General features: G+C 64.6%; 49 protein-coding genes (1 of these 49 running past the window's edge). 20 read left to right on the forward strand and 29 right to left on the reverse strand.

All coding sequences use genetic code 11. From position 1 onward, the window contains the following. Nucleotides 1–77 precede the first annotated feature (77 nt). From AD89_RS0108580 to AD89_RS0108605, 6 genes are all read right to left on the reverse strand, one after another. Nucleotides 78–1,196, reverse strand: a complete 1,119-nt coding sequence (locus AD89_RS0108580; RefSeq protein WP_025778191.1) for a CaiB/BaiF CoA transferase family protein — start codon at nt 1,194–1,196, stop codon at nt 78–80. A gap of 118 nt (nt 1,197–1,314) precedes the next feature. After that, complete coding sequence (locus AD89_RS0108585; protein WP_025778192.1) at nt 1,315–2,475, reverse strand: acyl-CoA dehydrogenase family protein; 1,161 nt, start codon at nt 2,473–2,475, stop codon at nt 1,315–1,317. A 42-nt stretch (nt 2,476–2,517) separates the two neighbouring features. Continuing rightward, on the reverse strand, nt 2,518–2,985 hold the full coding sequence (locus AD89_RS0108590) for a MaoC family dehydratase (RefSeq protein WP_025778193.1): 468 nt from the start codon (nt 2,983–2,985) through the stop codon (nt 2,518–2,520). Between the two features lie 145 nt (nt 2,986–3,130). Beyond that, nucleotides 3,131–4,027, reverse strand: coding sequence for an SDR family NAD(P)-dependent oxidoreductase (locus AD89_RS0108595; RefSeq protein ID WP_025778194.1), 897 nt, complete (start codon nt 4,025–4,027; stop codon nt 3,131–3,133). A 90-nt stretch (nt 4,028–4,117) separates the two neighbouring features. Next, nucleotides 4,118–5,293: a CaiB/BaiF CoA transferase family protein gene (locus AD89_RS0108600; protein ID WP_025778195.1), complete on the reverse strand. Its 1,176-nt coding sequence runs from the start codon at nt 5,291–5,293 to the stop codon at nt 4,118–4,120. A 155-nt stretch (nt 5,294–5,448) separates the two neighbouring features. Beyond that, nucleotides 5,449–6,813: an MFS transporter gene (locus AD89_RS0108605; protein ID WP_197021727.1), complete on the reverse strand. Its 1,365-nt coding sequence runs from the start codon at nt 6,811–6,813 to the stop codon at nt 5,449–5,451. A gap of 252 nt (nt 6,814–7,065) precedes the next feature. Between AD89_RS0108605 and AD89_RS0108610 the strand changes: the two genes are divergently transcribed. The 4 genes from AD89_RS0108610 to AD89_RS0108625 all read left to right on the forward strand — a co-directional run bounded on the left by AD89_RS0108610 (nt 7,066) and on the right by AD89_RS0108625 (nt 11,779). Beyond that, the gene (locus AD89_RS0108610) at nt 7,066–8,487 is read left to right on the forward strand and encodes an MmgE/PrpD family protein (RefSeq protein ID WP_025778197.1); all 1,422 of its coding nucleotides are present in this window, start codon (nt 7,066–7,068) and stop codon (nt 8,485–8,487) included. Between the two features lie 60 nt (nt 8,488–8,547). Beyond that, a complete protein-coding gene (locus tag AD89_RS0108615) occupies nt 8,548–9,981 on the forward strand; it encodes an aldehyde dehydrogenase (RefSeq protein ID WP_025778198.1) in 1,434 nt (477 codons plus the stop codon). A gap of 181 nt (nt 9,982–10,162) precedes the next feature. After that, nucleotides 10,163–10,696: a cupin domain-containing protein gene (locus tag AD89_RS0108620; protein ID WP_025778199.1), complete on the forward strand. Its 534-nt coding sequence runs from the start codon at nt 10,163–10,165 to the stop codon at nt 10,694–10,696. A gap of 12 nt (nt 10,697–10,708) precedes the next feature. Continuing rightward, nucleotides 10,709–11,779 (forward strand): zinc-dependent alcohol dehydrogenase family protein, encoded by a 1,071-nt coding sequence (locus tag AD89_RS0108625; RefSeq protein ID WP_025778200.1) that lies wholly within the window; start codon nt 10,709–10,711, stop codon nt 11,777–11,779. A 130-nt stretch (nt 11,780–11,909) separates the two neighbouring features. Here AD89_RS0108625 and AD89_RS0108630 read toward each other — a convergent pair whose 3' ends face one another. From AD89_RS0108630 to AD89_RS0108640, 3 genes are read right to left on the reverse strand one after another with little or no spacing between them, the layout of a single operon-like run. Continuing rightward, nucleotides 11,910–13,055, reverse strand: coding sequence for an ABC transporter ATP-binding protein (locus tag AD89_RS0108630; protein ID WP_197021728.1), 1,146 nt, complete (start codon nt 13,053–13,055; stop codon nt 11,910–11,912). Nucleotides 13,056–13,072: 17 nt separating this feature from the next. Next, a complete protein-coding gene (locus tag AD89_RS0108635; protein WP_025778202.1) occupies nt 13,073–14,815 on the reverse strand; it encodes an ABC transporter permease in 1,743 nt (580 codons plus the stop codon). Beyond that, complete coding sequence (locus tag AD89_RS0108640; protein WP_025778203.1) at nt 14,805–15,938, reverse strand: ABC transporter substrate-binding protein; 1,134 nt, start codon at nt 15,936–15,938, stop codon at nt 14,805–14,807. Before AD89_RS0108640 ends, AD89_RS0108635 begins: the two co-directional genes overlap by 11 nt. A gap of 153 nt (nt 15,939–16,091) precedes the next feature. Between AD89_RS0108640 and AD89_RS0108645 the strand changes: the two genes are divergently transcribed. Continuing rightward, complete coding sequence (locus AD89_RS0108645) at nt 16,092–16,514, forward strand: cupin domain-containing protein (RefSeq protein WP_025778204.1); 423 nt, start codon at nt 16,092–16,094, stop codon at nt 16,512–16,514. Then, nucleotides 16,511–17,410 carry an NAD(P)-dependent oxidoreductase gene (locus AD89_RS0108650; protein ID WP_025778205.1) on the forward strand — a complete coding sequence of 300 codons (900 nt, stop codon included), beginning with the start codon at nt 16,511–16,513 and terminating at the stop codon, nt 17,408–17,410. Before AD89_RS0108645 ends, AD89_RS0108650 begins: the two co-directional genes overlap by 4 nt. A gap of 70 nt (nt 17,411–17,480) precedes the next feature. Here AD89_RS0108650 and AD89_RS0108655 read toward each other — a convergent pair whose 3' ends face one another. Continuing rightward, nucleotides 17,481–18,680 (reverse strand): MFS transporter, encoded by a 1,200-nt coding sequence (locus AD89_RS0108655; RefSeq protein ID WP_025778206.1) that lies wholly within the window; start codon nt 18,678–18,680, stop codon nt 17,481–17,483. A 201-nt stretch (nt 18,681–18,881) separates the two neighbouring features. Here AD89_RS0108655 and AD89_RS0108660 point away from each other — a divergent pair, with 201 nt between their 5' ends. Next, nucleotides 18,882–19,487 (forward strand): TetR/AcrR family transcriptional regulator, encoded by a 606-nt coding sequence (locus tag AD89_RS0108660; RefSeq protein WP_025778207.1) that lies wholly within the window; start codon nt 18,882–18,884, stop codon nt 19,485–19,487. A gap of 235 nt (nt 19,488–19,722) precedes the next feature. Beyond that, nucleotides 19,723–20,259, forward strand: a complete 537-nt coding sequence (locus AD89_RS0108665; RefSeq protein WP_025778208.1) for a hypothetical protein — start codon at nt 19,723–19,725, stop codon at nt 20,257–20,259. A gap of 530 nt (nt 20,260–20,789) precedes the next feature. On the opposite strand, the gene AD89_RS0108675 is transcribed toward AD89_RS0108665, so the two are convergent. The 4 genes from AD89_RS0108675 to mftR form a co-directional block, all read right to left on the reverse strand. Then, on the reverse strand, nt 20,790–21,626 hold the full coding sequence (locus AD89_RS0108675; protein ID WP_025778209.1) for a mycofactocin-coupled SDR family oxidoreductase: 837 nt from the start codon (nt 21,624–21,626) through the stop codon (nt 20,790–20,792). Nucleotides 21,627–21,694: 68 nt separating this feature from the next. Further along, nucleotides 21,695–23,248, reverse strand: coding sequence for an aldehyde dehydrogenase family protein (locus AD89_RS0108680; RefSeq protein ID WP_197021729.1), 1,554 nt, complete (start codon nt 23,246–23,248; stop codon nt 21,695–21,697). A gap of 196 nt (nt 23,249–23,444) precedes the next feature. Further along, the gene (locus AD89_RS0108685; protein ID WP_025778211.1) at nt 23,445–25,013 is read right to left on the reverse strand and encodes a GMC family oxidoreductase; all 1,569 of its coding nucleotides are present in this window, start codon (nt 25,011–25,013) and stop codon (nt 23,445–23,447) included. Continuing rightward, entirely contained in the window at nt 25,010–25,639 is a 630-nt protein-coding gene (mftR, locus tag AD89_RS0108690; protein WP_025778212.1) for a mycofactocin system transcriptional regulator, read from the reverse strand. Before mftR ends, AD89_RS0108685 begins: the two co-directional genes overlap by 4 nt. 107 nt (nt 25,640–25,746) lie before the next feature. On the opposite strand from mftR, the gene mftA reads away from it, so the two are divergent. The 6 genes from mftA (at nt 25,747) to mftF (ending at nt 31,308) form a co-directional block, all read left to right on the forward strand. Beyond that, nucleotides 25,747–25,893 (forward strand): mycofactocin precursor MftA, encoded by a 147-nt coding sequence (mftA, locus tag AD89_RS19660; protein ID WP_155807395.1) that lies wholly within the window; start codon nt 25,747–25,749, stop codon nt 25,891–25,893. 7 nt (nt 25,894–25,900) lie between these two features. After that, nucleotides 25,901–26,167 carry a mycofactocin biosynthesis chaperone MftB gene (mftB, locus tag AD89_RS20550; protein ID WP_025778213.1) on the forward strand — a complete coding sequence of 89 codons (267 nt, stop codon included), beginning with the start codon at nt 25,901–25,903 and terminating at the stop codon, nt 26,165–26,167. Further along, nucleotides 26,164–27,411 carry a mycofactocin radical SAM maturase gene (mftC, locus tag AD89_RS0108705; protein ID WP_025778214.1) on the forward strand — a complete coding sequence of 416 codons (1,248 nt, stop codon included), beginning with the start codon at nt 26,164–26,166 and terminating at the stop codon, nt 27,409–27,411. Before mftB ends, mftC begins: the two co-directional genes overlap by 4 nt. A 431-nt stretch (nt 27,412–27,842) precedes the next feature. Next, complete coding sequence (mftD, locus tag AD89_RS0108715) at nt 27,843–29,081, forward strand: pre-mycofactocin synthase MftD (RefSeq protein WP_025778215.1); 1,239 nt, start codon at nt 27,843–27,845, stop codon at nt 29,079–29,081. Next, a complete protein-coding gene (gene mftE / locus AD89_RS0108720) occupies nt 29,081–29,866 on the forward strand; it encodes a mycofactocin biosynthesis peptidyl-dipeptidase MftE (RefSeq protein ID WP_025778216.1) in 786 nt (261 codons plus the stop codon). The genes mftD and mftE overlap by 1 nt, the downstream gene beginning before the upstream one ends. Next, nucleotides 29,863–31,308 carry a mycofactocin biosynthesis glycosyltransferase MftF gene (gene mftF / locus AD89_RS19665; RefSeq protein ID WP_081770407.1) on the forward strand — a complete coding sequence of 482 codons (1,446 nt, stop codon included), beginning with the start codon at nt 29,863–29,865 and terminating at the stop codon, nt 31,306–31,308. The genes mftE and mftF overlap by 4 nt, the downstream gene beginning before the upstream one ends. A 1,087-nt stretch (nt 31,309–32,395) precedes the next feature. On the opposite strand, the gene AD89_RS0108735 is transcribed toward mftF, so the two are convergent. From AD89_RS0108735 to AD89_RS0108755, 5 genes are all read right to left on the reverse strand, one after another. Beyond that, complete coding sequence (locus AD89_RS0108735) at nt 32,396–33,694, reverse strand: MFS transporter (RefSeq protein ID WP_025778218.1); 1,299 nt, start codon at nt 33,692–33,694, stop codon at nt 32,396–32,398. 37 nt (nt 33,695–33,731) lie between these two features. Further along, nucleotides 33,732–35,141 carry an MmgE/PrpD family protein gene (locus AD89_RS0108740; RefSeq protein WP_197021730.1) on the reverse strand — a complete coding sequence of 470 codons (1,410 nt, stop codon included), beginning with the start codon at nt 35,139–35,141 and terminating at the stop codon, nt 33,732–33,734. A 193-nt stretch (nt 35,142–35,334) separates the two neighbouring features. Next, a complete protein-coding gene (locus AD89_RS0108745; RefSeq protein WP_025778220.1) occupies nt 35,335–36,132 on the reverse strand; it encodes an IclR family transcriptional regulator in 798 nt (265 codons plus the stop codon). 33 nt (nt 36,133–36,165) lie between these two features. Beyond that, nucleotides 36,166–37,371 carry a CaiB/BaiF CoA transferase family protein gene (locus AD89_RS0108750; protein WP_025778221.1) on the reverse strand — a complete coding sequence of 402 codons (1,206 nt, stop codon included), beginning with the start codon at nt 37,369–37,371 and terminating at the stop codon, nt 36,166–36,168. Nucleotides 37,372–37,570: 199 nt separating this feature from the next. Then, nucleotides 37,571–38,689 (reverse strand): NAD(P)-dependent alcohol dehydrogenase, encoded by a 1,119-nt coding sequence (locus AD89_RS0108755; protein ID WP_025778222.1) that lies wholly within the window; start codon nt 38,687–38,689, stop codon nt 37,571–37,573. A gap of 341 nt (nt 38,690–39,030) precedes the next feature. On the opposite strand from AD89_RS0108755, the gene AD89_RS0108760 reads away from it, so the two are divergent. From AD89_RS0108760 to fabG, 4 genes are all read left to right on the forward strand, one after another. Further along, the gene (locus AD89_RS0108760; protein WP_025778223.1) at nt 39,031–39,960 is read left to right on the forward strand and encodes an FAS1-like dehydratase domain-containing protein; all 930 of its coding nucleotides are present in this window, start codon (nt 39,031–39,033) and stop codon (nt 39,958–39,960) included. Nucleotides 39,961–40,084: 124 nt separating this feature from the next. Next, complete coding sequence (locus AD89_RS0108765; protein WP_025778224.1) at nt 40,085–41,281, forward strand: acetyl-CoA C-acetyltransferase; 1,197 nt, start codon at nt 40,085–40,087, stop codon at nt 41,279–41,281. A gap of 2 nt (nt 41,282–41,283) precedes the next feature. After that, nucleotides 41,284–42,501 (forward strand): CoA transferase, encoded by a 1,218-nt coding sequence (locus tag AD89_RS0108770; RefSeq protein ID WP_051505173.1) that lies wholly within the window; start codon nt 41,284–41,286, stop codon nt 42,499–42,501. 68 nt (nt 42,502–42,569) lie between these two features. Further along, on the forward strand, nt 42,570–43,313 hold the full coding sequence (gene fabG, locus AD89_RS0108775) for a 3-oxoacyl-ACP reductase FabG (protein WP_025778226.1): 744 nt from the start codon (nt 42,570–42,572) through the stop codon (nt 43,311–43,313). A gap of 97 nt (nt 43,314–43,410) precedes the next feature. On the opposite strand, the gene AD89_RS0108780 is transcribed toward fabG, so the two are convergent. The 9 genes from AD89_RS0108780 to AD89_RS0108820 form a co-directional block, all read right to left on the reverse strand. Continuing rightward, nucleotides 43,411–44,073: a GntR family transcriptional regulator gene (locus tag AD89_RS0108780; RefSeq protein WP_025778227.1), complete on the reverse strand. Its 663-nt coding sequence runs from the start codon at nt 44,071–44,073 to the stop codon at nt 43,411–43,413. 77 nt (nt 44,074–44,150) lie between these two features. Further along, a complete protein-coding gene (locus AD89_RS0108785; protein ID WP_025778228.1) occupies nt 44,151–44,975 on the reverse strand; it encodes an acyl-CoA thioesterase domain-containing protein in 825 nt (274 codons plus the stop codon). Between the two features lie 112 nt (nt 44,976–45,087). Further along, entirely contained in the window at nt 45,088–45,888 is an 801-nt protein-coding gene (locus AD89_RS0108790; RefSeq protein ID WP_025778229.1) for an SDR family NAD(P)-dependent oxidoreductase, read from the reverse strand. A gap of 89 nt (nt 45,889–45,977) precedes the next feature. After that, nucleotides 45,978–47,567 (reverse strand): SLC13 family permease, encoded by a 1,590-nt coding sequence (locus AD89_RS0108795; protein ID WP_025778230.1) that lies wholly within the window; start codon nt 47,565–47,567, stop codon nt 45,978–45,980. Between the two features lie 304 nt (nt 47,568–47,871). After that, on the reverse strand, nt 47,872–49,968 hold the full coding sequence (locus AD89_RS0108800; protein ID WP_025778231.1) for a cytochrome b/b6 domain-containing protein: 2,097 nt from the start codon (nt 49,966–49,968) through the stop codon (nt 47,872–47,874). 1 nt (nt 49,969) lies between these two features. Next, complete coding sequence (locus AD89_RS0108805; protein WP_025778232.1) at nt 49,970–50,950, reverse strand: electron transfer flavoprotein subunit alpha/FixB family protein; 981 nt, start codon at nt 50,948–50,950, stop codon at nt 49,970–49,972. 13 nt (nt 50,951–50,963) lie between these two features. Beyond that, entirely contained in the window at nt 50,964–51,740 is a 777-nt protein-coding gene (locus tag AD89_RS0108810) for an electron transfer flavoprotein subunit beta/FixA family protein (RefSeq protein ID WP_025778233.1), read from the reverse strand. Between the two features lie 129 nt (nt 51,741–51,869). Then, nucleotides 51,870–52,601, reverse strand: a complete 732-nt coding sequence (locus AD89_RS19295; protein ID WP_025778234.1) for a PaaI family thioesterase — start codon at nt 52,599–52,601, stop codon at nt 51,870–51,872. Further along, entirely contained in the window at nt 52,594–54,540 is a 1,947-nt protein-coding gene (locus AD89_RS0108820) for an AMP-binding protein (RefSeq protein WP_025778235.1), read from the reverse strand. The genes AD89_RS19295 and AD89_RS0108820 overlap by 8 nt, the downstream gene beginning before the upstream one ends. Nucleotides 54,541–54,768: 228 nt before the next feature. On the opposite strand from AD89_RS0108820, the gene AD89_RS0108825 reads away from it, so the two are divergent. Next, nucleotides 54,769–55,221, forward strand: coding sequence for a MaoC family dehydratase (locus tag AD89_RS0108825; RefSeq protein ID WP_025778236.1), 453 nt, complete (start codon nt 54,769–54,771; stop codon nt 55,219–55,221). A gap of 109 nt (nt 55,222–55,330) precedes the next feature. On the opposite strand, the gene AD89_RS0108830 is transcribed toward AD89_RS0108825, so the two are convergent. Continuing rightward, nucleotides 55,331–56,131, reverse strand: a complete 801-nt coding sequence (locus AD89_RS0108830) for an enoyl-CoA hydratase/isomerase family protein (RefSeq protein ID WP_025778237.1) — start codon at nt 56,129–56,131, stop codon at nt 55,331–55,333. 238 nt (nt 56,132–56,369) lie between these two features. Between AD89_RS0108830 and AD89_RS0108835 the strand changes: the two genes are divergently transcribed. Then, nucleotides 56,370–57,671, forward strand: partial view of an aldehyde dehydrogenase gene (locus AD89_RS0108835; RefSeq protein ID WP_025778238.1) — the 5' portion only. The gene runs 174 nt beyond the window's last position; 1,302 of the gene's 1,476 nt are visible here — the first part of the coding sequence; the start codon lies at nt 56,370–56,372; its stop codon lies beyond the right edge, outside the window.

A 57,671-nucleotide genomic window follows, 5' to 3' on the forward strand; every position in this document is an offset into this window, starting at 1 on the left:
CGCATCCGGAGGCAGGAGTTCCCTCATCGGCAGAGCCTCCGCTCCCGCATGGTCAAGCGTCCGGGCGAGGCCGCGGCTCAGGCACGCTCCCATTCGCGAAGAAGCTCGCCCGCATCGAGGTGTGCGGAATTCGGAGCCGCCGGCGTCGGCGCAGGAGTCCCGGAGAACTTCGGCGCCGGCGCCGGGTGAAGGGCGCCTGCGACCTCAGAATAGATTCCGCGCGCTCGATTGTGCTCGTCGGCCGCCGCCTCGGCGAAGCTGAGGACAGGAGTGACGCAGGCATCGGTGCCTGAGTAGACCTCATTCCACTCGGACAGCGGACGGGCCGCCACCGCGGAGGCGATGAGCTCTCGCAGCCTCGGCCACTGCGCACGGTCCGACTGGGCTGGCCAATCGTCCGTATCCACGCCGAGGCGGTCGATGAATTCCCGGTAGAAGTCCGGCTCCAGCGCGCCCACCGCAAGATATCGTCTGTCCGCGCATTCGTAGGTGTCGTAGAAGGGTGCGCCTCCGTCGAGGAAATTCGTCCCCCTCTCGTCGGAGTGGAGGCCGGAGGCGCGCAGCCCGTGCAGCTTCGCCGTCAGGAGGGCGGCACCGTCGAGCATGGCGATGTCGAGAACCTGCCCCTGGCCCGTCCGCTGTGCGCTCACAAGCGCCGCAGCCACGCCGAAGGCACCGACGGCACCGCCGGCCGCATAGTCGCCGAGGAGGTTGATGGGAGGGAACGGGGCCGCATCGGCCCGACCGAGTGCCGAGAGCACCCCCGACTGGGCGACGTAGTTGATGTCGTGGCCCGCTTGCTTCGCCCGCGGTCCGGTCTGGCCGTAGCCGGTCAGCCGAGCGTAGACGATGCGTTCGTTGCGCGCTCTCACCTCCCCGGGCCCGAGGCCGAGGCGTTCGACGACGCCCGGCCGAAAGCCCTCGACGAACACATCCGCCGAGGCGGCCAGACGCAGGACTGTCTCGCGTCCTTCGGGGGCCTTGAGATCGATCTCGACGGATTCGATCCCGCGCTCGACGACATCGCGCTCAGGCGTCAGTCCCTCGGTCTGGGTCAGCGCCCTGGCCGATCGATTCCGCGGCCGGGTCACGCGCACCACCTCGGCGCCGTGGTCGGCCAGGAGCATTGAGATGAATGGGACAGGTCCCATGCCCGCGAGGACGAGCACCTTGATTCCACTGAGCGATCCGCTCATGACACCCTCCTTCGTATCTCGGCGACGGCTCCCGCTCGGGAGAGCCTCACACATATATGACCGAGGCGGCCCCCGATCACTCGTACGGGAGCCGCCTCGGCGGTCGGTTGGTCTCGGCTCAGTAGGAACGAGGCATGCCGAGAACATTCTGGGAGATGAAGTTGCGGACCATCTCCTGTGAGAACGGCGCGTTGCGCAGCAGACGAACCTCGCGCCACAGGCGTTCGATGTGGTACTCCTTGGCATAGGCATAGCCGCCGAGAGTGCCGAAGGCCCGGTCACAGGCCTCGAATCCCGCTTCCGCGCCGAGGTACTTGGCCACGGCCGACTCCGGACCGCACGGCTTGTCCTCGTCGAACAGCTTCGCTGCCTTCATCGAGGCGAGCTCGGCGGCTTCGAGCCGAATCCAGGAATCGGCCAGCGGATGGGCGACCGCCTGGTTCTTGCCGATCGGCCGGTCGAAGACGATGCGATTCTTCGCATAGTCGACGCCGATCTCCAGCGCGGCCCGACCGATTCCGATGCCCTCCATCGCTACGCAGACTCGCTCCGGATTGAGTCCATCGATGATGTAGTGGAATCCCTTGCCGACCTCACCGATGACGTCCTCGTCGGCGACGAAGAGATCGTCGATGAAGACCTCGTTCGTATCGACAGCGGCCCGGCCGAGCTTGGGAATCTCACGCAGAGTCATGCTGTCGTTCTTCTCGGCGAAGAACATCGTCATCCCGCGCAGAGGGTGCTCCTCGTCGCGAGGCGAGGTGCGTGCCAGGACCACCATGCGCTGCGCATTGGCGGCGTTGGAGATGAACACCTTCTGACCGTTGAGCAGCCAGCCGCCTTCGGTCTTCTCGGCTTTGGTGGTGATCCGCGAGGTGTCGACGCCGGCTGTCGGCTCGGTGAGAGCGAAGGCCGTGAGCATCTCACCGGTGGCGAGCTTGGGCAGGTACTTCTGCTTCATCTCCTCCGAGCCGTACTTGACGAGCGGAGCGGGCGGGAACACATAGGAGTGGATGGCGGAGGCGCCCGCCATGCCGGCGCCCGACGCGGCGATCTCGTGCATCATCACGGCGGCTTCCTGCAGGCCGAGGCCGAGGCCGCCGTACTCCTCGGGGAACATGATTCCCAGCCAGCCGCCCTCACCGAGGGCACGCACGAGCTCCCAGGGATATTCGTGATTCGTGTCCTTGTTCAGCCAGTATTCGTGATCGAACTTGCGAGCGAGTTCCCGGACCGCCGTCCGGACGATCTCGATCGTGTTCTCTTCTTCTTCAGCCATGGTCTCTCCTTTGGGTCGTCGCGGCCGTGGGGCGGGTGAGTCTCAGTCGTCGGTCTCGAGCGAGGACTTCTTGATCATCAGCCCGACTCGAGTGGTTTCGCAGACGACTTCGTCTCGCTGGTTGATGCCGAGGTGCTTGAAGGTCACGATGCCCGAGTCGTTCCTGCTCTTCGACTCTCTCGCGGCGATGATCTCGGTACGGACCCGAATCGTGTCGCCGTGGAACACCGGTTTCGGAAAGTTCGTCTCACTGAACCCGAGATTGCCGAGAGTCGTCCCGTAAGTGGTCTCGTGCATCGAGATTCCGCACACGAGTCCGTGGATGAACAGGCTGTTCATCAACCTCTGACCGTGGATGGAATCCTTGCTGTATTCGGCGTCGAGGTGCAACGGCGCCATGTTCAGCGTCAGTGTGCTGAACAGGACGTTGTCGGTCTCCGTCACCGTCCGGCGCACTTCGTGGTCGATGACCTGACCCGGCTCGAATTCTTCGAAGTACATCCCTGCCATTGGTTTCTCCTCACGTCGACCGCAGCATTGCGGTCCGATTTCGATTCTCCGACGATATCGCCGAACTCATTTAATATATTATATTAGCCAACGAGTCCGGGCAAGAGCTCGCGCAATCGGCCCCTCCCCGTCTCCCGCAGTATCACTACGGCATGCTCAGCGCATCTTTGGTGCCCTCTGCGCCGACCAATCCGATGGGCGTGCTCGTTCCCGGATCGAGGATCGTCTCGATGTTCTCAGCCACCGCTTCCGGAGTGAGGTCCTTGTCGAGCATGCCGGTCGTCTCACTCAGGCTCAGGCGCTGCACTTCTCCCCCTTGAGCAAGGATCGTCTCACCCGTGATCGCGCAGTCCTCATGCGCAAGATAGGCGACGACCGGCGCCACCAGCGACTGCGGGTAGTTGTCGCGCATGAACTGCTTAAACTCCTCCGGCGCGTCCATCTCGTCGGACATCCGGGTTGCCGCCGTCGGCGCGATCGCATTCACCCTGATGCCGACCTTGAGCGCTTCCATCGCCAGCGTCCGCGTGAAGGCGAAGATCGCACCCTTGGCCGATACATAGGGGGTCTGGTTCTCGAAACCGACAAGAGTCGGGGAGCAGGCGTTGATGACGCGTCCTACACCGCTGGCGACGAGGTGGTCCCAGGCCGCAGCGGTCACCCCGGCGGCGCCGAAGAAGTGCACCGACATGTGCTGCTTGATGATCTCGAGAGAGTTCTTGCCGAAGTTCTCGGAACGGTTGATGCCCGCATTGTTGACGACGATGTCGAGCCGACCGAACTCGTCGATCGCCGTTCGCACGATCGCTTCGGGTGCCTCGGCGACATTGTCGAAGTTCGCCACGGCATGCCCGCCTTCGGCCTCGATCTCCTTGACGACGTCCTGCGCGGGCGCCGAATCGGCCCCCACACCCACGGCAGAGCCGCCGAGGTCGTTGACCACGACCTGCGCTCCGCGACTCGCGAGGTACTTGGCGTAGGCACGACCAAGGCCCCGTCCGGCACCGGTGACCAAGGCGACTCTTCCGTCAAATCTCAGCATGACTTCTCCATTCTCTCGGACGCGGTCGTCACCCGTGGGTCGCGGCCGCAATTCTTGGTGCCGCGACGTGCTCGCCGCGGCCCTCGACCGTCATTCCTCGTCGGCCCAGAGGACACCGGAGGCGATCAGGTCATCCACCTCCTGCTCACCGATGGCCTCACCGGCCACCGAGCGGGTGTCTGCGCCGACCCTCGGGGCTCGCCCGCGGCGTTCGGGACGCTCTCCGTCGAACTGCCATGGGGCCCGCACGAGCGAAAGTCCGTCCTCCTGCTCATCGGCGATCTGAAGATGCCGAATCTGCTCGTTCTGAAGATACCCGCTGATCGACAGCACCGGGGCGAAGGGCACATCATTCTCCTTGAGCACCCGCTCCCAATGCGCATAGTCCTGGGTGCTGAAGCGCTTCTCGACGATCGGCGCGAGTTCGAAGTAGTTCGCCTCGCGCGGCCGATATTCGGCGAATCTCGGATCCTCGGCCAGATCCCAGCGGTCCATGGCCCGACACAGCGACTGCCAGAACTTCTGCGACGACGACAGGTGAACGGCGATGAATTTGTGGTCCGACGTCGGCACGCAGAAGTTCTGCGCCTGCGGATGCCTGCTCGTCCGAGTCGGATCGAATCCCAGCTCGAACGCCTGCGTGATGCTGTCGGTGGTGAGCACGCTCACCGCCTCCATGATCGACGTCTCGAAGCGCTGGCCGTGGCCCGTCCTCTCCCGGCCGAAGAGTGCGGCGAGGACACCGGTGGCCACCGTGATGCCCGTGATGAGGTCAGCGGAGAGTCCACCGGCGAGCTGGGGATGGCCCTCTTCACCCCAGATCGAATACAGCCCGCCGAAGGCATGGCCGATCGTGTCGTAGGCCGGACGGTCGGCGAGTGGCCCGCTTGCCCCGAAGCCGGTGACCGAGCCGAACACGATGTCGGGCCGGAGTTCGCGGCAGACGTCGGCGCCGAGGCCGAGCGCATCGATCTTTCCGGGCCGGAGGTTCTCCATCACGACGTCGAACTTCGGAACCAGCGACTTGACGAGATCAATGGCCTCTGGCTTCTTGAGATCGATGGAGAGGCTCCGCTTGCCGTGGTTGTACTGACGGAAATACGGGCTCTCATCATTCTGGTGCCGCCTGAAGTCCTCCCCGACCTGCGGCTTCTCCACCTTGACCACCTCGGCGCCCAGGGAACAGAGCAGTGACGTGCCGAGCGGCAATGAGATGTATCCGCCGATCTCCAGGATCCTGATGCCGTCCAATGGCCTTTGCTTCATGCTTCCTCACCTTCGTGGAATGATTTCGCGGCGGCTCCTCCGTCAGCGGTGCGGTCCTCGTCGAAACGCCGCTCGGGATGCCTTCTCGATCACTTAATCATATACTATATATTCGGTTCGGGAAAGTAGTGACACCGTGGGTTCGTGCGGCATCCTCACCGGCCCGACCGGCCCCTTCTTCCGCTGCCCAGGAACAGGGCGCACAGCAGTGCAGCGACGGTCAGCCCCACGATGAATGCGAGGGCATGTGCGAACACGTCGGCGCTCGGATCGGTGCCCCCGGAACTCATGATGCCGAACATGATCTGCGCACCGACCGCACCCCCCACGGCGCGCAAAGTGTTGTAGATCCCCGCTGCCACACCCGAAGCGTCCGGCGGAGCGAACAACATGATGATCGCCGGCAAGGAGGCCCACGCGGCCCCGACCGCCATGCCATGGACGAGCTCGAGGGCCATCACCGCCGGCACCGACTCGTGAACGACGAAGGCGGCTGACAGGACCACGACGTTGACCCCAGCGCCGAGGAGGAACAGCCCACGCGCGCCGAAGCGCTCGCTCAGCCGTCCTGCGAACAGTCCGACGACGAGGGTCCCGACCGAGATCGGCAGCATGACGAGTCCGTTGGCCGCGGTGCCGAGGTCCAGACCCCCGTCCGAACTGCCGAGGAACATGGGAATGAGGTTGTAGGTCGCGAAGGCCAGGCCGCCGAGGAGCAGAGTCGAATATCCCGCGCGCCGGATGTCCCTCGACGCGAACAGGCGGAGGTCGATGAGCGGCGAGCCGGCTCGTCCTTCCACCAACACCCACAGGGCAAGGACGACGAGGCCGCCCGCCATGCTGAGAACCGTCCGCGCACTCATCCAGCCCCACAGATTTCCGCTGGTGATGGCAAGAAGCACCAAGGCGAGACCGAGCATGAAGAACGCCCCGCCGAGCCAGTTGATGCGCCCGAGGCCCGGCCGCCTCGGCGCGTCGTGCCCCAGCTGGGGAATGAGCAGACCCACCGCGACGACGGAGAAGATCAGGGGGATGACGAAGATCGCGTGATAGCCGAGGAACGTTGTGATGAGGCCGGACAGCGACAGCCCCAGCCCGCTGCCGACGGCCATCGTCGTCGAGATCATGCCGACGGCGCCCGCGACCTTATCGGGCGGATAGGACGTCTTTGCGATTGACAGGCCGAGCGAGATGAACGCCGAACCCAGCCCCTGGATCATCCTGGCGATGACGAGGACGAGCATCGACTGCGCCAGCACAGCGAGCACGACGCCGAAGACGAAGAGGCACAGGGTGAGCATGAGCGTTCGCCGATGGCCGATGAGGTCGCCGACCCTGCCCGCGATCGGCGGAACCACCGCACCCGTGATGAGGAAACCGGAGACGATCCAAGCGGCCTCGGCCGGAGTCGAGTCGAAACGGCGGGTGATCTCCGGCACGACCGGCATGACGATCGCCTGCAGCACCGAATAGGTGCCGACCGCGAAGAAGAGCGCCGGTTTGAGCAAGGGCGTCGGCATCCCCGACATTGGGGTTCTCCATTCTCCTGGAACGAGTGGCACCGTGCGATCAAGCCCGTCACAGCGGCAACGGAGTGGCGCCGAGCCGAGCGCCTCCGGTTCGCCTCTCGACCTTCGGAGCATCCGCGGCTAATATAATATTTAACATATCAGCCGAGCGGCAGCATCGCAGAACACGCACTGCAGGTCACGGGCCTCACTGGCCCGAATGCTACGGAGAAGCCGGCACACGTTACGAAGGAGTATCCACCGATGGCCACTATTGTCGAAGAACTCGCACAGTTCGCCGCAGAGGCGCCGAAGAATCCGCTGCCTGCCGAGATCGCCTCGGAGTCGAAGCGCATTCTGCTCGACTCCTTCGGCTGCGCACTCGCCTCGCTCGACGACGAGAACGCGAACCGCGGAGTCGCCTATGCGAAGATGATCGGCGGCGAGACCGGACCCGCCTCGATCCTCGGCACCGGAACCTCCACCACTGTCCCCGCTGCGGCGTTCGCCAATGCCGAACTCGTCAACGCCCTCGACCAGGATGCGGTGCTCCCTCCAGGACACGTCTCCCCGTATGTCGTGCCCGGAATCCTCGCCACCGCCGAGGCCGGTCGGACCTCCGGACAGGCGCTGCTCACGGCGATCGCGGTCTCCCATGAGATGTCCTTCCGGATCGGCAAGGCGACGGACTATCTGCGCGACATCAAGGACGGGATCGTGACGATCCCCAAGGTCATCGGCTACTCCAGCACATCCTTCGGCGGCACCGCAGGAATCGGCGTGGTCAAGGGATTCGACGCGGACACCATGGCTGACGCCCTGGGAATCATGGGGTCGACCGTGCCGACGAACACCCAGCGCGCCTGGATGATGCACGCGCCGGCGACGACCATCAAGTACCAGCTGGCCGGCGGACTCGCCATGGCCACCGTGACCGCGGCGAACCTCGCCGAGCTGGGCCACACCGGCGACCGGCAGATGCTCGATGACCGGGAGTACGGCTTCCCCCGATTCATCGGCACCTCACGCTGGGAGCCGGCGCCGATCACTGAAGGACTCGGCGCCACCTGGACCTTCGCCCCGTTCCAGTCGTTCAAGCCCTACCCGCACTGCCGGGTGATGCACGCGATCTTCGACGAGCTCATCTCGATCGTCGACACCAATGACCTGCGCCCCGAGGAGATCGAGGACATCACCGCCTGGGGCGAGAGCTTCGTCCAACAGCCCACCTGGGTCAATGAGGACATCCGCAACCCCCGCGACGCGCAGTTCTCCATGACCCACGGCCTCGCACTGGCAGCGCACAACATCGCGCCCGGAAAGGACTGGCAGGACCCCGAGAAGATCCTCGATCCGTCCGTGATGTCACTGATGGAGCGGTCCCACTTCGAGCCTCACCCCGACCACGCCTCGATGCTCGCCTCGAACCCCGCCGCGCGGAAGTCCAAGGTCCGCGTCATCGCGAATGGGCAGACCTTCGAGGGCGAGCGCAACTACCCCAAGGGCAGCCCGTCCCCGGAGCCGGAGACCTATATGACCGACGAGCAGCTGATCGCGAAGTTCCGGCACAACGTCGAGGACGTCATCTCGGACTCGGCCGCCGAGGAGATCGTGGAGAAGGTGTTCGCGCTCGAATCCGTCGCGGATGTCTCCGCCCTCACCGGGCTGCTGCGGCCGAACGCCTGAACCCGAGGTCGGCGGCCGGGTCCGCCGACCTCCGAACCACCACTGCCTCAGGGAGAGTCCATGTCGAATCACAAGTCCCAGCTGTTCATCGACGGAACCTGGGTTCCGCCGCATTCCACAGCCAGGATCCCGGTCGTCAACCCCGCGACGGAGGAGGAGCTCGGCTCCATCCCGGACGCCGATGCGATCGACATCGACGCCGCCGTGGTGGCGGCGAAGGCCGCCGGACCCACCTGGGCGAACCGTGATCCGCGGGAGCGCGCCGAGGTGCTCCGCCGGATCGCCGACGAGTTCGAGGCACGTGCGGAGGGCATCGCCTCGATCACCAGCCAGCAGAACGGCACCCCGATCAGCATCGCCCGCGCGATGCACTCGCAGGTGCCCATCCAGTATCGGTATTTCGCCGATCTCGCGGAGAGCTTCGAACCCGAGAGCCTGGTCGAGACGGCGAGCGGCGACGCCGTGGTTCGCCTCGACCCCGTCGGGGTGGTCGCCGCGATCACACCGTGGAACGGACCACAGCCGCTGGCGGCCTGGAAGATCGGACCTGCGTTGGCGGCCGGCTGCACCGTCGTCCTCAAACCCGCTGCCGAAACCTCTCTCGATTCCTATCTCTTCGCCGAGGTGCTCGAGGCCGCCGACCTGCCCGCCGGCGTCGTCAACATCGTCACCGGCGGACGGGAGACCGGTGCCGAGCTCGTCGCGAACCCGGGAGTCCGCAAGATCGCCTTCACCGGCTCACCCAGGGCCGGGCGGGCCATCGGAGCGGCCGCCGCCCAGGACTTCAAGCGCGTCACCCTCGAGCTCGGCGGCAAATCGGCCGCGATCCTGCTCGAGGACGTCGACCTCGAGGCGTTCCGTCCCTTCGTGTTTTCCGGATGCACCCCGAATACGGGACAGACCTGCCGCGCCTTCACCCGCATCTTCGCGCCTCGGGCCCGCTATGAGGAGATCGTCGACTTCCTCGCCGGAGCACTCAAAGACATCCCGATGGGGGATCCCACCGATCCCGCGAACCTCCACGGTCCCCTCGTCAACGCCGCTCAGCGGGACCGGGTCGAGTCCTATATCCGCCTCGGCGTGGAGGAAGGCGCGAGGATCGTCACGGGCGGCGGCCGCCCGGCAGGCCTCGAATCGGGCTACTACGTCGAGCCGACCCTGTTCGTCGATGTCACGAACGATATGCGCATCGCCCGCGAGGAGATCTTCGGACCGGTCCTCGTCGTCATGCCGTACGACACCGTCGACGAGGCGGTCGCCATCGCCAACGACTCCGAGTTCGGGTTGAGCGGCGGCGTATTCTCCCCCGATGCCGAGAGGGCCACCGCGATCGCCCGCCGTTTCGAAACCGGCAGCGTCGGGGTCAACAGCTCGACCCTGCCGATCGAAACACCCTTCGGCGGGGTGAAGAGCAGCGGCCTCGGACGTGAGCTCGGCCCGGGCAGCCTCGACGCCTATCTCGAGTCGAAGACGATCTTCCGTCAGCCGGCCTGAGCGAGGAAATCGATCGACCTTCGCTCTTGACGGTGCAGTTTGCATTATATATTGTGTTTTTTGTCACATTCTTCGTACAGTGTGGAACATCTCGCCGGTGAGCACTCGCCGACGCGCATCAGACACGCTGAATCGGAGAAGCCAAAGGTGGCTCAGTGCAAACACATACAAAGGAGTAGTCATGAGTGGAGAACATCTCAACGCCCAGGCACGGACGGTCATCACCGGGCTCGGCGAGAACGGCAAATCGACCATTCTCGACGACAAGAACACCGAGGTCAGGACCGCACAACCGGGCTTCACCGTGATGGAGCTGTGGCAGTTCGACTCTCTCCCGCAGAACGTTCTGGCACCTGCTTCACTGGGCGACGAGCCGGTGATCAATCCGCCTGACAACGGACTCGTCATTCGTCTTGCGAGCTTTCCTCCCGACAGCGAATTCGATGCCGAAGGCTATGCAGCCTCCCTCGATGCCTTTCACGGAGGCGATACCCACGACTCCGAGGGCGACAACTCGCAGGGAGTGTGGCACCACACCGACACGATCGATGTGGTCACCGTCATCAAGGGCGAACTTTATGCTGTCCTCGAGGATCAGGAGACCCTGCTCAAGCCCGGCGACACGATAGTGAACCGCGGTGTGAAGCATATCTGGAGCAACCGCACCGACGAACCTGTGCTCATCATCGCGACGATGATGGCCGGAACTCGCTGAGGAGTGTGAGCCATGCGTGGTTTGGTATTCGATGGGAACCGCGAAGTCTCCATTCGCGAGTTCCCCGACCCGACGCCTGGTCCCGATGAAGTCATCATAGAAATCAAAGCCTCGGGGATGTGCGGAAGCGATCTCAAGTTCTATCGTGATCCGCCCGGCTCTGCACTGGCATCGTTCGGCTTCGATGAGAAATCACAGAAGGCCGGAGCGGAGATCCCGGCCATCATCGGCGGGCACGAGCCCTGTGGTGTCATCGTCGAGGTCGGCAGCAATGTGGACCCGAACACCTTCGCCGTCGGCGATCGCGTGATGCAGTTCCACTACAAGGGGTGCGATGTCTGCGAATTCTGCCGGACAGGGTGGAATCAGATGTGCGAACGAGGTGCCAAGATCTACGGAGCCTCCGCCCACGGCGGTCACAGCAACCTCATGGCGGCCCCTGCCTCGACGCTGGTGCACCTGCCCGACGATGTCTCCTTCGTCGCCGGAGCTGCCATCGCCTGCGGGACCGGCACCGCCTACGGAGCCATCCGGAAGGCGAGCATCACGGGAATGGACACAGTGGCGATCTTCGGGCTGGGCCCGATCGGCCTCTCCGCCGTCCAGTTCACCCGGGCGCTCGGATGCGAGCCGATCGTCATCGACATCTCCCCCGATCGTCTGAAGGCGGCGCAGGATCTGGGAGCGATCCATGCGATCAACGGCGCCGAGGTCGACCCGATCGAGGCGATTCGCGATCTCACGGACGGCCACGGCGTCACCGCTGCCCTCGACGTGTCTGGATCGCCCGTGGCGCGGTCGCAGGCGACACAGAGCCTGCAGCCGTGGGGACGGCTGGCGCTGGTCGGCCTCGGCGGCGACTACACCGTCGATGCCGGACGCGATCTCATCCTCAAGCAGGTGTCCGTCTTCGGCTCGTACACCTTCTCGAGCACGGGGATGGCTGACTGCGCCAGGTTCGTCGCCAGGCACGGAGTCGACGTGGACGCGATCTTCACCGACAAGTGGACGCTCGACCAGGGTGCGGAGGCGTACCGCGAGTTCGACAAACAGACTCGTGGCAAGGCGGTCATCGAGTTCTGAGTTCGCCCGACAGCGCACAGGACCCCGATCCGTGTGGATCGGGGTCCTGTGCATTCAGCGGGCTGCCCGCGATCCCGCCTCGGGGTTCCGGGGCCTTTCGGACTCTCACTCCCGCCGGCGTGGTGCGATCTCAGGCACTCACCGGGAGGACGTGGACGTGGTTGGGCGCGACATGGAGGAAGGCCTCGGTGCCGGTCCTGCCGTGTTCTCTCGGATCGACCCGGCAATTCATCTCCGTGCCCGCGACATCGACAACGTAGTCGACTGCCTCGCCGATGTAGGCCCCCGCGAGGACCGTGCCCTTCCAGCCGTTGGCTTCGGCCGGCGTCTCGGACACGGTGTAGACGGTGACGTCCTCCGGCCGGATCATCAGCATCGCCGGATCCCCGACGGTGAGATCGCGCCAGCTGCTGCTCGCCACCCGTCCCTCCGGGCTGCCGATGATCGCCGTTTCCCCCTCGATCCTCTCGACCGTGCCGTTGAGGACGTTCGAAGTGCCGACGAACTGGGCGACGAAGAGGCTGTTCGGGTCCTGGTAGATCTCCCGAGGTGTGCCGACCTGGATGATCTCCCCCTTGTTCATCACCGCGATCCGCGAGGACAGAGCGAGCGCCTCACCCTGGTCGTGGGTGACGTAGACAGAGGTCAGCCCGAGGTGCTGCTGCAGACGCTTGAGCTCAAGTCGCATGGACTCCCGGAGCTTGACGTCGAGGTTCGACAGCGGTTCGTCGAGCAGGATGAGCTCGGGCTCGGTGACGAGCGCGCGGGCGAGGGCGAGCCGCTGCTGTTGCCCGCCGGACATCTTCGTCGCCGAACGACCCGACATCCCGCCGAGGTCGACGGCGTCGAGTGCGGCCTCGACCTTCTCGGCGATCTGCTTCTTCGACAGCTTGTTCTTCGACCTCTGCACCTCGAGCGGGAACGAGACGTTCTTGAACACATTGAGGTGCGGCCAGATCGCGTAGGACTGGAACACCATCGAGAGCTGACGTCGATTCGCCTCGAGGTCGACACGGTCCCGGCCGGAGAAGACCGTGCGATCCGAGATCGTGATCTCTCCCGTGTCCGGGGTTTCGAGCCCCGCGATCGACCTGAGGGTCGTCGACTTTCCGCAGCCCGATGGCCCCAGCAGGGTGAAGAGCTCCCCGGGTTCGACGTCGAAGGAGACGTCCTTGAGCACGGACACCGAGGTGTGCGAGCCGCGCCCTTCGGCTTCTCCGGGTTCTGCTGTCCCCCGGTATGACTTGTGCAATCCCTGCACCGACAACATTGACATGTGCGAAACCTTTCGGGTCAGAGTTCGATACGGGTGCCGAAGCGCGACCCGATCCAATAGGCGAGGCCCACGATGAGGCTGAGAATGGCGACCATGACGATCGACAGGGCGGCGACGACGCCGAACGTCCCTTCGCCGTACTGCCGGAACAGAATGACCGAGAGCACCTCGGAGTTCGGTCCGGCCAGCAGCACTGTGCTCGCCAGCTCGCGGAAGGACACGAGGAAGACGAAGATCCACCCCGAGAGGATGCCCGGTGCCGCGAGGGGAACGAGGATCCGTCGGAAACTCGTCAGCCAGCCCGCGCGGTTGACGAGGGCGGCCTCCTCGAGCTCATTGCCGATCTGCGTCATCGCCGAGGAGGCGTAGCGCATGCCGTAGGTCATGAAGCGAGTGATGTAGGCGATCATGAGGATGACTACCGTGCCGTAGATCGGCAGCGGCGAACGCAGATAGACCGCCATCATGCCGAGGCCGAGGACGAGCCCGGGGACGACCAGCGGGACCAGGGTGAGGAACTCGAGGATCCGGCGCCCGAAGAGCGTCGAGCGGACGACGAACCATGCGGCGAAAGTGGTCAGGATCATCGTCGCGGTGGCCGAGACCAGCGCGATGACGACGGTGTTGAGGATGGCCGGGCCGATGCCCCTGACTTTGGACAGCTGAACGTAGTTGTCAATGCTCAGGGAGAACAGGGTGTCCCAGCTCGGTGTGCTGTAGAAGGGGATGAGCGAGACGTAGAGCAGGGCTACGATCGGCAGCACGACTGCGACCAGGAAGTAGAGAAAAACTCCGATGTTGACGATCGGGCGGACTTTGCCGAGGGAGACCGTGACGGGTTTGAACGCCTTGCCCGTCACCGTTTGGTGCTCCTTGCGCGAGCCGCCGCCGGCACCGGTGCCGTACATGAGCAGCACGGCGATCGCCATGAGCGCGATACTCACGGCTCCGGCTGCGCCGATGTCGGTCGGATAGCCGTTCATCAGGAAGTAGATCCGGCTGGTGAAGACGCTCACGCCCTTGCTCTCGCCCAGGATCTGCGGCATCTCGAAGGATTCGAGTCCGAGCACCAGGACGATGATCGCGGAGCTCGAGAGCGCCGGCCTGATGAGCTTGAGCGTCACCGCGCGCGTCACCGTCCACCAGTTCGCTCCCGCGACCCGGGCCGCCTCCTCGAGGGAGGGATCCATCGCCCGGAATGCGGGCACCATGAACAGGAACACCAGAGGAACCAGGTGGAGGCCACTGGCTGTGATCATTCCCGGGAGGCGATAGGCCGAGAGCGGGGAAGAGCCAAACAGCGCGACGAGGGTGCTGCTGACGATTCCGACCTCGCCGCCGTAGAGGAACACCCAGGACACGGCGTAGACCACCGCGGGAAGGACGAGCGGCATGAGGGAGGCGGCGAACAGCAGTCCCTTCATCCTGATGTCAGTGCGCGCCTGCAGGTACGCCAGCGCGGTTCCCAGGACGAGGGCGATGATCGCCGAGCCTACGGAGAAGATCACGGTGTTGGCGACCAGTCGGAGAGCCCCGGGATCGCCGAAGGCGCGCACGAAGGCGTCGAGCGTGAAGCCCGTGTCGTCGATGAACGTTGCTGCGAGCAGATAGAAGACCGGAGAGATGACCAGGTAGGCGATGATGAGGAACACCACGAGGTAGACGAGGTGTTTGACCCCGAATCGTCGCGGTCGCGTCCGCGTCGGCTCCTCCCCCGCCGGGCCGGGTCCGCCTCGGGGGGTGAGCGTCTCAGCTGTCACGGACCGACTCCGGGAGGATGTCCTTCTTGCCGCTGGTGAGGTTCTCGAAGGCATGCCGCCATTCATCGATGTCGTCCATGTCCATCTTCGTCAGGTCGGTGCTCTTGATATCGGCGCCCTCGAGATCCTTCTCCTGCGGGTTCTGCTGGACGAACTGTTCCTTCTCGATGATGTCGCTTCCCTCGGAGGCATACCAGTCGGCGAAGACCATGGCCGCATTCGGATGTGGCGCGTCCTTGATCAGCGAGGTGCTGAGGGGAACGGTGACGACGGGTTCCATGGCGGGCTCCCAGGCCACGGGTGCGTTGCCGCCGAGCTTCTGTCCGGCGGTGAGAGCGAGGTTCGGACCGCCCTTGTACTGACCGGAGGCTATGCCCTGTGCCGCGGGATTGGAGCTGTCGGTGACGCTCGCGTTCTCGGCGATGCCGAGCATGAGCTTCTCGAAGTCGTCGACGCTCATGCCCTTCTCCTCGGTCAGGTATTCGAACCAGGTCTTGTACCAGCTCCACAGGAAATCGCCCTTGGCCATGACGATCTTGCCCTTCCACACGGGATCCGCGAAATCGGTCAGGGACTTCGGAACGTCGCCACCGGTGATCTCCTTCGTGTTCCACATCGGGATGAACGGGTACTGGAATGAACCGACCGAATACTTGCCCGCGAGACTCGGATCAGTGCTCGCCTCGGTGATGAACTTCGGCATCTCGGCAACGAGGTTCTCCTCGGGATAGACGAGTTCGAGTTCGTAAGAGAAGGTCTCGACCACATCGGCCTGCTGACGCCCGGCTTCGGAGCTCTCGGCAATCTGCTGGTAGACGGCGGTGGGCAGACCCGGATTGTGGATCGTGAGATCGATGTCGTACTTGTCTTCGAAGGCCTTCTCAATGTCTTCGAACACGACATCCGAGCGCAGGAAGACGCTCACCTTGCCTTCCTTCTCCGCGGCTTCGACGATCTTGTCCATCCGCTCGCCATCGGACATGTTCTGCGCGTCTTCGTAGGCGGCGGTGGCGTCGGACTTCTCTCCGCCGCCGTCTCCGCTGCCGACGGGCGCGCAGGCGGTGACGGTCAGGCTCAGAGCGAGTGCGCTCGTGACAGCAAGGGCTTTGGGCGCGAATCTCATCGCAAGTTCCTCTCCATTGGGGGACTTTCGGGTGAGCCGCTCGACGGCGAGCGGCGGATCGAACGAACATGTGGCTCGGATCACTTTCCGGATGTATCCTATTTTATACATAGCACATTTTGCAAGATTCAACACATTCGACGAAGGAGCCATGTGCGCATTCTCGGCACCGCAGCACCCACCCGGACCGGACCGGAAAGAGCCGTCGGCCCAGTGTGGTCGGAGACGTTCGTCGCACCCATCGAAGTCGATCAGCACATGATCGCCGGCAGAGTCCGCTTCGCCCCAGGCGCCAGGACAGCCTGGCACTCGCATGCGAAGGGCCAGTATCTCCATGTCGTAGCGGGAATCGCGCGGATGCAGTCGCGCGGAGAGTCCGTCATCGAGGTCCACGCCGGCCAGACCGTCTACACCCCGCCGGGAGAAGAGCACTGGCACGGAGCGGCGCCGAACAGCTTCATGGAGCATCTCGCTCTCATCGAGCTCGGGGATGACCCCGCCACCTCGAACACGTGGCTCGAGAACGTCACGGATGAGGAGTACGCGGACTTCGCCGGCGGAGAGGAGCAGCGATGAGAATCGGCTACATCGGACTGGGGAACATGGGAGGGGCACTGGCCGGAAGGCTTCTCGAATCCCGGGAGATCACCGTCTACGACAAGGACACCGGGCTCGTCGAGGCATTCGCGGAACGCGGAGCCCGGCCGACGGACTCCGGCGCCGAGGTGGCCGCCGCTTCCGACATCGTCTTCCTCTGCCTGCCCAACAGTGACCTCGTAGAGCTGGTCCTGTTCGGAGACGAGGGCATCGCCTCGACGCTACGGGCGGGGGCGATCATCGTCGACCAGACCACCGGCTATCCTCCGGCGACTCGAGAGTTCGCCCGACGCCTGGCCGAAACAGGCATCGGTTTCGTCGACGCCCCGGTCAGCGGCGGCGTCACCGCAGCTCGGGCCGGAACGATCGCCATCATGGTCGGCGCCGAGGACGAGACCTATTCCCGGGTTGAGGAGACCATCACGGCGATCAGCCCCAAGATCTTCCGCGCGGGCGGAATCGGCTGCGGACAGGTCATCAAGCTGGCGAACAACCTTCTCTCCCACACCCAGCGCCTCCTTTCACTCGAGGCACTGGCACTGGCCGACAAGAACGGCGTCGATCCGCGCACGGCGCACGAGATCCTCACCGCCGGAGGGGGCAGCAATGCGTTCCTCGAGAAGAGCTTCGGCCCACGCATGCTCAGGGGAGACCTCTGTCCCGGATTCACGATGGGGCTCGCCCACAAGGACGTCCGCCTCGCCGGCGAGCTCGCGCGTCAGAGCGGCGTGCCGAGCTTCTACGGTGCCCTCAGCCGGGAGCTCTACCAGCTGCTCCTGGCCGAGAACGGTGCCGACTCCCAGGTCGACACGGCCGCGCGGGCCGTGGACAGATGGGCGGGTACCGCCGTCGTCCCGGCCGCACCGGAGGAGTAGAGTCCGACCCGACAGCAGCAGACCCCTCGGCGAGTTCGAGGGGTCTGCTGCTGTCGGCGCCGCAGTCGTCTCAGTTCCTTCGCGCGCCGATCCACTGCGCGAGCCAGACGAGCAGGGTCAGCACCACGATCGCCCCGGCGGCGATCATCAGCGCCGGCCACCCTCCGAGCTGCCAGAACCATCCGGCAAGGGCACCGCCGATGGCACCGCCGATGAAGTTGGCGACGATGAACACGGTATTCAGACGACTGCGCGCGGACGGATCGATCGAGAGCATGCGTGTCTGCACCAGCACCTGCACGGACTGCGAACCGATGGAGAACAGCGCGATGCCGACGATGACGACGATGATCGACGTTCCCCAGATTCCCGTGAGCGCCAAAGCGAGGAGCGCTGTCAGCAGCCCGATGCCGATGCCCAGCAAGGAGTGACCGCGGTCGTAGAGGCGCCCGGCACGCTGAGCGGCAACGGCCCCGGCGACACCCACCAGGCTGATGAGCCCGATCAGACCGGTCGAGTACGAGTACGGGTCCGCGGCGAGCAGGAACGTCAGTCCCGTCCAGAACATCGTGAAGACGCACAATGTGAGAGAGCCGAGCATCATGGTCATCCGGACGCGACCATCCGTGACGACGGTGCGCACGACCGAGGCCAGCAGCTTGCCATAGGGAACCTGGGCACGCGGCTCCAGATCAGGAATCGTGCGTGCCATGGTGACCGCGAGGATGAGGATGAGCACCGCCGCTGCGAAGTAGATCGCTCGCCAACCGAGGAATTCGGCGACGATGCCGCTCACTGCCCGAGCGATCAGCAGCCCGAGCATGAGGCCCGAAGCCACGGTGCCGAGGACCCGGCCTCGCTGCTCATCGGTCGCCAGGTCACCCGCCAGCGGGGTGAGGAACTGACCGGCGACGGTGGTGACACCCAGCAGCGCGACAGCGGCCAGCAGCGCGGGAAATGAGGGGGCGAGACCGGTGGCAAGGAGCGCAAGCACGGTCAGGAGCATCATCGCCGGGATGACTTTCCTGCGATTGACCGTGTCCCCGAGCGGTACCAGGAGGAAGATCCCGATCGCGTAGCCCACCTGCGTGACGGTGACCACGAGCGACGCCAGGCTCATCGATATGCCGAAAGAGTCCGCAATCGTATTCAGCAGGGGCTGAGCCCAGTAGAGGTTGCCCACGGCGGCCCCGCCTGCGATGGCGAAGAGCAGCGTCATCCCCCGCGAGACGCCGGAGGACAATGAACCGGTTCGAGCGCTGTCTGACATCAGCCACCTTTCATCCCGGCACAGCCGGGTCGAGGACGAAGAGAATCGAATGACGGGTGGGAGGCGAGCCGAGGTGCCCGTGGAACAGGCGAAGCCGCAGGGTATGGTCATCCAACCACCAACGATAACGTTGGTAATAATCATCGTATTATCAGCCACAGAAAACAACGATGTCGTTGGAGATTGGCGAGGAGCCGAGACATGACGTGGGACACCGAGGACACCAAGAGGAAGATCCTTGCGGCGGCGACAACCGAGTTCGCGGCGAATGGACCAGCCGGGACAACGGTCGAGAGGATTGCGAAGGCAGCCGGCGTCAACAAGGAGCGCATCTACAACTATTTCGACAGCAAACCCAGCCTGTTCGCGCGAGTGCTGCGCGATGAACTCGCCGCCCTCGCCGAGGCCATTCCCTTGACCACCCCGACGCCGGACGCCGTGAGCCGGTTCGCTGGCCAAGTCTTCGACTACCATCTCGAACACCCCCATCTCGTCCGCCTCCTGCTCTGGGAGGGGCTGTTCTATGCCGACGAAGTTCCCGAGGAGAGCCTCCGCCGAGATCACTACCAGCGGATCACCGAGACGTTCGCCACAGGGCAGGCCGACGGCGCCCTCAATGCGACCGTTCCGGCCGGAACCCTCCACTTCCTGCTGGTCGCGCTGGCAGGCTATTGGGTGGCGATGCCTCAGGTCGCACGCATGCTCACCGAAGCAGACGGAGACGACGATACGAAACGGGCGAGCGTGATCAAGGCCGCCCGGCGGCTCGCCGCCCCTCACCCTCCCGGACCGTCGGAAGGCATCTGAAGTCCGTGACCCGCGCGACGTTTCCGTGTATTATATTTTAAATCTGGATATCAGCGTCGATGGGCAGATGAGAGGAGTCGGAGTTCCACGAAGCGATTGTGGCCCGCCACGATCATCGCGTCGCTCGGCTTTCAGTGCCGACGGCGGCCGGAGACACTGTCACATCGTTGGTGTGGGCCGATGAGACGACACGGAAGTCGTCTCTCTTCGCCCATACGGGGAATAGGAGTCAAACATGTTCGAGGACTACACAGCCGCCGAAGCTCGTCGCATCGTCACCGGCGTCGACGACGACGGAAAGTCGTACATCGTCGAGGACCGGAATACGCCTGTGCGACACAGCAGCGACGCCAATACCAAATGCGAGATCTGGAGATCCGGCTCGGTGCCTGTTCACATGTCCGCAGGGGACGGACTCGAGGGCGGTGTGCGCACCTCACCCGATGACAACGGGTTCGTCTATCGGATCGTCACCTTCCGACCCGATTCGGAACGTGACCTGGACGCCGGGTTCGCCGACGCGAACGGTCCTCTGCCCGGCATGGTTGCACCGGAAGAGGCCGACGGCATCCCCGGTCTTCACTTCACCGAGAGCGTCGACATCGTGACCGTGCTCAGCGGCGAGCTCACCGCCGTGATGCAGGACCACAGCGTGACCGTGCTCGGCCCGGGAGACACCCTGGTCCAGCGTGGCACCAAACATTCGTGGAGCAATCGAACCGAGACGCCGACGACCGCTGCGGTGCTCATGTTCTCCGCTATTCGCGACTGAACTCGCGTGCTCCGCTCTCGTGGGCGCACTCGAACGAAGGAGCAGGGCCTCTCTCAGCCTCCAGGCTTGGTGGAGTAGATCGGTGAGCCCACGCGAGTGAGGAACGAGCATGGTTCGCACGAGATGCTGATCGATTCGATGAACCCGAAGATACTCTTCATCACTCGCACGACACTCGGACTCAATAGCCGCGAACCACCGAACGCTGCGGGGTGCTGATTTCGGGGCGTCACTGTGCCCAGCACTTTTAGGACAGTCAACTGGCCCGCAGGGAAGTCAGGACCGACAAATCCGTGATCGAAGTTGCTGCGCGACTACACGACTGACGTGTCCATTCTCGAGCTTCATGGGCCGTGACGCACTGCGCCGTGTCCTCCGAGGATGGTGCACGGTCAGCGGTACTGCTGAAAGCGTCGTTGTCGAGCCCGGTCCGCTTTCGGAAATGTGCTCGCAGGCAGCAATCAGCATGCACGTGAAGGAGCGGGACACCGGATCGCTCGTCCGATGCCCCGCTCCTTCTCACATGGAGGTCAGTTCCACATCTGCCCGGCGTCGACACGCAAGTCCAAGCCGGTCACATATCGCGCCTCGTCCGAGGCCAACCAAGCAACGGCGTTGGCGATGTCTTCCGGCTCGATCCATGGGACGTCCCACGCAGGAACTGTAGCGAAACGAGACGCCACGTTCTCTCGCGTCCGCTCACCTTCGGGCACATCCGGGGCAAACAGAGCATAGGTCGGGTCATTGTGGATCAGAGGGGTGCTCACGGTGGTCGGTCCGACCCCATTGACCCGGATCTGCTGCGGCGAGAGTTCCAGCGCCCAAGTCTTAATCAGGCCGTAGACGCCGTGCTTTGCGGCGCAGTACGGAGACATATGCGGGGCGGCAATGCTCGCCATTGACGAAGTGGTGAAGATCATCGACCCACCTTCATCCTGCTGCTTGAGGATCGGGATCGCTGCCTTCGCCGTGTGCCAGGCACCCTTGAGAACGATGTCCTGCACCGTATCCCATTGGTCATTGGAGATGTCTTCACACAACCCGTAGTTCCACATCCCGGCATTGCCGACGACGATGTCCAAACGGCCGAGCTGACGCACGCCTTCCTCCAAGGCACCTTTCAGAGCCTCGAAGTCACGGACATCGCATTCGGCGATGACCATCTGCTGATGGAGTTCCTTGACCTTCCGAGCAGTGTCTTCCAGCTCCTCGCGGCTCGACGGCGGCGCAACGCTCGTCTCGATCGGCCCGCAGACGTCGATGCCGATGATGTCTGCGCCCTCCTGAGCCAAGCGAATGGCCTCCGCGCGTCCCTGACCGCGTGCTGCCCCGGTGATAAAGGCCACTTTGCCTTCGAGAGTACCCATTTTTCGTATTCCTTTCGTCAGTGAAATGTTCGAACGTTTTTGCTGAGGAAACGCATTTCGGTGAGGCTTCAGCTGGGCGGCGTGCCGAGTACGATCCCGTAGGCCCGCTTGCTCAGGTCGCCAGAGAGGTCCACTGTGATGGATTTGTCCTGTGTGAACTCCTCGAGCGAATCCGGACCGAGTTCACGGCCAATGCCACTCTGCTTGTACCCGCCGAAGGGCAGGTACTGCGACATGTTGTGCCAGTCATTGATCCACACCGATCCGGCCTCAAGTCTTTCGGCCACGGCGATCGCCCTGGCGTTGTCCGTGCTCCACACTCCTGCGGCAAGCCCATAGGCGCTGTCGTTGGCAATCTCGACAGCTTCGTCGACCGAGTCATAGGTGATCACCGACAGCACCGGGCCGAAGATCTCCTCTTGGGCGATCCGCATTCCATTGCTGACACCGGTGAACACCGTGGGCTCCACCCAGTACCCCTGTGCGAATTCCGGACCGGACGGAGTTCCACCTCCGTAGGCCAGCGTTGCACCCTCTTCCTTGCCGAGTTCAATGTAGTCTCGAATCCGCTTAAGCTGAGCCGGGCTCATCACCGCTCCCATGTCAGTTGCCGGATCCAGTGGATCGCCGATCTTCATCGTTTGCAGACGGGCGATCAGCCTGGCCACAAACTCATCGTGTTTGGATGCGGGCAGCAGAAGCCGAGAACCCGATTCACAAGCCTGCCCGGCGTGCAGGGCGAAAGCATAGATGGCGCCGTCCACTGCGAGATCAATGTCCGCATCGTCGAGCACAACATTGGCACTCTTACCGCCGAGCTCGAGGAGCACGCGCTTGATGGACTCGGAGGCATTCGCCATCACACGTCGACCGGTCACTGTGGAACCCGTGAATGAGATCAGAGACACATCGTCGTGGCGCACAAGATGCTCACCGATCACGGGCCCATCGCCGACGATCACGTTGAACACCCCGGCCGGCAATCCCGCGTCGTGCAGGAGTCCTGCCAACTCCAGTGCGAAGCTCGGAGTCTTCTCGTCCACCTTGAGAACCACACTATTGCCGGCAGCCATGGCTGGGATCGATTTCCAGACTGCCGTGCTGGCGGGGAAGTTCCACGGCGTGATGCCAGCGCATACACCCAGTGGCTCCTTCCGGATGTAACCGCTATGCAGGACTGGCCCAGCGATGGGAGCCGAGCGGGTCCAGTCGAACCGGCGGGTCAGATCAGCAAAGTACTGTAAATGCATCATGGGGAACCCGACGCCCAGAGCGCCTGCGGTACGGATCGCCATGCCGGTTTCGCGGGCAACGGTCGTCGCGATCTCGTCCGTGCGGGCGCTCAGGGCCGCGGCGGCACGATCGAAGATCGCGGCGCGTTCGACTGGATCGGTTTTCCTCCAGCTGCCTTCGGCGAACGCCCGACCGGCGGCTGCAACTGCCGCATCGACATGGTCGGTGGTGGCGCGGGCCGAAGTCTCGCAGATCTCGCCGGTGGCCGGATTCACCACCTCGTAGTGGTCACTCGTATCCACCCATGCACCGTCGATGTACATCCGGTAATGGGGGACCCCGTTTCGCGTGATTGCCGCAACTTCTTTGTCTACGGACTCGTCAGTCACATTATCCCTTTCGCTAGTAATCACGTACCCCGGGTACCGTAAGGCGCATCACATTCACGCAATAGAGCATTTCTCGTCTGGCGGGAAACAATCTTGTACCGTCTCGCCGACGTCATCGCTGGTGCCCTGCAGCGCGTATCTATTCGTAACTGCGTGACCCTGCCGGAATTTCGACGATCACTGGACGCCGAATGCCTCAATTGCACATTCGACGCCCGATCAGCTCTCCGATGAGAACCGCTGTGGCAAAGGGGCCTCGCACCGGAACCTTCGGCAGAATCGAAGTGTCGGCGACACGGAGACCACTCACTCCGTGAACCCGGCCAGCGGCGTCGACGACGGGCCCCATCGGAGCAGTGCCACACGTGTGCAGAGCAGTTCCGAGATTGGACCGCGTCCACGCATCGAGCAGGGTATCGTCGCTGAGGGTGCAAGCATCAAGCCCCATAAGACCGTCGACGATCCCCTCGAAGGCAGGCGAGCGCAGGATTTCGACGGCCGTCCGGATTCCGAATCGCAAGCGCCGCCGATCCTCTGCCTCTTGCAGATATCGATATTCGATCCGAGGCTGCCGACGAGGGTCCGGACTGCTCAAGCTGAGGCGGCCCCGCCCTTCCGGCGCCTGCAATCCTACGATGAGCTGATACTCCTCATGGCGGGCGATCTCTTCGCCTGTGGCCGCACCGACCGCAGACATGTCATTCGCTCCGGAGCCGACGCGGCCGGGCCGCCCTGGGAACTCTCCGGTCAGCAGATGCCCGAGAGATTTGGCCGACAGCAGGATCTCCAGGTCCCCGTCGGGATGATGTTTTTCGGAAGCCATGGAATCAAAGTTGAGGCTCGCGGGAAAGGCCACAAGGTCGTCTGGAGCGGGGACGTCGCTTTGAAGGCGCCAACCGACCGCCACATTGGGGTGGTCGCTGAAGTTTTCGCCTACCGGCAGGTCCTCTACAACCGGGATGCCCAATTCTTCGAGCATGGGACGCGGGCCGATCCCGCTGTGCAGAAGCAGATGGGCCGATCCGATGGCACCCGCGCACAATACAACCTCGTCTGCTTTGAAGAATCCAGAGGTCGTCTCCAGCCCGAGGGCACGCTCGTTGGCGAAGCACACGCGAAGGACCTGGGTGTCCCCAAAGATACGAAGATTCGCCCGCGAGCGGACTGAATCGAGATAGGCCATCGCGGTGTTGACTCGAATACCGTCGACGATATTCGAGGGGACGGCTCCGCTCCCAAGAGTTCCCGGGCTGTTCTTGTCCAGCTCGAAGTGGAACCCCAGACTCTCCGCCGCTTGGTGGAAGGCGGCAGTGACCCGCCCGGACTGGACAGGACGTTGAACGGGCATGGGACCCGCGGAACCGTGGCCGGGACGCCTGCCCAGGTCGCGATCACACTCCAGTGCCTCAAGGACGGGAAGCACTCTCTCGAAACTCCAATCCGGCCCTCCCACCGCTGCCCAGGCGCGAAAATCAGCAGGCCGCGCGCGCACGAAATAGCCGCCGTTGATGGTGCTCGAACCCCCCAGGATCCGGCCCCGCGCTACGGTATACGGTCGATCGGGAGTGAGCTCACCATGGTAGGCCCAGTTTGCAGGATGATCCGGCATCGCTCCGCGAATCGATGAACCGTCTAGGAGTTCCGGCGGTATCTGTCCATCAGCCGAGCCGGCCTCCAGCAAGACGACGTCGAGCGCAGAATCCTCGCTGAGCCGGGCAGCCAACGGCGCTCCAGAGGCGCCTGCGCCCACTACTACGATCGTCATACCCCCTCCTGCCCGCCGAACACTGTTTCCGCCGCTCTGAACGCCCGGTCGATGAGCTCAAGGAGGTCCGAGGAATCATCGGCCAACCATTGCTCGTAAGCACTCACACACAAGCCCAAGCAAGCCTGGGCGATTGCTTGCGGGAACGCATCTTTGGGGGCCACATGCCGCCGAGTGGCCACGAACTCCGCAATGACTACTCGCCAAGATGCGTATCTGAGCGTTGAGTGCGCCATCAGGGAGGGGACGTTGAACAGCAGCCACATACGGTCCCGATGGTGTGCCAATTCGTCAAGGGGGAATCGATTGAACTCGACGGCCGCCCTGCGCAGAGCCTCACCCAGGTGGACATCCTCGTCGAGTTCCGCCAAATATTCGCGCATACTTCGCAGCAATGAGTCGAAATCACCCCACGGCAAGTCGTTCTTGGAAGGAAAGTACCGAAAGAACGTACGGCGTCCGATACCAGCCGCACGCACAATATCGTCGACGGTGGTCTCATCGAACCCGCGTTCCAGGAAGAGCGCGAGCCCTATGCGACTGAGCCGGCCGTGCGTCGTCGCCCGGGCTCTGCCGCCGGCTCGCGAGCGGATGCCGTCGCGGTGTCGATTCTTAGTCTGCGTCATGGTCTCACTGCGCCCTCCGGCCCTTTTCATTTGGCACTGAGTGCCATTAAGGTCTATTCTACAGACACCCATCGACGCCGATGGATTTTGAAGCAAAGGAGCATCACATGGACAAGCAAGAGTTTTCCGCCGACTCCGCGCCAACTGTGCACAACACCGCCGCCGGGGATTCGTCCGAGGAGGTCGAGCCGGTCAGCGCGGGCGATGCGCTCATCGAGGAGGTCTCTATCGATGGCATGTGCGGTGTCTACTGACAGCGCGATGAATCCCCGCAACTCCTGGCGACTGCACCCGCAGGTGAGCGTACGGCCTGAGTCCTTCGGCGCTCTGCTTTATCATTTCGGCACGCGGAGACTGTCGTTCCTCAAGGATCGGCGTCTGCTTGCGGCCGTCGAAGCTCTGGAAGGATCAGCCACGGCGCATGAGGCATGCCTTGTGGCCGGGATCGGGGAGCGCGAACAAGACCAGTACCTGAGAGCCCTTGAGACCCTCGCGGCGTCTCATATGATCGAGGAGAGAACGGAATGACGATTGCGCCACCGCCGACTACCCGAGAACCCACCCGATTGGTCGACCACTTCGAGCGTGGCCTGGATGCCCCCATCTGCCTGACTTGGGAACTGACCTACGCATGTAACCTCTCCTGTATCCACTGTCTGTCCAGTTCGGGCAGACGGGATCCGCGCGAACTCACCACGGAAGAGTGCAAATCCGTCATCGACGAGCTGGAGCGCATGCAGGTCTTCTACGTCAACATCGGCGGCGGGGAGCCCACCGTTAGATCGGACTTCTGGGAACTGCTCGACTATGCTACGGCCCACCACGTTGGCATCAAGTTCTCTACCAACGGCGTGAAGATCACCCCTGAGGCAGCACAGGCTCTGGCGGCGAACGACTATGTCGACGTGCAGATCTCCTTGGATGGCGCCACGGCCGAAGTCAATGATGCCATTCGCGGCGGGCGTTCCTATGACACTGCGATCCGAGCGATGCGGAACCTCGCGGACGCCGGAATGAAGAATTTCAAATTGTCTGTAGTCTGCACACGGACGAACATCTCCCAATTGGACGAGTTCAAGTCCCTTGCCGACGAGTTCGGCGCACAGCTCCGCCTGACCAGGTTGCGTCCCTCAGGACGCGGGGCCGATGTGTGGGACGATCTGCACCCGACAGCAGACCAGCAGCGTGAACTCTACAACTGGCTCGTGGCTCATGGTGACGATGTGCTCACCGGCGATTCGTTCTTCCACCTCTCTGCGTTCGGAGAGGCGCTTCCCGGCCTGAACCTCTGCGGTGCCGGTCGCGTTGTGTGCCTCATCGACCCGATCGGCGACGTGTACGCGTGCCCATTCGCGATCCACGACGAATTCCTCGCCGGCTCCGTCCGTGACGACAGGGGCTTCACAGGCGTGTGGCGGGAATCATCGCTCTTCCACAAGCTGCGCGAACCTCAGTCCGGCGGAGCGTGCACCTCGTGCCAATTCTTCGACTCGTGCAAAGGTGGTTGCATGGCCGCGAAGTTCTTCACGGGTCTGCCTCTGGACGGGCCAGATCCCGAATGCGTCCGTGGGTTCGGTGAGGAGATGCTCAAGAACCGCGACAAGCTGACCCCGCAGCGTCCTATGGGGGATCACTCCCACCGGACTGCGCGGGCGCCCCGGAAATCTCAACCTGTTCCAGTCACCATCGGCCGCCGCGAAGACAAGGGGCGGCCACCGGTGAATGCATGCGCGGAGAGCCCGCTTGCCGGATTCAACCCGGACGGAGCATGAGCGAAGGCGTGTGATGTCATCATCGAGCGGTTCGTCTGAAAAGTTCGGATGGGCTACTTCGATCTCAGCATGCTCTGCCGCATCGCAAAAAGACAATACCGGGAGCGAGACCTCGTCATCCGCAGAACTGATACCTCCTCCGACGTATGCACCCCAGCCGAATCCGCGTCCACGGGAAATGTTCCGGCAGACGAGAGCACGCTTCTCGATGTGCCGGGATCGCGGTGAAGGTCAGGGCCGCAGCAAGGAGCTGTTCGGAATCGACACCGATTGAGATGGCGTTCCCGGCAGAACGCCTCGTGGCGATGCTTCATGGCCTCGGACACATGATTGGGCATGACTGAGACGTGGCTTCTGCGGTTGACGCCTGATTTCATCGCAAGAACCCGGCTGGCCTGACGTATCGAAATCATCACAGAGAGGAACAGATCATGGAATGGCCTTGGAAGCAGAACCCCTGGTTCGAAACAGTGTTGGAGGCACAACGCCGGGCAAAGCGGAGACTACCGCCCTCCGTCTATGCGGCGCTGGTTGCCGGCTCCGAAAGAGGGCGGACTCCACAGGACAACGCGGATGCGTTCGGTGAACTGGAGTTTGCACCCCATGTCGCCGGGCACAAGGCATCCCGAGATGTCTCAACGACGGTACTAGGCATCCCCATTTCGATGCCCGTGCTGATCTCCCCCACGGGAGTGCAGGCGGTCCATCCCGAAGGCGAGGTCGCAGTAGCCCGGGCCGCAGCTGCACGCGGGACCATCATGGGCCTGAGCTCCTTCGCCAGCAAACCAGTCGAGGACGTCGTGCAAGCAAACGAGTACACCTTCTTTCAGATGTACTGGACTGGGTCCAAAGAGACGATGGTTCAGCGTATGGATCGCGCACGCGCCGCCGGGGCCAAAGCACTCATCTCGACGACTGATTGGTCATTCTCGCTAGGCCGCGATTGGGGAAGCCCGGAGATCCCCGAACGGATGGACCTGTCGGCCAAGGTGAAATTCGCGCCGGAGGGCCTCCTCCGCCCGCAGTGGTTGCTGCAGTGGGCGAAGAATGGGATTCCGGATCTGACTGTTCCCAACTTGGCGCTCCCCGGAGGCAGTGCCCCCACATTCTTCGGTGCATATGGCGAATGGCAGCAGACTCCACCGCCCACGTGGGAGGACATGGAGTGGTTGCGCAACGAGTGGGGTGGCCCATTCATGCTCAAAGGCATCACCCGGGTCGATGACGCCCGACGCGCGGTCGACATCGGAGCGGATGCAATCTCCGTATCCAATCATGGAGGGAACAATCTCGACACGACCCCTGCGTCGATTCGCTGCCTCGGACCAATCGCCGAAGCCGTGGGCGACGAGGTCGAGGTTCTCCTCGACGGCGGAATCCGACGTGGCGGCGATGTGGCCAAGGCACTGGCCCTCGGCGCACGCGCCGTGCTGATCGGCCGGGCGTATCTGTGGGGACTTGCAGCCAATGGACAAGCGGGCGTTGAGAACGTCCTGGATCTGCTGCGCATGGGCCTGGATTCTGCACTGTTGGGGCTGGGCCGCTCTTCGATCGACGAGCTCAATCCCAAGGATCTCTGGATTCCATCCGATTTCTTCAGGGAGCTCGGTGCTTTCCAGCCACAACACCCTCTCCCGCCCACCGGCGTGGCCGATGCGGCGAATGTCTGATGGTACGAGGACCGCTCGCCGGACCCCTGCCGACGGGACAGCACCACGCAAGAGCACCACGTCTTGCCACGGGCACGTGGCCGGACGTACAAGAAGGGATACTGCTCGTCCCAGTCGGCTCGACCGAACAGCACGGCCCGCACCTGCCGTTGGAGACCGACACAGTCATCGCGACGGCAGTCACTGCAGAACTTGCCCAACGCGCGACGTCGGCCGGTCACAGGGCATATGAGGCACCCGCCTTGCCGTATGGTGCCAGCGGCGAACATGAGGATTTCCCTGGCACCGTCTCGATCGGAACCAGTGCCTTGGTCGAGGTGATAGTCGAACTCTGTCGATCCGCATCCCGTTGGGCAAACCGAATAGCACTAGTCAACGGCCACGGTGGAAACGTCGAGGCGTTGCGAAGCGCGGTGCCCCTCTTACGGGAAGAGGGTCGCGATGTCGGCTGGCTGTCGTGTGTCGACGTCTACGCCGGCGCAGATCTGCACGCTGGACTGAGTGAGACTTCACTGATGCTCGTACTAGCGGCTCTGGACGTGAAGATGGATCGTGCGGAGGCAGGCGATTGCGGCGTTGCCGAGACCCTGTTGTCCGAGCTTCGCGCGCAAGGAGTGCGAGCAGTCTCGCCCAATGGCGTGCTGGGCGATCCGAACGGCGCCTCCCAAGCACATGGACACGAAGTGCTCGCCGGGATGTGCGACGCCGCTTGGGAACGATTCGCCACGTGGGCACCGGGAGCCGGCGGGATGCTGTCCTCGATGCCGACCGGGGACTCGATATGACCATTCACGGTTCACGCGAATCGGACCCGATTGTCGTCCGTCTTCACTCACGCACACGTTGTCTCCAGGATGGTGAGGTTCTCATCGGAGGCACACCACTGCGGGTGATGCGGCTGACCCCCGAGGGACGTAGAAGTCTCAACGATAGGGAGGTGTGTCTGAAGGACGATCGTGCGAGGCGTATCGGCGAACGACTTGTCGATACCGGACTCGCCTCTCCCGTTGTGAGGACCCTGCCGGAGGTATCTCTTTCTGAACTCACGGTGGTGGTGCCCATCCGGGATCGCCCTACCCATCTCGAACGTCTTCTGGCCAGCTTGCCGAGTGGGTTGGCAAAGACGGTCGTCGTTGACGATGGATCGGTGAGACCGGCCCCGGTCGCGGCGGCCGTGCGCAGGCACGGGGCCACCCTCGTGCGCCTTCCAATCAACAGAGGTCCTTCGGCAGCACGAAATGTGGGTCTTGCGAAAACCGACACTCCATTCGTCGCTTTCATCGACTCCGACGTTGTCGTCGAACCGGACTGCCTCGAACTCCTCCTGCGGCATTTCGCGGATCCTGCGCTGGCTCTGGCCGCACCACGAGTCCTCGGCGACACTGATGGCAATGCGAACGCGACCACCCGGTACGAGAATTCCCGATCCTCTCTCGACCTCGGCCCCGAGCCGTCTCTCGTCCGACCCGACAGCCCGGTCGGTTGGGTGCCGAGCGCCTGCGTAATCGGGCGCACGGCACATCTGACAGGGGAGCCAATCCAGGGCTTTGAGGAGTCCATGCGTGCCGGTGAGGACGTCGACCTGGTCTGGCGCTTGATCACGGCGGGGTTCCGAGTGCGCTATGAGCCCGAGGCGCATGTTCGGCACTTGCACCGTTCGCGTCTGGTGCCCTGGCTGACCCGCAAATTCATATACGGCACCAGTGCTGCTCCTCTGGCCCGCCGCCACGGAGCGAAAGTCGCGCCCGCAGTTCTGCATCCTTGGGCCGCCGCGACGCTCGTCGCACTGTGCAGCGGACAGAGGACGCCGCGCCTGTTGGTGCCCGTGGTCTTGGTCGGGGTTCATCAGCGTCTCGCACAGCGCCTGAATATGATCGGCAGTCCGCGCCTCGTCGCGCTCGGTCTGCTGGGCCGGGGCCTCTTGGGGATCGACGCTCAATCTCGATCGCTGCTGCTGCGTCACTGGTGGCCAATGACGTTGCTGGCATGTCTGGTCTCCCGACGAGCACGGCGAGTGGCCAGCCTGGCCGCTCTCGTGGATACCGCGCTCGAATATGCACGTCTGCGACCCCGAATGGACCCAGTTTCCTTTGCTTTGGCCCTTCGCGCAGACGACATCGCTTACGGCGCTGGTGTGTGGTGGGGTTCCATCGCGCAGCGAACCTTTCGCCCTCTTACCCCAGTGATCGTCAACGAGCGGTCCCGTCGCGGCCATGTGCCCCGCTGATGCCGTGCCTATTGCGCCGAGGATCCCGAACTCCTCGCTTCGTGTCTGACGCGCCGACACGCAGGTGGCTCTGCCTTGTGGACATTCTTGGCCATGCGGAACACCGCCCATGCGTTTGGCCGGCCGGCATAAAAGATCGCGTGGCTGAGTACCTCGGACATCTCCTTCTCGGTGACAACGTTGCCTGGGCCGATCCCTCCCGGCTCTGCTGGGAACCGTCAAGCACATCTCTGGTCTTCACCGTGGCGAGGCTGCGGATCTTCGGAGCGAACCCCTCCTCGTGGGACCTGCTGCCACCGAGGAGGACACCGTCGTTGAGGCTGGTGAGCTGCGAGGCGAACTCCCCGGACATGTCCCTGTTTTCTTTCGCCTGCTCAGCCATTCGCTTGTCGAATACTTGCGGGAAGCGGCGGAGCCGCCGTAGTCTCGCTCATTGACCGACTTCAGCGCGATCGCACCGACGATCTCGTTGCCCAAATATCGTCACCATGGCCGATCAGCGACTACGCCCCGACGAAGAATATCCGTCGATGGCCAGAAATCAGCCACCCCGACCGGGGCGTTCCACGCGTAGATTTGCGTGAGACCGAAGAACACGATGCCGGCCACGGACATCCGGCGTAGGCGGTGGGCAGGTCATTGAGGAAGCGGCGTAGCTGAGGCTGGGCCGTCTGCAGGCTTCTGCACGGGGCGCGGGCCGCTGGCTCATTGGAGAGACCGAACAGACAGCTCCGCCGAGCCTCACCAGCATGTCGTCGAAGTTTCCAGCACCGACGCGGACACCCTGACGAGCCACTGTTCGATTGCTGGCGTACTAGTCGAAGCTGATCGAGGTGGGCCGCACCACCTCCTCGCGGCGCAGTCCCGCCACACGTCGCATCTTTGAGTCTGCCAGCAGACCCGCAGTGCGAGGTATGACCTCGTCGCGGCGGGTCGTGAGAAACGTCCCGAGCTCCATCATCTTCGCATCAACGGCCTTGCTGATATGCTCCCTAGTTCGTCCTCGGAGCCAAGGAGACCTTTCCGAGGGCGATGCAGCTCGATCACCAGTGAAGCAGCCTGCGAGGTCCCGTTAGCTCGGATTCAGTCAGACTACGCTGGATTCGCGACGAACACGAGCCGAGCGCACAAGCAGCGTCACCGAGGCCAGCAGTGCGAACCCGACGGGGATGATGGCCAGCAGATAGATCACGCCGGTGTCGACCCTCGTCGCGGCGAAGCCCACGAGCACGGGCGAGATGATCGCTCCGGCGCGGCCGACCCCGAGCATCATTCCGTATCCCCTCGCCCGTGCCAGCACAGGGTAGAGCTTCGGGACCATTGCGGTGTAGCCGGACATCGAGCCGAAGACGGCCAAGCCCAGCAGGCCTGCGAAGACATTCGCCCCGGCACTCGGCAGCAGCACCGAGAATCCGATCACGGACGCGACTCCGAGTACGAGCAGCACCGTGGTCAGTCTGACCGAACTCACCTTCAGTCCGATGAGGGCGAAGAGGATCGTACCCGCGAACGTGCCGACGCTGACGACGATGCCGGCTGTAGCACCCGCGGACTGATCGTTCGTGAGGTCGGTGACGAGCTGAGGGGTCCATGTTCCGACGAAGTAGTAAGCGGCCGAGAGCATACCGTAACCGAGTGCCAGCAGCACGGTGATGGCCCACAGCGGTCTGCTCAGCAGGCCGAGCCGTTCAGCCGGCTCGACAGGGGTGTCGACGGATGCAGCCTCGGCGGTTCCAGGTGCCGCACCTCCGGCGATCCGAGCCTTGAACGCCGCGGACTCGGGCAGCCAGAAGTAGGCGACGACCAGACCGATCAGCGACAGAGCCGCTCCGAGCCAGAAGAGCGACTGCCAGACATTCCCGGTCAGGGCGAGGGCCGCGGCTCCACCGAACCCCGCGATCGTGCTCCCCAGCGGGAAGCCGATCATGACGATGCCTGTAGCGGTGTTCTGCCGGTCGGCCGGGGTCGCCTCCTGTGCGATGACGACGATGACGACACTGACGACGCCAACACCCATCCCGGTGATGAACCGCCCCGTCATCAGCATGTACTCGTTGACGGCGAGCGCGGACACCGCCAGTCCGACGATGTTCGTCAGCAGCCCGCAAAGGACCGTCGCTCGGCGCCCGATCCGATCAGCCAATCGGGCGAGGAAGATCGCGCCGATCGCCATGCCGACCAGGGCAAGGCTGATGATGAAGCCTTTCTCGCTCTCGGTGGCGAAGCCCTGCGGCAGGTGAGGAAGGGCGAAGCCGATGAGGAAGAGGTCGAACCCATCGGTCATGTTGAGGAACATGCACAGCCCGACGATCGCATATTGTCCGAGCGTCATCGATGCGGTGGGAGAATCGGCAGCGCTGCCGACTCGTGCTTTCTCAGTTGACACGTCAATTGTCCTTTCAGAATGAGACGACCGTCGGCTGCTATGCCTGGGCTGGTGTCTGCGATTGAGCGATCAGTGGTACGGATTCGGGTGTCAGCGGTTCTAGGAGTGCTCCCGCGACGTCGTCGACCTCGTCGAGTCCGAGGACTGCCTCGATGATGCCGTCCTCGGCGTCTTCACCAATCGGAAGGATCGAGTACGGAACGCACCGACGGAACTTGGCGACGAAGTCAACCTCGGTGAAGGGGTTGTTCGGGTGCCCCTTGACGTAGGTGTGCTCGGTCGTGATCTCGGTGCCGTCACGAAGAACCGTCCTCACGCGAGCTCCCCAGTCGGACATTTGTGGGTCGGCATCGGCGGTGATCCGTCCCATAAGCTCTCGCACATTCTCCCGGCTGCGCGATCGCTCGCTGTAGGTGTCGAGGAAGACGTGCCCGTCGACGAGCGCTGAGGCGACAGCATAGGGCAAGCTGAACTGGCATTCCGGCACCGTCCCCGGCGCCCATTTGCTCTCCGCCGGCTCGCACACAGCTTTCGACCCCGAAACCGAGACATCGACGTGTATCGCCTCGACGTCCTCCGCGGTGAACCCGTGCATGCTCATCTGCTCGATGATGCCGTCGATCGACGAATGGGAGAAGTAGCATGCGCTGTGTCCCTTCGTCGTGATCGCCGTCATCTCCCAGTCTTCACCGAGCCCGCGAGTGAGCGCTTCGGGCTCCGTGTCCCAGTGCGCCGTCCCGAGGAAGCCATTCGGTCCGGTGAGCACGGAGTGCCGAGGACCCGTGATGCCCTTGCGGGCCATCTGGCACGCCAGAATGGCGCTGTGGCAGACGAGACCATGATGCATGCGAACCATGAGGGTGGCCGGAGAGTAGATGCTCATCGTATGCGGCTGGGTCATTGTGCGCGCGATGCCCTCCGCGTTCTCGAGTTCCTCCTGTGTGAAGCCGAGCAAACGTCCGATTGCCGCAACCGCCCCGAAGATGTAGTGTCCGCCGCAATCACCGCGGGGAATGGCGTTGCTGATCAAACGATACGCACTTCCGATTCGGATCAGGACCTCCTGGCCGACGATCAGGGCAGCGAGGAATTCCTGCCCCGACACCTTCTCGCGCAGACCGCACGCCGCCAGCAGACACGCGACGATGTATTCGCTGATGTGACCGGCTTCTTCGTGAAGGTCTCCGCAGTCCATGGCTCTCGGCATCGGCCCGATGGCTAGTGCGGCTTCGGCCGCGGGCACTAGACCGCCGTAGAACGGGATTGGCGACTGTTCCACTCCTCCCTTCTCTTTGACCAGGTCGACGATCTCGAGGATGCCGTCAAGGCCGGATCCTCCGATCGTCACCGCCATGGAGTCGAGCAGAGTGTGCTTGGCCTTTGTCCTGGCCTCTTCAGGAAAGTCTTCGAACTCTGTCTCCACCGCCATACGGCACAAGGCGCTCATGGGGTCTTCTGTGCCGACAGCAGGGGCAACAGCAGAATTGGTCATATTTCATCCGCCTCTTCCTTGAGTGCGCTCTACTTCTCTATGAATGTGCCCGCCTCAGGCGTATCATCCAATATTTTATGTGTCATACATTATGTGGCCATCTTCTTTCCCGCGAAATGAGAAGAAGATTCGGCGGCACGGTATCGGTTCACTGCTGTCCAGTCACTCTCCGCAACTGCAGTCTGAGCAGTGTGAGCCCAGGATCCTCGGACTCCTCGCCGGCCCTTCCCGCCCGCGCGATGGCAGTGGCCGTCGTCTTGAGCAGGGCAGCCACGCCTTCCGTGTTCGCAGAGTCCGAAGGGACCGTTGCCGACAGCGCCGCCATGGCGTGTCCATCACCGCCGAGGATGGGCACGGCGATCCCGATCGAGTTCGTCCACATCCACCCTCGTGCGATCACATGGCCGTCGCTCACGGTCGATGTGAGCAGCCTGCGGATCTCGCGTTCGTCCAGGGGGGTGCGAGAAGTGAACCTGACGAGGTCGGCGGACTTGAGCACCGCTTCCCGAGTCTCCTCCTCCGCGAAAGCCAGCAGGGCGATGCCCGGCGAGGAACCCAGCGTCGGAAGTCGCACGCCCGGGCGCGTCAGGTTCGTCGCGCTCGGCCCCGACGGGTTCAGAGTCTCGAGGTTGACGACATCCGTGCCGTCCAGCACGCACAGAAGAGTCGAAGCGTGGGTCCGCAGCATCACATCGTTCATGAACGGCAGCGCCAGCTCTCTGAGCGAGCGGAGGGTGGAGGCTCCAGCGGCGATCTCCCAGAGACGCATCCCGATCGTCAGACGATGCGAATCGTCTCGGGTGAGGATCCTGACGCGCAGCAGTTCGCCGACAAGACGGTGGGTCGACGCCATGGGTATTCCCGTCCGCCGCGAGATCTCCGATGCGGTGAGGGGTCCGCCCTCGACCTTGAAGACCTCAAGGATCTCGATCATACGCTCGAGCATCTGTCACCTCCTCGACAGGCGGCGAGAATCAGCTCACGCGTGTTCCGCGCGGATCGCCTCGGTGTCCTCGCCGAGCTCCGGAACGCGCGTCGAGGCCTGCGAGTTCCATTCCCCGCCGAGGAACGGAGCCTTGAGCGCCGGCACCTCCGCACCGCGGGCGTTCGCGTTCTGCCAGCGATCGCGGTCACGCAGCTGAGGATGATCGGCCAGCTCGACAGTATTGTTCAGCCGCGCGTTGCCCAGCTGTGCAGAGTCCGCTTTGGCCTGAAGCTCGGCCAGCGTGAACTGCGAGGTCCAGGCCGAGATATGGGCATCGAGCGCATCCCGGTTGCGGATCCGCGCATCGTTGTCGACGAAACGAGGATCGACAGCGAACTCAGGATCATCCATCATCTCGCCCGTGAGCTTGCCCCATTCCCTCGGCGAGGTGGCGCCGAGGACGAGCGTCTGCGCGTCCGCAGTCGGATAAGCGCCGTAGGGGGCGAGCATCGGCGTTCCCATGGGCACCGGATCCGGCTGCACACCGGTGTGGATGACCTGGTTGAGGGCGAATCCCGACATCTCGGCAGCGACGTCGAACATCGCCAGCGGGATATAGGCGCCCGCACCCGTCCTGGTGCGATTGAACAGCGCCGTCGAAATCACTCCGAAGGCGTAGAGCGCCGTGCCGATATCGACGGTCGGAACCCCGGGCTTGACCGGGAATCCGGGGGCGCCGGTGAGGGAGCAGACACCACTCTCGGCCTGGACGAGGAGATCATAGGCACGGCGATGGCTGATCGGCCCACCGGCCCCGAAGCCGGAGATGTCGACGATGATGAGCTCGGGAAGGTCGCGATGCAGTTCAAGGGGGTCGAAACCGAGCCGGCCGAGGGCGCCGGGCGCCATGTTCGTGAGGAACACGTCCGCCTCGGCGAGCAGGGCGGAGAACACCTTCTTGTCCGCCTCATCCTTGAGGTTGAGCCGCGCGGACTCCTTGCCCCGATTGAGCCAGACGAAATGGGCGGACATCCCGTTGACGCAGTCGTCATAGGCGCGAGTCGCATCGCCTCCCGCCGATTCGACTTTGATCACCCTCGCGCCGAGCTCTGCGAGGTGCCTGGTTGCCAGCGGCCCGGAGATCGCCTGCTCGATCGAGACCACGGTAATTCCCGACAGCGGCCCAGCCGCCCCCGCAGAGCCGGCGTCGGCATCCCTCATCGGGTCGGCTGTCACGGTCGTATCGTCGGCGACGGTCATCGCATACCTCCATTGGTTCGAAGTGCCTGCACAGGACAATTATTCTATATTAAATATGTTATGGCGGACAGTCCGCGACGGGCACGGCGCACATCGGCATGGGCGCATTCGATGCCGGCCGGGACCGACGACTGCGGGAAAATCCGTCCCGCCGACACAGGCGAACCGGCGTTCCGCCGCCGGCCGGGACAGAGGTCAGTCATGCCGGCCGGTAGGACGGGTCCATCACGAGGATCGGCTTGACGACCTCGCCACTGAGAGAGGACTCCACGGCCTGTGAGATGTTCCCGAAGTCGAAGAACCTGACGAGCCGGTCGATGGGGAACCGGCCCTCGCGGTAGTGCCTGATCAGCTGCGTGATCGCGATCTGCGGGACAGAGTTTCCCATGAAGACGCCGATGATGTTGCGCTTCGGGAAGATGAGATCGCTGACCGGGACGAACTCGAGGGGCTTGCCGGAGGCGGACACGGGGGCGAAGCTCCCTCCGGTGGCGACGACGTTGAGTGCCGATTTCATCACTGCCGGAACACCGGTGGTGTCGACCGCGTAGTCGACGCCCGCACCGCCGGTGAGCTCGTCGATTCGCTCATCGAGGCTCTCGGTCCTGCTGTTGATCGTATGCGTCGCTCCCAGCTCTGCGGCGAGCTCGAGGCGGGAGTCGTGGATGTCAACCGCAATGATGGTCGAACACCCTTCGATCACGGCGGCCATCATGGCGGCCAGGCCCACCGCCCCGGTCCCGAAGACCGCGACGGACGAGCCGGTCTCGGGCCTGAGTCCGTGGATGACGGCGCCGCTGCCCGTGAGGAACCCACAGCCGAGAGGTCCGAGCAGCCGCAGATCGATGTCCTTGTCGACCTTGGTGAGATTGTTGACGGGGACGACGGAGCGCGTCGAAAAGCTACCTTGCAATGACAGGCTCGACACCGGAGTTCCGTCACTCTTGGTGAACATCGCGCTGCCGTCCTCGCGCCTGCCGCTCATATTCAGTTCGTTGTACTTGACGCAGGACGAGGGCTGGCCGGACCGGCAGTTCGCGCACATCCCGCAGTAGGTGTACGCGAGCACGACGTGATCGCCGACCTCGAATCCCTTGACCGCGCCTCCGACCTGTTCGATGATGCCGGACCCTTCGTGCCCGAGGACCGCCGGGGTCGGGACGGGCACCGTCCCGGTCCGGATGCTCTCATCCGAATGGCAGATGCCGGACGCGACGATCCGGACGAGGACCTCATCGTGACCGAGGTCAGCAAGCTTGAGGTCCTCGAATTCGTAGTCCCCACCGACTTCGTTGACGATTGCCGCTGTTGCATTCACCGTACTTCCTCCTTTTCCAAGGTCATGAGCGTCCTCCAAGGGAGCCCGGGAGAGACGCGGCACTCGCACCGCACGGTCGACGCATGAGCCTCGAACCTGAAGCAGTGCCGCCGGACTGCACGTGGCCCGGCAGGCCTCATATAAGGCTACTCTAATATATTATATTCGGCCCCAGGGGCGCGGGAGGCGAGCGAACAAGGGGTTTCCGATTTCGATATTTAATATAGAATGAAGGCGAATCCGGGTGCTGGCGAAGCCTCCGGGTGACGAAGGTGAGAGAGACGACGAGGGAGTCCGCGACCGCCCACGGGCGGAGCCGGCATCCGCTCCCCGATGGAGGAATGAGCGTGACCGAAGGACAGAGCACGAGCGAGAGCACTCGCGACTGGAGCGAATGGCTCGGACGCTCAGAGACCGTGACCGACACCGCCTCGGTGACGGCCGCAACCGGACTGGCCGCCATCCTCGACAGGCCGACGCCCGGCGCTGGGCCCGATGCGGGAGAACCGACCACGCTGTTTCCCCTCGGGCACTGGCTCCAGTTCACCCCCACCGCCGCAATGAGCGAACTCGGCCCGGACGGACACCCGCGCCTCGGCGGGTTCATGCCCCCGCTGCCGCTACCCCGGAGGATGTGGGCGGGCAGCTCACTCGAGTTCCACTCCCCCATCGGGGTCGGACAGGAGCTTGAGAAGACGACGACGATCGCGCAGATCACGCCGAAGAACGGCTCCTCGGGTGCCCTGTGCTTCGTCGAACTCGTCCACGAGATCCGGGCCGCGGGCACCCTCGCGGTCACCGAGAGGCAGACGATCGTCTACCGCGAGGCCGTGGCCGTGGACCCCCAGGCGCCTTCGCCCGCCCGCGATCCGAGACCCGACGTCGAGGCCCCTGCAGGCTGGGACTGGTCGCGTTCTGCGCGCCCCACGACGGCGCAGCTGTTCCGCTATTCAGCCGTCACCTTCAACTCGCACCGGATCCACTACGATCTGCCCTATGCCACCGAAGTCGAGGGCTACCCGAGACTCGTCGTCCACGGACCACTCACCGCCACCCTGCTCCTCGACGCGTTCCTCGCCGAACGCCCCGGGGCACAGCTGCGCGGCTTCGAATTCTCCGCCCGCTCCCCTCTCTTCGCCGGTGAGCTCATCCATCTGCTCGGCCGCGACATCGAGGTCGCCGATGACGTCGCCGGCTCACATGCGCAGGAGCTCATCGCCCTCGCCCCGACCGGCAAGCCCGCCGTCAAGGCCACGGTCAGATTCGACTGAAGCCGCCGGACGACTCAGGTGACCACCAACCGGTGGCCGCCGGACACCTCACCCGGGACTACCCACCGACTTACGAGACACACCGAACCAGAGACACCACGACAACTGTGAAGGAAGACACACCATGAGCAGAGCAGCCATCGTCGCACCGGTCCGCACCGGGGTCGGCGCCTTCGGGAAATCCCTGCGTCCCGTCCCCGTCGAGGAACTCGGATCCACGGTCGTCAAGGCCGTCGTCGAACGCTCCGGGGTCGATCCCGAACTCATCGAGGACGTCGTCTTCGCCCAGTCCTACGCCTCGTCCGAGACTCCCTGCGTGGGTCGATGGGTCGGTCTGCAGGCAGGACTGCCCATCCACACGGCCGGCATGCAGCTCGATCGCCGCTGCGGTTCCGGCCTCCAGTCAGTCGCCACTGCCGCGATGATGGTCCAGACCGGAGCCGCCGACGTCGTCATCGCCGGCGGCGTCGAGTCGATGAGCAATATCGAGTACTACTCGACGAGCATGCGCTGGGGCTCACGAGCCGGCAACGCCCAGTTCTACGATCGCCTCGACCGGGGACGCGAACGCTCCCAGCCGGAGGAGCGCTTCGGCTACATCTCGGGCATGATCGAGACCGCGGAGAACGTCGCCAAGCGCTATTCGATCACCCGCGAGGAGGCCGACGAGTTCGCCGCCCGCAGCCAGCGCAATGCCGCCACCGCCTGGGAGAACGGGACCTTCGACGATGAGATCGTGCCCGTCTCGGTCCCGCAGCGCAAGGCCGATCCGATCATGTTCGCACGCGATGAGGGCGTGCGCCCCGACACCACAGTGGAGTCGCTGGCAAAGCTGCGTCCCCTGATGAAGGACGGGGTGACGACAGCGGGCAATGCGAGCCAGCAGAACGACGCGGCCGCCGCCTGCCTCATCGTCTCCGAGGACAGGCTCGACGAGTTCGGGCTCGAGCCCATCGGCTTCCTCGAGGGCTGGACAGCCGTGGGCTGCGATCCCGCCGAGATGGGCCTCGGGCCCGTGCCCGCCGTCGAGAAGCTCTTCCGCAAGACCGGACGCAACTGGGACGACATCGACCTCGTCGAGCTCAACGAGGCCTTCGCCGCCCAGGCGCTCGGCGTGCTGCGCGGCTGGGACTGGGCCGACTACGACAAGCTCAACGTCAACGGCTCCGGCATCTCGCTCGGCCATCCCGTCGGCGCCACCGGGATGCGCATACTGACCACCCTGCTCCACGAGCTCCACCGCCGAGGCGGGGGCCGGGGGCTCGAGACCATGTGCATCGGCGGAGGCCAGGGCATGGCTGCGATCGTCGAGGCGGTGTGAGCATGACAGGTACCACCGACACCACACGCCCTGCCCCGTTGGCGGGAGTGAAGATCATCGAGATCTCCGCCTTCGTCGCCGCTCCACTGGGCAGCATGACGCTCGCGCAGCTCGGCGCCGATGTCATCCGCATCGATCCCCTGGGCGGGAACATCGACGCCACGCGGTGGCCGATCACCGAAGAGGGGACGAGCATCTACTGGGCGAGCCTCAACAAGGGCAAGCGCTCGATCACGCTCGACCTCAAGAGCGAAGAGGGCCAGGCGATCGCCACCGAGCTCATCGCCGAGGCGGGCACGCTCATCACGAATCTGCCCGCCCGCGGCTGGCTGAGCTACGACAACCTCGTCGCCCACCGGCCCGACCTCGTCATGCTCCGGCTCAGCGGCACCCATGACGGCAAGCCCGCCGTCGACTACACCGTCAACGCCGCGAGCGGATTTCCGACGATCACCGGCAGCGATGAGAAGCCGGTCAATCATGCCCTCCCCGCCTGGGACGTCATCGCCGGGATGTACATCGCCAACGGCATCCTCGCCGCCGAGCTCGAACGCCGCAGCTCAGGGACCGGACAGGAGATCAACCTCGCCCTGGCCGATGCGATGCTCGCCACCGTCGGCAACCTCGGCTACATCGCGGAGATCCAGACCAACGGCTCCACTCGCGGACCGCTCGGCAACGGACTCTACGGCGCCTACGGCCAGTCCTTCACCACCTCGGACGGCCGCGAAGTGATGGTCGCCGTGATCTCGAACCGGCACTGGCGCTCGCTGGGCACCGCCACGGGACTGACCGACAAGCTCGCGATGATCGGCGATCTGCTCGACGTCGACCTCGGCACCGAGGGCGGTCGTTTCGAGGCGCGGGAGGCGATCGACGCCGTTCTCCGTCCCTGGTTCGCTGCCCACACGGCCGCGGAGTCGACCGCGGCTCTGGCCGAGGCCGGCGTGCTCCAGGGCGAGTTCCAGACCTTCGAAGAGCTGGTCAGAGACGATCCGCAGTGCTCGTCGGCCAACCCGCTGTTCTCCGAGATCGAGCAGCCTGGAATCGGCCGAGTCCTCGCTCCGCGAGTACCACTGACCTTCCACGGCTCCCCTGCCGCACCGGCGAGCCCCGCACCCAGCCTCGGCGAGAACACCGATGCGGTCCTCGCCGAGGTCCTCGGGCGCACTGCGGACGACCTCACGACTCTGCGAGAGCGCGGCATCCTCTCCGACTGAGGACCCATCAGCGACACGAATCGCCCCCGAACACACGATTCCATCAGACACGATACGAAGGAGACACCATGGCACTGCTCGAAGGACGGACCGCCGCGATCACCGGCTCGGCACAGGGGATCGGATACTCGATCGCCCAGGCGCTGGCCGCGGAGCGAGCGAACATCGTCATCGCCGATATCAACGAGGACGCGGCGAAGGAGGCGGCAGCCGGGCTCGGGATCGGCGAGCGCGCGATCGGCGTGGGCGCGAACGTGGCCGAGGGAGCGGATATCGACAACCTCATCGGCGCCACCACCGAGGCCTTCGGGTCACTCGACGTCTTCGTCAACAATGCGGGCATCACCCGCGATGCGACGATGCGGAAGATGACTGAGGACATGTTCGACGCCGTCATCGGCGTCCATCTGCGCGGCACCTGGCTGGGAACCCGGGCGGCCTCGCAGGCCATGCGCGCACAGGACTCCGGCGGATCGATCATCAACATCTCCTCGATCTCCGGCAAGGTCGGGCTCCTCGGCCAGACGAACTACAGCGCCGCCAAGGCGGGCATCGTAGGATTGACCAAAGCTGCCGCGAAGGAGGTCGGCTTCGCCGACGTCCGCGTCAACTCGGTGATGCCCGGTCTCATCCGAACTCCGATGACCGAGAGCATGCGCGAGGACATCAAAGAGGCTCGTCTCAAGGAGATCGCCCTGGGACGCATGGGCGAGTCCGCGGAGATCGCCCAGGCGGTGCTCTTCCTCGCCTCCGACATGTCGAGCTACATCACCGGTGCCGTCATCGAGGTGACAGGCGGCCGGCATATGTGAGCAGCTGAGACCATATTCGACCAAGCCGAGACGGAGGACGTGGCCGGATCGTAGGGAGCCGGGACGGCGACCACGATTCCGGCCACGCTCCGTACGTTCAGTCCTGACGGCCGTCGACGTATTCGGCGAGCTTCTCCCCGGCATTGCGGATGTGCTGGGCCATCGCTGTTCGTGCGCGCTCGGAGTCATGAGCTTCGATCGCTTCGATGATGGCGGTGTGGTCCGCGGCCGTCGTCTGGGGCCACCCCTCGATCTGGGCGTAGAAGGCGCTCGGCACGTACTTGACGAAGCCGCTGAGCGCCCACAGCAGACGTTCAGAGCCGGCCGCGAGATAGAGCCGACGATGGAACTCGTGGTTGCGACGCTCGAGCTCTTCGTGATCACTGCGCTCCGCGGCGTCCATGAGCGCTTCGTGGATCTGTCGGACGTCGACGAGGTCCTCTTCGCCGATGTTGTCAGCGGCCCGTGCGACGAGCTCTCCAGCGATGAGGGCGTGGGCGACGAAGATATCGCGAATATCGGCTGCGACCAGCGGCGCAACGGTGAAGCCCTTACGTGGGACGAGGTCGAGGAAACCCTCGGCCCGGAGTGCATGGAGGGCTTCTCGCACCGGGGTCGCCGAGACACTCAGTGTCTCGCCGATCGCTTCGGCGCGCACTGAGGTTCCCGGTTTCATCTCACCGGCCATGATCGACTGCCTGAGATAGGCGGCCACCTCATCGCTCAGCTGGCGTCTCTGAGCGCCTTTCCACTGCGGCATCGGCAAACCTCTTCCACTCTCGGGATCGAACAGACTATTGCAAACATTCTATCCAATAATCTGCGAGGTGAGAGCAGTCAGAGCTTCTGCGTGGCGAACCCCTCTGCAGTAATGGCAACTCGCACCGAGGTCTGGGCGAGCGCCGACACCATCGACAGCGCCAGCGGTCCGGCGCGGTCGTACATCACCGCCGACCCCGCCGACACTCCGGCCTCTCCGATTCGATGGAGGCCGGTCACCCCGATGCCCCCGTCGTCCGGAAGCCGGACGATCGACATCGTGGCATCGGTGTTGATGAACTCGATCCCCCGCTCATCCCAATGCGTGGACATGCTCGCGAGGTCGCTCGTGGCCACCAGCAGGTCGAAGGGATGGACCTCCTCCCCCGCGACGACGGCAAAGGGCTCCTGCCACGCGTACTTGCGCCCCGGCCCATTGATCCTCTCGACGCGGGGGTCCCACCCCGTGGATTCTGTCCGGTAGCAGCGCCGCTGCGCATCGAGCCCGATGCCGGCCTCCGGCACAGGGAGCTCGATCCCCGGAGCCCAGATGGTGTTCTCGGGCTCGGCTCCCGGACGGAAGAAGAAGAAATGCGCCCGCGCGCACATCCGGCCGCGTTGGACGACGACGGCGTCGACGACGAGGATCCGGGAACCCTCGCGCACGAGTTCGGTCCGGGCCTCGAGCTGCTCATCACGTGTCGCCCGAAACAATTCGACAGCGGACCGGCCGGGGACGAATCCGGGCTTCGCCTCTGCGGCGACCAACCTGGCGCTCCGAGCCAGCAGCCCGGCGACCGCTGGGCCGTGGAGCCGACCCCCACCCCAATGGGCGAGTGCTCCGGGCAGCGGCAGGAAGTCATCGGTTCCCGCGTCACCGATCGGCTGGAAGAAAGTGAGCATGCTTGTGTCCATCCTTGCTGTCGAAGCGCCGAGGCGGCTCCTCGCCGCCCGCGGAGCGAAGCATCCCGGCGCCCTGCCCGAGAAGCGTGAGATGAGCCCGCCGGGCGTCGTCTCAGTGCAGAGTCAGCCCACCGGTCGGACTGAGAATCGCTCCCGTGAGGTAGGCCGAATCGTCCGAGGACAGGACGGACACGAATCGACCGATCTCCTCGGGGGTGGCGATGCCCAGCGGTGCTCGCTCGACGATCTTCTGGTACTGGGCGCGATGGTGCAGGGACACGGCATCGTCCTTCTCGAAGGCGGCTGTCCACGAAGGAGAGTTCCTCACGACGGTCACGCACACCGTGTTCACCCTGATTCGATGCTTGGCGAGCTCCTTGGACAGCAGCTTCGTCGTCTGGACCAGACCGCCCGAGAACGTCGAGATCGCCGTCTGGCCAATCGTCGGAGTGCGTCCCCCCTCCGAGGTGATGAAGACGACGCTGCCGCCGCCGCGTTCGATGAAGTGCGGAACCGCCGCCTGAACGACATTGAGCTTTGCGCTCACGGCTTGGCCGACGAAGGCCGAGACCCTCTCGAGGTCGATGTCCTGGAACAGTCCGCGCACCTCGGGAGACCGCGCTTCATCGTCATTGCCTCCCGCGTTCGGCACGACGATGTCGATGCCCCCGAAAGCGTCGACCGCTTGCTCGACGACCGCGCCCATGTCGTCGCGCGAGCGCACGTCCCCGGCGGCGAAGATGCCCTCGGAACCCGATGCCCGGATCTTGTCCAGCACCGGTTCGGCCTTCTTGGCATCGCGCCCGTTGACGACGACCTTGGCGCCGCGTTCCGCGAGCTGCACTGCAATTCCTGCTCCGATGCCGCCGTTGCCGCCGGTGACAAGGGCCACTTTGTCCGTGAGTGTCGACATATCCGGTTCTCCCAAATGAGTGCGATCAAATCTCTATATTATATAGTAACGAATTCTCGCAAGATCCGCACGGGGGCTGGACCAGATCATCAGAAATGCCAGATGAGCGGGACGTAGAAGACCGCGACCCCGAGGTAGACGACCATCAGCGGCAGCCCGAGCCGCCAGAAATCTCCGAATCTGTATCCTCCGGCCCGCATCACCATGAGATTGCCCGCAGTGGCGACGGGGGTGAGGAACGACGCAGCGCCGCAGACGGCGAGGCCCATCATGAACGGCTGGACGCTGACATCGGCGGCCTGGGAGATCGCGACGGCGATCGGCATCATGACGAGCACAGTGGCGAGATTCGACATGAACTGGCCGAGCAGCATCGAGATGACGCAGATGACGAGCAGCGCGATGCGAGGCGAGGACTCCCCGAGGAACCCCGTGACGAGATCCGCGACGATGTCTGCCGCCCCTGTCGAGACGAAGGCGGTGGAGAGCGGGATCATTCCGCCGACGAGGATGACGATGGTCCAGGGGACCGCGCGGTAGACGGCCGGAATGCGCACGACCTTCGTGAGGATGAGCGCCCCCGCGGCGAGCATCGTCGCGACTGCGGTGGGCACGAGACCCGTCGCGAGGAGCAGCACCATGAGTGCGAAGATGACGAGCGTCCGCCGGTATCCTTCGACCAGCGGCACCGCACGATGGAAGGCCTGCGGCGGAGCGACGGCGATGACGTCGGGAGAGGCGACATATCGATCGAGCGCATCCCACGTGCCCTGGACGAGCACCGCGTCCCCGGCCCTGAGCTCGAGCGGATCGTTCGTTCCTGTGACCTCGTGGGCTGCCGGCTCCGAGTCGTCGCCGCGCCGGACGCCGAGGACGACGAGGCCCTCATTGCGCGTCGGCATGCCGGGCGAGACGCGTCGGCCGATGAGCGCAGAACGTGGAGCGATGAGCACCTCGGCGACGCCCTCCCTGGCCGTGAACAGCGCATCGGAGGGGACGTCGACGCTGTAGTTCTCCTGAAGGGTCCGTGCGTGGGCGAGCGGATCGGGCTTGCCGAGGGCCTCGGCTTCACGCCGAGGCAGCAGACGATCACCGGCCAGGAGCACGATGACGATGGTGAGCACGACGAGCGGGACTCCGGCGGCCGCGAATTCGAAGTACCCGAATGCGCGGCCGCCGGAGTCCTTCGCCGCTTGCGAGACGACGATGTTGACGGGCGAGGCCGTGAGCGTGAGCAACGACCCTCCGCTGGCGAGGAAGGCCAGCGGGATGAGCATCTTCGACGGCAAGATCCCGGCGCGCATGGTGACGACCACGACGACAGGAAGAAGCGCCCCGACAGTGCCGCTGACACTGATGAAGGCTCCGAGGAGGGCCGCGGACACCCCGATGACGACGACCAGCCGAGTTCGGCTTCCGCCTGCACGGGAGACGACGAAGTTCGCCAGCCAGGCGGTGATACCCGAGGCCTCGAGCGCTTCGATGACGATGAACAGCGAGACGATGAAGACGACCGTCTGATTGCCGAAGCCCGCGAACACCTCGGGCAGGGTGAGCACGCCGGTCGCCCACAGTGCGAGGGAGACTCCGCTCGCAACGATCGCCAGCGGCACGCGCGCACTGATGAATGCGACCATCGCCGCGCCGAGAATGATGAAGGTCCAAGTCGCCGGTTCCACCGCACCAGCATAGCCGCTGAAGCGACCCGATGAGAGGAGTTTCACATATTATATCGGCGCAGGATCCCCGCCCCGCCGTCGCTGAGAGGGCCGGACCAGACTGACCTTGCGAAGACTAAGAAGCGTGGTCTGACAGGCGACCACTCCATGGCACGAGCGAAACGAGAGGGACGTGAAAGCGTGAATGCACGTCACCGACGGATGGTTCGAAAGCCAAGCAGAACAGAGTCTTCACTCACCGACACAGCAAAGCTCCGCACGACCTGTCGATCATGCGGGGCTTCGCTGATTCGAGCTGCGACGCCTACCTGCTCGAGACGCGCCCGAAGAGATTCGCGATCGGAGCCAGCAGCAACGGCCTGGCCGCGAACCACCCAGCCACGACCACGACCATCGCGACGAGGAACCAGATGAGCCCGGCCCAACCGAGCACATTCGTACCCGCGAACATGTACCCGAGATTCTGCCGCAGTCCGGTCGTGAACACGAGGAACACGTGGACGAGGATGAAGAACACGAAGAACAGCATCGTCGGGAAATGGATCGCCCGAGCCAACGGCGCCGGGTAGAACTTGTTCAGCGTCGCAGCATCCTTCGGCCACCACTCGCTCATCCGCACACCCGTGATCGCCGCCAACGGCGCCGCGATGAACACGACGATGAAGTACATCAGCTGCTGAAGCGCGTTGTAGTTGACCCACGCCTCTTCCATCGGCCATTCCATCGTCGCGTACTGCAGCATCGCCGAGACCGCGTTCGGGAACACTTCCCAACTGGTCGGCACGATCCGCGCCCAATGACCGGACACGAACAGCAGCACGACGAAGACGACACCATTGGCCAGCCACAGCAGGTCGAGACCCGTGTGCAGCCAGAGATTGATGCTGACCTTCTTCCCACCCTTCTTCGGAGTGTAGAACGCCGGCGGCTTCTGCTGGTGCCGCACCTGCAGACCCGACCGGATGATGAGCACCATGAAGAAGATATTGAGGAAGTGCGTCCACCGCACCCAACCCGGGAACCCGGGATCGACGAAGTCCGGGATGTGATACTCGCCCGGGTAGCGCTCGAGGAACTCCGGCACGCCCGGCAGGGTCGTGACCCCGCGGGCAGCGAGGATGAGGATCCCGGCCGCGACGATGAGTCCGCCGAGTCCCAGCCCGACGAGCTTGGCCCACTGTCCCAGCGACTTCGAACCGATCATGACCGGTTCCTTCATTGCCGCGGTCGTCGATCCGGATGACGTGGAGGCCGCCGATGAAGACGAGGCCTTCGCCGCCGGAGCAGCGGTCTTGGCCGCGGGTTCCTCCGCCGTCTTCGCGGCGGGCTTCTCGGTCTGCTTCGTCGCCGGCTTGTCCGCGGTGCGTGCCGCAGCCTTGTCGTCGGCCTTCGCGGCGGGCTTGGCCATCGGCTTGCGCTGAGCGGGCTTGTCCGCGGCATCGTCCGTGGATTCTGCCGCAGGCTTCCCGGCGGCAGCTCCCATGGGCTTGCGCCGGGCAGGTTTGTCAGCGGCGGTCGCAGCCGGCTTGTGCTCTGCCGAGGCGTTGGCGTCGGCCTTGTCAGCCTGCGGGGTCTCCCCGGGCCCGGAAGCGGAAGCCGCTGTGGTCGAGGCGGCGGAATCGGCACCGGCGGCGGCGCTCGGCCTCACGGCCGAAGCGGGCGCGAAGCCTTCCGGCGGCCACGGGTCTCCCCCGGCGACGCGGGGCAGACCGCGGCGGAGCGGAACATCGCTGACACCGTTCGGCGCTGCCGCGGACCCATCGGCTGCAGCTGCTGCGCCACCGGCAGCAGCTCCGGCTGCGGCGCCAGCACCTACAGCGACCGCCGCCTCAGCCGCGGATGTCGAGACGTCAGAGGTGTCATCGGCCGTCTCCGCTTCAGCTGGGGTACCGGAGCCGGCGTCGCTCGGGGCGTCCGCGGCTGAAGCCGCCGGCACAGGAGCTGCCGAGGCGTCCCCGGCTTCGCACTGAGTTGCAGCCCCGCCGGACGCCGCGGTGACGACGGCCTCGCCGACAGGTGGCCAGGGCTCGCCGCCCGGGACCCGCGGGAGACCCCGCCGCAGCGGCACAGTCCGCGACTCGACGGAAACGGAGCCGGAGGCATCCGATGCTGCCGGAACTGCCGCCTCGGCGGGCCCGGAGGCCTCGGGCTCCGCTGCCTCGTCAGCCACAGGCGCGCTGACCTCGGGGGCCTCCGGCTCGGCTGCGGCCGGAGTCTCGGACCCCGAGCCCACCGCTGCCGGTGCCTCGACGGGCGCCGTCTCGTCCATGGGCGCGGCGGCAGCCTCGGCGGATTCCGCCTTCTCGGGCGCGCCGGTGGCGATGACGCCCCCGCTGGGCCAGGGTTCGCCGCCGGGCACACGGGGCAGCCCGGCACGCACAGTGCTCGAAAAGGTGGACATGCTACTTCTTCCGTGTCTCGAGAGTCTCGATGGCCTGCGGCACGACCGTGAACAGGTCTCCGACCACTCCGTAGTCCGCGATCTCGAACATCGGCGCCTCCGCGTCCTTGTTCACGGCGACGATCATCTTCGAGGTCTGCATTCCCGCTTTGTGCTGGATCGCGCCGGAGATGCCGAGCGCCACATAGAGCTGGGGCGAGACCGAGACACCAGTCTGCCCGACCTGGTGCGATTGGGCGATGAAGCCGGCGTCGACCGCCGCGCGCGAGGCACCAACGGCAGCGCCGAGCACATCGGCGAACTGCTCGACGAGCTCGAAGGATTCCTCGGATCCGACGCCGCGGCCGCCCGAGACGACCTTGGCGGCACCACGCAGCTCCGGACGGGAGGAGGTCTCGACAGTCTCGGCGAAGGAGACGATACGGCCCGCCGGTAACTCCGAACCCTTTACAGTGAGGGACTCGGTTGCCATGGGTTGGGGCGAGGGTGAGGGATCGATCGCACCCGCTCGGATAGTGATGATCGCGGCACCGAAGGTGGGAGCGGCGGTGGCGTTGAAGCCGCCGCCGAAGACCGAGTGATGCGCGACGATGCCTTCGCTGTCGCGGGAGATCCCGATCGCATCGACGGCGACGGCGGAGCGGGAGCGCACCGCATAGCGACCGGCGAGATCGCGGCCGTCCGCGGAGTGAGAGATGAGGATCGCGTCGGGAGCCGTTCGCTCGACTGCTGCGGCCAGCGCGTCCACGGCGAAGGTGCCGATGGTGTCGTCGGGCCCCTCCGCGATGAGTGCGGTGCCGGCTCCGAGCTCTGCTGCCTCAGCAGCCGCCTTCTCGCCCTCCCCCTCTCCGGCGAGCACGAGGGTGACGGGAGTGCCGACGGAGGCCGCACCGGCGATGAGACCGCCTGCGGCCTTCTCGATGCCGCCGTCGGCGCGGGTGTTGAGAACGACCAGGATTGCGTCTTGCGGGTATTCAGCCATCTCGTTGTCTCCTTCAGGCCAATCGGTTCTCGAGCAGGAACTCGGCGAGATTGGTGCCGCCGTCCCCATCGTCGGTGATCTTCACGCCGGCCTCGCGCGGCGGCTTCTCCGCCACCGAGACCATGATGGAGCGGGAGGTCGAGGGATCGTCGGCATCGACGTCGAGGTCGGCGAGGGACACCACCTCGAGCGGCTTCTTCTTCGCCGCCATGATCCCCTTGAAGTTCGGGAATCTCGCCTCCGGCAGCGCCTCGGTGATGGAGATGACCGCGGGCAGATCGACCTCGACCTGCTGCACGCCGTCGTCGACCGCGCGCGTTCCGCTCACGGACCCACCGGTGATCGTCACCTCGCTCAGCCCCGTGGCGAGGCCGACGGAGAGGTGCTCGGCGAGCATCGCCGGGATCATCCCGCCGTTGCCGTCGGTGGACAGGTTTCCGGTGATGACGAGGTCGAACTCGGCCCTTCGGATCGCTGCGGCCAGGGTCTCGGCGGTGAGCCCGAGATCGGCGCCGATGAGTGCCTCGTCGACGATGTGGGTCGCCGAGGCGGCTCCCATCGCCAGGGACTTCCGAATGGTCGCCGTGGCGCCGTCCGGAGCCATGGACAATACGGTCACCTCGGTGCTGTCCTCGACGTCGGCGTGGGAGAGCGCAACTTCGAGTGCGCGTTCCCCGATCTCGTCGAGCACTGCCTCGGACGCTCCACGGTCCGCCAGACCGGTCTCAGTATCGAGCTGACGGTCCCCGTAGGTGTCGGGGACCTCTTTGACCAATACAACTATCTTCACCTTGAATTCCTTTCACTTCGTGCCGATTGCTGGCACACTGTCCCTGGATGTGGTCGCAGCCGCGGAGGCACGGCGGGCCCCGATTCGCTATGTGCGGCCCGCCTCACACCGTCCCGACAACAGAGGGCATCAGTCCTGCCAGCGGTCGCCCGGCTTCCAGTAGGGATTGACTCCGAGGATCTGGTCGTCGCGCAGCAGCACGAACACTGCATGCGACTCGACGAGCACACGTTCCGGGTCCGCTGCTGTCGCGATCGTCCCCCAGACACGGACCGAGCTCTCCCGCTGACCGGGCGCCGGCTCGACTGCCCCCGCCCGGATCACGAGCGGCTCGTCCAGCGGCAGCGGCCTGCGGTAGAGGACCTCGAGGCTGCGAGTCACGCGCGGGGTCCCTTTGAGCCGCGGGATCCGGGCGAGGACATCGTCGAGCAGAAGCGCGCTAACTCCCCCGTGCGCATGGGCCTTCGGTCCCTCGTACTGCGGCCCGAGCCGGCATTCGGCCACGACCTCCTCGGCCTCCCACCGGTAGCTCAGCGGCGGAGCGAGGGGATTGCCGATCCCGTGCGCGGCCGAGAACGCCTTGCCCGCTGTCTCCGCGCGGTCGAAGCGGGTGGACGCACCTGGTTCCCGCGGAGTCCCCCGCAGGCAGGCAGTGACGGCAGTCACCGTCTCGGTTGCCTCGGCGATGCTGTCCTCGTCGGCGTCGAAGCGCACGAGAGTGGCGCTCAGTTCGCGGATCGCGTCGGCGAGCGCGCGGATCGACGCCCGGTTTCCGGTCGCGATGCCCGCCTCGGCGCCGCCTTTCGTCCCATCGGCGAACTCGCGTTCGGCTGCGGCGGGGGCGGCGGCCTGCTCAGTCATCGTTCGCGGAGTCGTCGAGCACGGGGATGTCCTCGATCGGCGTCCCTGGATCCAGTGCCGAGATGTCGCCCACGTCACCGCCGAGAAACCGCGCCTTGATGATCCGGCGCATGATCTTCCCGTTCTTCGTCTTGGGCAGGGTGTTGACCGCGAAGACCTCGGGAGCGAAGCCCTTGCCTGCGTTCGCATTCGCGGTGGCCTGCAGATCCTCGGGCTCGGCCCCGTCGACGCCGAGCACGACGAAGGCGACTGCCCGCTGCCCCCTGGCTTCATCGGGCACACCGATGACGGCGACATCGGTGATCCTCTCGTCGCGCATCAGGGCCGCCTCGATCTCAGCGGGGCCGACCCTGCGACCGGAGAGCTTGAGCGTGTCGTCGGAGCGTCCGTGGATCATCCAGATCCCGTTCTCGTCGAGGCTCGCCAGGTCACCGTGCAGCCACACTCCCGGCCACCGGCTCCAATACGTGTCGAGGTAGCGCTGACGGGCACCCCAGAACGACTGGGTCATGCCGGGGAAGGTGTTGAGCACGACGAGCTCACCGATCTTGCCGGTGACGGATCTGCCGTCATCGTCATAGACGGCGGCCTGAATGCCGGGCAGTGCGCCGGTAAATCCGGCGGCAGCACTGGGCAGGAAGGAATAGGCGATGATGATGCCGCCGCCGATCTCCGTGCCGCCCGAATAGTTGATGATCGGTCGCCGCTTCTTGCCGACCTCTTCAAACAGCCACCACCAGGTGGACTCGTCCCAGGCCTCGCCCGTGGACACGAATGACTTCAGCGACGGCATGTCGGGGACCTCCCCGCCCGCCGACCGCAGTGCCCGGGCCGCCGTCGGAGCGATGCCCTGAACCGTCACGCCGTTGCGGACCACGACGTCCCAGAGCCGATTGGGCTCCGGATGCACCGGCAGTCCCTCGACCATGACGATCGCGGCGCCCAGCTGCAGCGGTCCCGTCATCAGCATCGGTCCGACCAGCCAGCCGAGGTCCGTGATCCAGGACACCACGTCATCGGCGGAGACGTTGAAGCCGTATCCGAAGTCGACGGCGGTCTTGACCGCGAATCCGCCGTGCGTGTGGACGATGCCCTTCGGCCTGCCCGTCGTCCCCGATGTGTAGACCAGAGCCAGCGGATCGTTCGCCTCGGTTCGGGCCGGTTCGACGGACTGAGGACTCTCCCCCAGTTCGTGCCAGTAGACGTCGCGGCCCTCCTTGAGCTCGACGTCGGCGAGGTGTCTCACAACGACGACCGTCTCCACGCTCGGCGCATCGGAGACGGCCTCGTCGGCCACGGACTTGAGGTCGACGACGCGGCCCCGCCGCGTGGTGCCGTCCGCGGTGACGAGGACTTTGGCCTCGGAGTCCTGCAGACGTGTGGCCAGTGCGTCAGCCGCGTATCCCGAGAACGTGGGGACGACGACGGCGCCGATCATCGCGATCGCGAGGTAGGCGACCGCGGCCTCGGGAACGACGGGCATGAACAGCACGACTCGGTCGCCTTTGCCCACGCCGAGGCGGGTCAGGTGAGCGGCGAACCACTTCACCTGCTCCGCGAGTTCGGCGAATGTCAGGGTCCGCCGTTGGCCGGAGTCACCTTCGTAGATGACAGCGGTCTTGTCCGCGAGGGGCCCGCGTGAGTGGCGCAGGGCGGCAAGCTCGGCGACGTTGACGATCCCTCCACTGAACCACCGCGGGAACTCCTTGCCCTCGGATTCGTCGAGGACGGCGTCGAAGTCTTCGGCGAAAGCGACGTCAAGGTCCTCCACCACCTCACGCCAGAACCATTCGGGATCGGTCACGGAGCGCTCATTCAGCTCGGCGACCGCCTCGGCGTCGTCGCCGAAGCCCCACCGGCGCATCGCAGCCACGAGCCGCGATGCGTCCTTGACCTCCTTATCGGGAACCCACGCGAACTCAAACTCTGTCTCGGCCATCTCTACGTTCTCCTCCTTGAGCCGGGCCCGGACGATGACCCGCGACCAGAATGCCGGCCAGGTACACCTGTATCGCGCCGGCGCATGTCACGGACCCCTCCGGCGATCGTGATCCTCGCCACAGACTATTTTGTAATATTCTATATTTTCTTCCGCTTTCGAGCAACCTTCACGGTTGCAGAGCGGGTATAGTGCGACCACATGCACAGCAGCGAAGAAGGAGTCGCCATGCGAGAACTCAAGGGAATTGCCGCGGTCGAAGCCGCAGTCGGAGAGGAACTCGGATCATCAGAGTGGATGACGATCAATCAGGGGACGATCGACGCTTTCGCCGAGAGCACGGGCGACCGTCAGTGGATCCATGTAGATCCACAAAGGGCGGCTGCGGGTGCCTACGGGTCGACCATCGCACACGGATTCCTCACCCTGTCGCTCATCCCGAAGTTCTCGGCCGAGATCTTCGCCATCGAAGGTGTATCGATGCGCGTCAACTACGGTCTCAACAAGGTGCGGTTCCCCCAGCCCGTACCCGTCGACTCACGAGTCCGGGACACCGCAACGGTCAGAGAGGCCGTCCGCGGCACCTCGGGGACTCAGGTCATCATCGGGCATGTCATCGAGATCGAAGGCACAGACCGCCCGGCCTGCATCGCCGAGATGGTGCTTCTCCTCGTCGAATGATCCCGCGAGCCGGACCACCGGGGCCCGCCGGGGCGGAAGAAATGGCCCGGCAGGTTGCAACGCAGGAACGGGCCGCCCGCAATCCCAACGGGCCGGACCGTGCTGACAGTCAGTAGGCGCGAGAGCGAAATTCCGGATCCCTTTTCTCCCGGTGACTGCCCACGCCCTCCTGAACGTCGGTCCCGCCGAATCCGTAGAACTCGTAGCCCAATGAGGCATCAAAGATCGACCAGTTCTGGCGATACCAATTGTTCAGCGAATGCTTCGTCATCTGGATTGCAGGGGCCGAGCCAGCGGCCAGCCTCACGGCGATCTCGAGCGCCTTCTCCTGCACCTGCTCATCATCGACGGCGAGTGATACCATCCCCATCCGTTCCGCCTCCTCGCCGGTCAGCACTTCATTGAGCAGGAGGTGATACTTCGCCTTGGGCATTCCGGCGAACAGGGGCCATGTCAGCGCAGCATTGTCCCCGGCGGCGACGCCGAGGCGGACGTGCCCGTCGACGATCTTCGCCCTCCTGCCCGCAACGCTGATGTCGGCCAGCATCGCCGTGACCAGACCGGCCCCAGCCGCGGGTCCGTTGATCGCCGCGACGAAGGGCTGCGGGAGTTCAATGAGGTTGCGCACGAGTTCGCGCGCTTCCCTGAGCACACGGGTGCGGGAAGCGTAGTCGTCGACCATGTCATCGACGAGATCGAAGCTGCCTCCCGCGGAGAACGCCCGCTCCCCCTCGCCGCGGATGAGCACACTGCGCACGGACTCGTCCTCGGCGATGCGGGCGAAGAGCTTCGGCAGCTGCGAGTGGCCCCGGGGACCGACGGCGTGAAGGTTGGGACCGATGAGCTGAATTCTCAGCACACCGTCGGACGGGCGGTCGATTTCGAAGGAGTCCAGGTCCTCGTAGCTCATTGCGCTCCTTTGCCTCTGCGCGAGGGCGAGCCCCTCACGTCATCTCGGAAGGCCGCGGTCACGCGGCACTGTCCCGACTATATTAAATATCGCCACGTTTGTCTGCAGCGCGACGAGGGGACGCAGTCGTGAGCAATCCCAGCCAAGTCTGGTTTGACGATCAAATATCTTATAAAATTGATAATGACGCTCACCCGAGAGGCATCCGTGCCCTGACAACGAAGCAGAGGTCATAGCAATGAGTACACCAACCACCATCTCGCCCGTCGACAAACTCTTCGTCGGCGGAGAATGGACGTCGCCGGCGTCGTCGAAGCGCATCGACCTCGTTACCCCGTCCACCGCCGAGGTCTTCACCACGATCCCCGATGTCACCGAGGCCGATGTCGACGCGGCCGTGCGAGCCGCGCGGTCCTCATTCGACTCCGGCGTCTGGCGCAAGAAGTCGCTCGACGAGCGCATCCAGGTCCTCAGCAAGGTCAGCGAGCTCCTCGGCGAGCGCATCGACGAGGTCGCGGGCATCATCACCACTGAGATGGGCAGCCCGATCACCCTGTCGACGAAGATGCAGGCGATGGGGTCGAAGATGCTCCTCGACGCTCTCATCGAACTCGCTCCGCAGTACCAGTGGAGGGACACCCGCAAGCACGCCACGGGCAATGCGCTGGTCGAGAAGGAGCCCGTCGGAGTCGTCGCGGCGGTCGTGCCGTGGAATGCTCCGCTGCAGATCAGCATCATCAAGCTCACGCCCGCGCTGCTCGCCGGCTGCTCGGTGGTCCTCAAGCCGACCCCGCAGACGGCGCTCAATGCCTTCTTCCTCGCCGACCTTCTGTCGCAGGCTGGACTTCCCGAGGGAGTGCTCAGCGTGCTGCCCGCCGACCGTGAGGTGAGCGCCTACCTGTCCAGCCATCCCGGTGTCGACAAGGTCTCGTTCACCGGCTCCACCGCGGCGGGACGCAAGGTCGCAGCCCAGTGCGGCAACGATCTGCGCCGGTGCACCCTCGAACTCGGAGGAAAGTCCGCTGCGGTCGTCCTCGCCGATGCCGACCTCGATCAGGTGATCCCGGCGATCCGAGCCCTTTCGCTGCGCAACACCGGTCAGGTGTGCAGCAACAAGACCCGAATCGTCGCCGCTCGCTCGATCCGCGACGAGCTCAACGACCGTCTGGCGGAGATGATGCGGTCGATGCCGGTCGGCGATCCCTTCGACCCCGACGTCGAAATCGGCCCCCTGGCAAGCGCCGCGCAGCTCGAGCGCGTCCTCGGCTACATCGAGTCGGGCAAGTCCTCCGGAGCAGGTCTGCTCCTGGGAGGCGACCGCCCGAGCGACCTCGGCGCCGGCTACTACGTGTCGCCGACGGTCTTCACCGATGTCGACCCGAATGCGAAGATCGCACAGGAGGAGATCTTCGGACCGGTGCTCACCACGCACTACTTCGACACCGAGGAGGAGGCGATCGCGATCGCCAACAACTCCGATTACGGCCTCAACGGCTCGGTCTTCTCCGCAGATGTCTATCACGCCCTCGACGTCGCCCGG

Source organism: Brevibacterium sp. VCM10 (genome assembly GCF_000583215.1).
GTDB lineage: Bacteria > Actinomycetota > Actinomycetes > Actinomycetales > Brevibacteriaceae > Brevibacterium > Brevibacterium linens.

Excerpts from the sequence above, each read along its gene's own strand:
- AD89_RS0108650 (WP_025778205.1), top strand. The coding sequence starts at position 16,511 with ATGAGAATCGGCTACATCGGACTGGGGAACATGGGAGGGGCACTGGCC.
- AD89_RS0108585 (WP_025778192.1), bottom strand. The coding sequence starts at position 2,475 with ATGGCTGAAGAAGAAGAGAACACGATCGAGATCGTCCGGACGGCGGTC.
- AD89_RS0108665 (WP_025778208.1), top strand. The coding sequence starts at position 19,723 with ATGTTCGAGGACTACACAGCCGCCGAAGCTCGTCGCATCGTCACCGGC.
- AD89_RS0108625 (WP_025778200.1), top strand. The coding sequence starts at position 10,709 with ATGCGTGGTTTGGTATTCGATGGGAACCGCGAAGTCTCCATTCGCGAG.
- AD89_RS0108640 (WP_025778203.1), bottom strand. The coding sequence starts at position 15,938 with ATGAGATTCGCGCCCAAAGCCCTTGCTGTCACGAGCGCACTCGCTCTG.
- mftA (WP_155807395.1), top strand. The coding sequence starts at position 25,747 with ATGGACAAGCAAGAGTTTTCCGCCGACTCCGCGCCAACTGTGCACAAC.
- AD89_RS0108825 (WP_025778236.1), top strand. The coding sequence starts at position 54,769 with ATGCGAGAACTCAAGGGAATTGCCGCGGTCGAAGCCGCAGTCGGAGAG.
- mftD (WP_025778215.1), top strand. The coding sequence starts at position 27,843 with ATGGAATGGCCTTGGAAGCAGAACCCCTGGTTCGAAACAGTGTTGGAG.
- AD89_RS0108750 (WP_025778221.1), bottom strand. The coding sequence starts at position 37,371 with ATGACCGTCGCCGACGATACGACCGTGACAGCCGACCCGATGAGGGAT.
- AD89_RS0108780 (WP_025778227.1), bottom strand. The coding sequence starts at position 44,073 with ATGCCGCAGTGGAAAGGCGCTCAGAGACGCCAGCTGAGCGATGAGGTG.
- AD89_RS0108595 (WP_025778194.1), bottom strand. The coding sequence starts at position 4,027 with ATGCTGAGATTTGACGGAAGAGTCGCCTTGGTCACCGGTGCCGGACGG.
- fabG (WP_025778226.1), top strand. The coding sequence starts at position 42,570 with ATGGCACTGCTCGAAGGACGGACCGCCGCGATCACCGGCTCGGCACAG.
- AD89_RS0108685 (WP_025778211.1), bottom strand. The coding sequence starts at position 25,013 with ATGACGATCGTAGTAGTGGGCGCAGGCGCCTCTGGAGCGCCGTTGGCT.
- AD89_RS0108610 (WP_025778197.1), top strand. The coding sequence starts at position 7,066 with ATGGCCACTATTGTCGAAGAACTCGCACAGTTCGCCGCAGAGGCGCCG.
- mftB (WP_025778213.1), top strand. The coding sequence starts at position 25,901 with ATGAATCCCCGCAACTCCTGGCGACTGCACCCGCAGGTGAGCGTACGG.
- AD89_RS0108605 (WP_197021727.1), bottom strand. The coding sequence starts at position 6,813 with ATGCCGACGCCCTTGCTCAAACCGGCGCTCTTCTTCGCGGTCGGCACC.
- mftC (WP_025778214.1), top strand. The coding sequence starts at position 26,164 with ATGACGATTGCGCCACCGCCGACTACCCGAGAACCCACCCGATTGGTC.
- AD89_RS0108820 (WP_025778235.1), bottom strand. The coding sequence starts at position 54,540 with ATGGCCGAGACAGAGTTTGAGTTCGCGTGGGTTCCCGATAAGGAGGTC.
- AD89_RS0108790 (WP_025778229.1), bottom strand. The coding sequence starts at position 45,888 with ATGTCGACACTCACGGACAAAGTGGCCCTTGTCACCGGCGGCAACGGC.
- AD89_RS0108590 (WP_025778193.1), bottom strand. The coding sequence starts at position 2,985 with ATGGCAGGGATGTACTTCGAAGAATTCGAGCCGGGTCAGGTCATCGAC.
- mftF (WP_081770407.1), top strand. The coding sequence starts at position 29,863 with ATGACCATTCACGGTTCACGCGAATCGGACCCGATTGTCGTCCGTCTT.
- AD89_RS0108830 (WP_025778237.1), bottom strand. The coding sequence starts at position 56,131 with ATGAGCTACGAGGACCTGGACTCCTTCGAAATCGACCGCCCGTCCGAC.
- AD89_RS0108745 (WP_025778220.1), bottom strand. The coding sequence starts at position 36,132 with ATGCTCGAGCGTATGATCGAGATCCTTGAGGTCTTCAAGGTCGAGGGC.
- AD89_RS0108660 (WP_025778207.1), top strand. The coding sequence starts at position 18,882 with ATGACGTGGGACACCGAGGACACCAAGAGGAAGATCCTTGCGGCGGCG.
- mftE (WP_025778216.1), top strand. The coding sequence starts at position 29,081 with ATGGTACGAGGACCGCTCGCCGGACCCCTGCCGACGGGACAGCACCAC.
- AD89_RS0108760 (WP_025778223.1), top strand. The coding sequence starts at position 39,031 with ATGAGCGTGACCGAAGGACAGAGCACGAGCGAGAGCACTCGCGACTGG.
- AD89_RS0108655 (WP_025778206.1), bottom strand. The coding sequence starts at position 18,680 with ATGTCAGACAGCGCTCGAACCGGTTCATTGTCCTCCGGCGTCTCGCGG.
- AD89_RS0108800 (WP_025778231.1), bottom strand. The coding sequence starts at position 49,968 with ATGTCCACCTTTTCGAGCACTGTGCGTGCCGGGCTGCCCCGTGTGCCC.
- AD89_RS0108580 (WP_025778191.1), bottom strand. The coding sequence starts at position 1,196 with ATGAGCGGATCGCTCAGTGGAATCAAGGTGCTCGTCCTCGCGGGCATG.
- AD89_RS0108615 (WP_025778198.1), top strand. The coding sequence starts at position 8,548 with ATGTCGAATCACAAGTCCCAGCTGTTCATCGACGGAACCTGGGTTCCG.
- AD89_RS0108770 (WP_051505173.1), top strand. The coding sequence starts at position 41,284 with ATGACAGGTACCACCGACACCACACGCCCTGCCCCGTTGGCGGGAGTG.
- AD89_RS0108600 (WP_025778195.1), bottom strand. The coding sequence starts at position 5,293 with ATGAAGCAAAGGCCATTGGACGGCATCAGGATCCTGGAGATCGGCGGA.
- AD89_RS19295 (WP_025778234.1), bottom strand. The coding sequence starts at position 52,601 with ATGACTGAGCAGGCCGCCGCCCCCGCCGCAGCCGAACGCGAGTTCGCC.
- AD89_RS0108675 (WP_025778209.1), bottom strand. The coding sequence starts at position 21,626 with ATGGGTACTCTCGAAGGCAAAGTGGCCTTTATCACCGGGGCAGCACGC.
- AD89_RS0108630 (WP_197021728.1), bottom strand. The coding sequence starts at position 13,055 with ATGTCAATGTTGTCGGTGCAGGGATTGCACAAGTCATACCGGGGGACA.
- AD89_RS0108740 (WP_197021730.1), bottom strand. The coding sequence starts at position 35,141 with ATGAGCGCCTTGTGCCGTATGGCGGTGGAGACAGAGTTCGAAGACTTT.
- AD89_RS0108765 (WP_025778224.1), top strand. The coding sequence starts at position 40,085 with ATGAGCAGAGCAGCCATCGTCGCACCGGTCCGCACCGGGGTCGGCGCC.
- AD89_RS0108620 (WP_025778199.1), top strand. The coding sequence starts at position 10,163 with ATGAGTGGAGAACATCTCAACGCCCAGGCACGGACGGTCATCACCGGG.
- AD89_RS0108805 (WP_025778232.1), bottom strand. The coding sequence starts at position 50,950 with ATGGCTGAATACCCGCAAGACGCAATCCTGGTCGTTCTCAACACCCGC.
- AD89_RS0108785 (WP_025778228.1), bottom strand. The coding sequence starts at position 44,975 with ATGCTCACTTTCTTCCAGCCGATCGGTGACGCGGGAACCGATGACTTC.
- mftR (WP_025778212.1), bottom strand. The coding sequence starts at position 25,639 with ATGACGCAGACTAAGAATCGACACCGCGACGGCATCCGCTCGCGAGCC.